This is a genomic window from Stutzerimonas stutzeri, from assembly GCF_000935215.1.
In the GTDB taxonomy this organism is placed as follows: Bacteria; Pseudomonadota; Gammaproteobacteria; order Pseudomonadales; family Pseudomonadaceae; genus Stutzerimonas.
The window spans coordinates 1-57,671 of record NZ_JXXD01000231.1; the positions used below are offsets into that span (position 1 = coordinate 1).

Sequence of the window (57,671 nt, forward strand, 5' to 3'; positions counted from 1 at the left end):
GCGCGTAGGCCGAAGCGGGCAGCAAAAGGAGCAAGCACAACGCACGAGAAAAATCAGACACCAACCCACCCCGCTTCGCGACTCAAGGTATGCAGCTCCAGCGTGATCCGCGCCTGGTCCGGCCCGGCCTCATCGATGTGATAGTCCAGGCTGTCCCAATGCAGACGCCAACCACTGTTCTGCACCGCCTGCAGGTAATCGAGCAGGTCGAAGTAGCCACCTTGCAGGGTCAGACGCAAACCATGGCGATAGAAGCTGACCGCCGCTGGCGGCGCATCCTTCGCTGCATCCGTGGCACTGGCGGGCAACTCCAGCGGCGAGCTGAAACTCTGCAGCGCGACCATCTGCAGTTGAGGCTGCCGGCGCAGCAGGTCCTGCAGCAGCGCTTTCATACGCGCAGGCGACACCAGTGAGCGAGTCTCCTCGTCGATGTTGCGCAGAATCTGTTCGCGATTGGTGCGCGCCACATCGAGGGCATCGCGATAGGGACGATTGGGGTCGGCTGCGAGCTTGGCCTGGAGTTCGAGCAACGCATTGTTCGCCTCCAGCTGACGGGCTTCGGCGAGACGCAGCTGGCTGTCCTGATGGGCGATGCGCCCGGCGAGCGGCTCAGCCACCAGCAACAGATAAAGCATGCCCAGCAGGGACGCGCCGACCAGCACGCTCAACCACTGTTCGCGCGGAGCCAGCGTCTGCCAGCGCTGTCGCAGGCTTTGCATGGCGTTATTCATCGTCGCCCTCCTCAGCCGCACGAGATGCCAGGCGGAACGCCAGCATGCCGCTGTCGTCGCGCTGCAGATCGAAGCTGCCGAACTCGCGCCCCTGCAACGTCTCGCTGCGCCCGAGACTTTCCAGATAAAGCGGAAGCAGTTCCTGATCCTGGCTCAAACCGCGCAACAGCATGTCGCTGCCGCCAGCCTGCAGACGAATGCGAGTCAGCCAGAGCCCGCGCGGCGGGTGCCGATCGGCCAAGGCCGTCAATACCGGCGCGAAACCTCCACGCAGCTGGCCGTCGAGCGTTCGCAGATGCGTAGCGAGGCGCTGCAGTTGGCGGTTCTCCGCTTCCCGCTCCGCCAGTTGCGCTGGCAGCCGGGTATCCAGCGTCGGTTCCCGATAGTTAGCCTTGAAGGCGGCCAACTGCGCCTCCGCAGAGACTGCCTGCGCCTCGGCCAATTGGCGGTCCGAGGCGCGCTGCTTGAGATTCCAGCCCTGCCAGGCAGCGTGCGAAGCCAGGGCAAGCGCCAGCGCACATGCGCCAAGCAGCAATTGCCGCGGGCGCGGACCACCCTGCTGACGACGTTCGCGCTGATAGAGATTGACGTTCTGCATCATGCCGCTTCCTGACGCAGGGCGGCGCCGACGGCGCCAATGCAGAACGCCTGCTGCGCCTCGGTCAGCTCGACACCAGGCTGGCCGGGGAACAGTTCACGCAGGTCGAGGCGTTGCAGGTTCACCGCCAATCCGCTGGCCAGCCCCTGATATGTGCGTTCGCCATCCTGCTTCATAGGCAGCAACATCAAGCGATTGATATAGCCCTTGCCGAGCTGGCTCTCGAAATAATCGAGCGAACGCTGGATTTCCAGTGTCGTACTGCTCAGATCCTGAGCGGCGCGCGCCAGCCCTTGCTCGATACGCCGAGCCATGTAGAGATCGGCGCCGTTCTGAATGCAGATCAGGCCTTCGCTGGTGCGCAGGCGCAGCAGTGCGAGATTCATGCCTTCGGCACCGGCGAGCGAGCCTAGGTTGCGAAACGCCATCTCGGTGATGTCGATGCTCGCCATGTACAGGCCGGCCTGGCGGACGAGCTGGGCGTAGTGCTGCATCCGGGCTTTCTCGAGAACGGCGCAATAGACCATGCGCGTGCGTCCGCGATAGGCGTCCTCGGGCAGCGCGAAGCAGTCGATCACCACATCGTCCAGCGGCTGGCTGATCATGTCCTTGATGCGCCAGCGCATGGCGTCACGCAGCTCCTGCGGCGGCACTTCAGGCGCTTCGAGAAGAAACATCTGGTATTCGGAAGGATGCAGCAGCACGTTCGTCGGCAAGCCCTGCAAGGCACGTTCGCTCACGGCCTTCTCCAGCAGCGCTGCCTGCACTTCGGCGCTACCTTCCAAGTGTTCGCAGTACGGCAGCATCGGCCGTGCACCGGGCACCCGAACGACCTGCGCCAATGCAATACCTTGCGGACCAGCCTCGATGCCAAGCATGCCGGCTGGTTTTGATTTCTTGGTTTTGGAAAACAGACCCACCAATGGCTCCCTCGCCAAGACGTCGGTGCTCAACTGCCAACAAGCAGAGAATCGATACTGAGGGCGTCAATAGATAGCACATTGCCATCCTGCGTGACTCTAACAATATCCGATGGATGCGTCCAAATATTGTCGTAAATCAATCGCGCAACAAAAAACCGTCAACTTAAGGACGTCAAAGATTGCGCGCAATCTGGGTCAATTAATTATCTGGCGCTATATCGGCCTAAGGCCTTTCGTCGCTCGAATTCATCATAAACTTCGTATCTGACGAACGGTGCCAGCGGAGGGCTTATGCGACGGTCACACAAAGGAACTGAAGCTCTAGAACAGGGTGAGCTGCTCGAAACCACCACGCAGATCGACCAAGCGTACGCCGACACCGATCAAGCGAACCGGCCGGGCACCACGGGAAAAGGCGATGGCGAGCAGATCAGCGTAGTCATCGAGTTCGAGTCCGGCGCCGGCCTGCTCCATCGTGGTCTGGGTGAAGTCATGGAATTTGAGCTTTACGAAAGGCTTGCCGGGCCGATAGCCGCTGTCCAGGCGTGCCATGCGCGCAGCCAGCTGCTGCAGCAGCTCCGGCAAACGCTCAAGGCACGCCGCCAGATCCGGCAGATCGCGGTCGTAGGTCTGCTCTACGCTCACCGACTGGCGCCGACTTTCCACCTGTACCGGGCGCTCATCGATGCCCCGCGCCAGTCCCCAGAGCCGCTCACCGAAGGCGCCGAACTCGCGAACCAGGTCCAATCTGCGCCACTCGCGCAAGTCGCTACAGGTGCGGATGCCGAGCCGGCCCAGCTTCTCGGCGGTGACCCGACCGACGCCATGCAGCCGCTTGACCTCCAGCATCTGCACGAACTCGTCGACCTGTGCCGGGGTGATAACGAACAGGCCGTCGGGCTTGTTCCATTCGCTGGCGATCTTGGCGAGAAACTTGTTCGGCGCTACGCCCGCCGACACCGTAATGCGCAGCTGCTGCCAGACCCGACGGCGGATGTCCTCGGCGATACGCGTGGCGCTGCCGGAAAAATGCTCGCAGGCGGTGACATCTAGATAGGCCTCGTCCAGCGACAGCGGTTCGATCTGCTCGGTATAGGTGCGAAAGATGTTATGGATCTCACGCGACGCTTCCCGATACACGTCCATCCGTGGGCGCAGGATCAGCAAGTCAGGACACAATTTCAGCGCATGCCCGGAAGCCATGGCCGAGCGAATACCGTATGCACGTGCCTCGTAATTGCACGTGGCGATGACCCCGCGCCGGTCCGCAGCGCCGCCAACCGCGATTGGCCGCCGAGCCAGGCTGGGGTCGTCGCGCATCTCGATCGCGGCGTAAAAGCAGTCGCAATCGATGTGGATGATCTTGCGGAGAATGGACTGACTCACGGAAAACGGAGCACCAGGCAGGAGTGAACGAATCTTCAGCGCAGCAGGTCGGTTATTGAGATGGTAAGTCCTTTATTACCCGATAGCCGGAGGTTCAGATGAAAATCTTGTACGCAGGCATCATCGCACTGGGCAGCTTGTTTTCCGCAGTCGCACTGGCCGACCAGGACATGATGAACACTCAGCCGCAAGGCACCAACATCCAGCAGGAAAAGAAAGGCGAGGGAATGGCTCGCGAGAACGAAGATGGCGGCGCCGACCCGAAAATGAAAGAGGAAATCCAGGAAGATTGGCGCGAGGATGCCGAGAAGCGCCGCGAGAGCGACGTCATGAAGCCCGAGCAGCGCGGCTGAGCAACCAGCTTCGTCAAAGCTCCAGCGGGTACGGCTGAACCAGCGCTTTACCGTAGCCGTCGATGAACTCCGGCGGCATGCGCTTGGGTTTCCCGCTGGAGAGCTCGATGCAAACGAAAGTCGTCTGCGCGCGCAGCAGCGTAGCGCCGTCGGCCGGCCGGATCAGCTGGAAATTGCGTTTCATCTTCAAACGCTGATCGGATTCGGAAATCCAGGTTCCCAACTGCAGCAGATCGCCTTCGTAGGCCGCGGCCAGATAATCGATCTCGTGCCGCAACACAGCCATCGCGCGATCGAGACGGCGATAGTCGCCGATGCCGAGCCCCAGACTTTGCGAATGCTGCCAGGCACATCGCTCCAGCCATGTCACGTAGGCGGCATTGTTGGCATGACCCAGCTCGTCGATATCTTCGGACCGCACCTGCAGGTCGATGATGAATGCGTCCGCCTGATCCCAGCTCATTCGTTGCAAGCCTCGTTGGCCGTTTGCGATGACCTATGAAACCGTAGTCGCCGCGATGAGTCACGCCTGTTCCTGCGAGCAATGACAAGACATTCAGCGCAGTGCGGCTAAAACGACTTTTCGACCACGCAAAACAAAAAGGGCCACCTCATGAAAGATGACCCCTTGAAGCCCAAAACGGGCAATAAAATGGCGTCCCCTAGGGGACTCGAACCCCTGTTACCGCCGTGAAAGGGCGGTGTCCTAGGCCACTAGACGAAGGGGACGCAAACCCTTCAAGCGCAACCCGTATTGCTTATTCGGCAAATACAAGCTGGTGGCAAATTCTGCTCTTCGAGATTGGTGGAGCTAGACGGGATCGAACCGTCGACCTCTTGCATGCCATGCAAGCGCTCTCCCAGCTGAGCTATAGCCCCGGATTTATCGTCTCTCGACGCGCGATGCGAACATCGCTTAATAATGGCGTCCCCTAGGGGACTCGAACCCCTGTTACCGCCGTGAAAGGGCGGTGTCCTAGGCCACTAGACGAAGGGGACGAAACCTTCGCAAACCTGCCGAACAATCAATCGACAAGCCGTGATTGGTGGAGCTAGACGGGATCGAACCGTCGACCTCTTGCATGCCATGCAAGCGCTCTCCCAGCTGAGCTATAGCCCCATCTCGAGGACGGGGCGCATATTAGGGGCGCCCCCAGGTAGTGTCAACAACAATTTCCAACGGGCCGAAGATTTTTTGGCATTAGGAACAACTACTTACCACCGACGAATGGTAACGGCTGCACCTCCGGGCAATGCAGGTCGCGAGCACTGCCCCTGCTCGGCACTCAGACAATCGTCGCCACGAGCTTCTCCCACTCCTTGGCTTCCTTCTTCGACGCGCCACCGAGCAACTCGAGTGCGTTGCGCAGGCGGAAGCGCGTCAGATCCGGGCCGAGAATCTCCATCGCGTCGAGTACCGATACCGAACTGGCCTGCCCGGTGATGGCGGCGAACATCAGCGGCATCACATCGCGCAGCTTGAAGCCTAGATGTTCCGCCACCTGGGTGATGCACGCGGTGATGCGCTCCTTTTCCCACTGGCGCAGTGCTTCCAACTTCCACAGAATCAGCTGCATGACCTGGCGCACCTGCGTCGCATCGAGCTTCTTGTGCGCGAACAATGCGGGGTCGAGCGGCAATGCACCGGAGAAGAAGAAGCCAGCCAATGGCGCAATCTGGCTGAAGGTTTCCACGCGCTGCTGCACGTGCGGCGCGATCTGCATCATGTACTGCGGATTGAATGCCCACTTCTGCACTTCGGCAGCGAACTGCTCGACCGGGAGTTCGCGCAGCCACTGGCCGTTCAGCCAGGAAAGCTTCTCCAGATCGAAGATCGGTCCGCCGAGCGATACGCGATTGATGTCGAAGTGCTCGATCATCTCGTTCAGCGTGAATTTCTCGCGCTCGTCAGGCATCGACCAGCCCATGCGCCCGAGGTAGTTGAGCAACGCCTGTGGCAGAAAACCCATGCGCTCGTAGAAGGTCACCGAGGTCGGATTCTTGCGCTTGGAGAGCTTGCTCTTGTCGGGATTGCGCAGCAGCGGCATGTAGCACAGCTGCGGCTGCTCCCAGCCGAAGTACTCGTACAGCTTGATCAGCTTGGGCGCCGACGGCAGCCACTCTTCGCCACGCAGCACATGAGTGATGCCCATCAGGTGGTCATCGACCACGTTGGCGAGGAAGTAGGTCGGCAGGCCATCGGCCTTCATCAGCACCTGCATGTCCATGCGGTCCCAGCCGATCTCGACGGTGCCGCGCAGCATGTCGTTGACCTGACACACGCCTTCGCTCGGAACCTTCATCCGGATCACATGCGATTCACCAGCAGCGATGCGACGCTGAGCCTCGGCGGGATCGAGGTGCATGCAATGGCCGTCATAACGCGGCGTTTCCTTGTTCGCCATCTGCTCGGCACGCACCTGATCCAGGCGCTCGCTGCTGCAGAAGCACGGGAACGCATGGCCCTTGCTGACCAGCTCGTCCGAGTACTTCCTGTAGATCTCGCCGCGCTCGCTCTGCCGGTACGGGCCATGCGGACCGCCAACGTCCGGACCCTCGTCCCATTCGATGCCCAGCCAGCGCAGCGCATCGTAGATCTGCTGCTCGGATTCACGGGTCGAGCGCACCTGATCGGTATCCTCAATGCGCAAGATGAACTGGCCACCGTGCTGTCGGGCGAAGCACAGGTTGAACAGCGCGATGTAGGCAGTACCGACGTGAGGATCGCCGGTCGGAGATGGCGCGATGCGGGTGCGAACCGTGGTCATGAATGCTCTCGGACGGTAGGGACATACGGAAAGGGACGAATGTTAGCAGGCGCTGCGCAGCCGGCTCCAGCCGAACACCGTGAGGTTGGGCCGAGAGCGTCTCGAAGGAGACGCCCCGAGGCAGACCGAAATGAACAATCCGCCAGAATAGCTTGCTAGACCTGCAACAAGCGCTCGCGCAGCTTGTGAATTTCGTCGCGCGCTTCAGCGGCCGCCTCGAACTCCAGGTCGCGCGCCAGACTCAGCATTTTCTCTTCCAGCTGACGAATCCGCTTGGTGATCTCGCTCGGCGAACGCAGTTCGTTCTCGTAACGCGCACTCTCCTCCGCCGCTTTCGCCTCTCCGCGCCGCTTCTTGCTGCGCGAGCCCGGCACGGTTGCGCCTTCGAGGATGTCCTGCACGTCCTTCTTCACGCCCTTGGGCACGATGCCGTTGGCCTCGTTGAAGGCAATCTGCTTGTTGCGCCGCCGCTCGGTTTCGTCCATGGCGCGCTGCATGGACCCGGTGATGTTGTCAGCATACAAAATCGCGCGACCGTTGAGATTGCGCGCTGCGCGGCCGATGGTCTGGATCAGCGAGCGCTCTGAACGCAGGAAGCCTTCCTTGTCCGCATCGAGGATCGCCACCAGCGACACCTCAGGCATATCCAGGCCTTCGCGCAGCAGGTTGATGCCCACCAGCACATCGAAAGTGCCCAGCCGCAGGTCGCGGATGATCTCGACCCGCTCCACGGTATCGATGTCCGAATGCAGGTAGCGCACGCGCACATCGTGATCACTCAGGTAGTCGGTCAAGTCCTCGGCCATGCGCTTGGTCAGCGTGGTGACCAGCACCCGCTCCTCCTTGACCACGCACTTGCGAATCTCCGACAGCAGATCGTCGACCTGCGTCAGCGCCGGACGCACCTCGATCTGCGGATCGACCAGCCCCGTCGGACGCACGACCTGCTCCACCACGCGGCCTGCATGTTCGGCCTCATAAGGTCCGGGTGTCGCGGAGACAAAGATGGTCTGCGGGCAGATCGCTTCCCACTCGTCGAAGCGCATCGGCCGGTTGTCCAGCGCCGATGGCAGGCGGAAGCCGTACTCCACCAGGGTTTCCTTGCGCGAGCGGTCGCCCTTGTACATCGCGCCGACCTGCGGCACCGAAACGTGGGATTCGTCGATCACCAGCAGGGCATCGGCCGGCAGGTAGTCGAACAGCGTCGGTGGCGGCTCGCCGGCATCGCGCCCGGACAGATAGCGCGAGTAGTTTTCGATGCCGTTGCAGTAACCCAGCTCCATGATCATTTCCAGATCGAAACGCGTGCGCTGCTCGAGCCGCTGCGCCTCCACCAGCTTGTTCTGACTGCGCAGGTAATCGAGCCGCTCGCGCAGCTCGTCCTTGATCTTCTCTATCGCGTCGAGCAGGGTTTCCCGCGGCGTTACGTAGTGGCTCTTGGGATAGAAGGTGAAGCGCGGCAGCTTGCGGATCACCTCCCCGGTCAGCGGATCGAAGGCCGACAGGCTCTCCACCTCATCATCGAACAGCTCGATGCGCACCGCTTCGAGATCCGATTCCGCCGGGAAGATGTCGATCACGTCGCCGCGCACACGGAAGGTCGCACGAGCGAAATCCATGTCGTTGCGGGTGTACTGCAGGCCAGTCAGCCGGCGCAGCAGCTCGCGCTGATCGAGCCGATCACCACGATCGACGTGCAGGACCATCTTCAGGTATGACTGCGGATCACCCAGACCGTAGATGCACGACACAGTGGTGACGATGATCGCATCCGCGCGCTCCAGCAGCGCCTTGGTTGCCGACAGACGCATCTGCTCGATGTGATCGTTGATCGATGCATCCTTCTCGATGAAGGTGTCCGACGACGGCACATAGGCTTCCGGCTGATAGTAGTCGTAGTAGGAAACGAAATACTCGACCGCATTGTTCGGGAAGAACGCCTTGAACTCACCATAGAGCTGCGCGGCCAGCGTCTTGTTTGGCGCCAGCACCAGCGTAGGCCGCTGCACATGGGCGATGACGTTGGCGACACTGAAGGTCTTGCCCGAGCCCGTAACGCCCAGCAGCGTCTGGTGCGACAACCCCGCCTCGATGCCTTCGATCATCTGCCGAATGGCCTCAGGTTGATCGCCGGCCGGCTTGAAACGGGTGACCAGTTCGAACTTGGACATTTCGCCTCTCTAGGTAACATGTGCGAGCTTGGCAGCCGGACTTTCGAACAGCCATCCAGCGGTTTGGCGCGACAGCCAGCGGATCCTGAAATCCGCCACCAGCGATGGGCGCGCAGAGCCGAGAAACCGCCCATCTTTCCAGTACGCAAAACGCACCGAAAGTGATCAGAAAACCTCGGTAGCATATCGCAGGCAACAGGCTTGACCGCTATACTACCGCCCCGTTTGCGCATCACCCTGCGCGCCGACGCGAGGGTGGTGAATCTAGTCACTCTTCTCTTTCGAGCCCCCTCACCATGAGTTTGTTCTCTGCTGTCGAAATGGCGCCGCGCGATCCTATCCTCGGCCTCAATGAAGCCTTCAACGCCGACACGCGGCCGAACAAGGTCAACCTCGGTGTCGGCGTCTACTACAACGAAGAAGGCCGCATTCCTTTGCTGCGCGCCGTGGTCGAGGCGGAGCATGCCCGCATCGCTGCCCACGCGCCCCGCGGCTATCTGCCGATCGAGGGCATTGCCGCTTACGATGCTGCCGTACAGAAGCTGCTGTTCGGCAACGATTCTCCGCTAATCGCCGAAGGCCGGGTGGTGACTACCCAGGCGCTCGGCGGAACCGGCGCACTCAAAGTCGGCGCAGACTTCCTCAAGCGCCTGCTGCCGGACGCCGTGGTTGCCATCAGCAACCCGAGCTGGGAAAACCATCGCGCGCTGTTCGAGTCGGCCGGTTTCCCGGTCCAGAGCTACAGCTACTATGACGCGAGCAATCACGGCATCGATCGCGCCGGCCTGCTGCAGGACCTGAAGAACCTGCCACCCCGCTCCATCGTCGTGCTGCACGCCTGCTGCCACAACCCGACCGGCGTCGATCTGAACCTGGATGACTGGAAGCAGATTCTCGACGTGCTGCGTGCCCAGGATCACGTGCCGTTCATCGACATCGCCTACCAGGGCTTCGGCGACAGCATCGAAGAGGACGCCGCCGCCGTGCGCCTTTTCGCCGAGTCGGGCATGACCTTCTTCGTTTCCAGCTCGTTCTCCAAGTCCTTCTCGCTGTACGGCGAACGCGTCGGTGCGCTGTCGATGGTCACCCAGAGCCGCGAGGAGTCGGCTCGCGTACTGTCGCAGGTCAAGCGCGTGATCCGCACCAACTATTCCAACCCGCCGACCCACGGCGCCACGATCGTCTCGGCGGTGCTCAACAGCCCTGAACTGTGCGCCATGTGGGAAGCCGAGCTGGGCGAGATGCGCAGCCGCATCCGCGAGCTGCGTCTGAGCATGGTCGAGCAACTAGCGGCCAAAGGCGCGACGACAGACTTCAGTTTCGTTGCCGCCCAGCGCGGCATGTTCTCCTACTCCGGCCTCACGGCCGAGCAGGTCGAGCGACTGCGTGTCGAGTTCGGCGTCTACGCTATCAGCACCGGTCGAATCTGCGCCGCCGCACTGAACCGCAACAACATCGGTCACGTCACTGACGCCATCGTTCAGGTGCTCTGACTCCAGCCGCCCGGGGCCCTCTCAGACCCCGGGCGCGGCGTCGTTCCTAGCGGCGCAAAGGGTTGACTTCTCTTTTGCAAACAGTAGGATACGCACCGTTGTTCCGCGATAGCTCAGTCGGTAGAGCAAATGACTGTTAATCATTGGGTCCCTGGTTCGAGTCCAGGTCGCGGAGCCAAATTTCAAAGCCTCGGTTGATACCGGGGCTTTTTTATTGCCGCTGGACTCTCACCAGGGACTGCGTCCCAGGTTATTCGCTTCGCTCACCCCTTCGGGGCCGCGCTGAAGCGCGTTCAGCTTCGCTGTCGAGTCCAAGTCGCGGAGCCAAATTTCAAAGCCTCGGTTAATACCGGGGCTTTTTTATTGCCGCTGGACTCTCATCAGGGACTGCGTCCCAGGTTATTCGCGTCCTACTCGGTCAGCGGTTCGCCCAGCCGCTGACGCCACCAGCCCTGCGCCACAACCGAGCAGCCCCAGCCCAGCAGCACGCCCAACACATTGGCCAGCATGTCCCAGCGCGAGGCGGTCCGATAAGGCAGCATGCCCTGCCCGATCTCGATCGACAGTGCCGCAATAACTGTCAGACCCAGCCCCCACAGGAATGGCACCTGCGGGAACGCCAGACGAAGGGTGAACGCCAGCGCGGCGAAACCCAGCAGATGATGCAGCTTGTCTTGCTGATCGAACAGCTGCGGTACCGGTTCCGGCTTCAAGCCGTTGAACAGGACGACCGCCAGCACGATCAGAAAGGGCAGCATTCGCATATAGGGCATCAGGTGGCGTCTCTCACTTCAAGGGATCAACAGAACAGAGGGAAACGCCCTCACCGCGACCTCTGACCCGGGAAAGACCATAAAGATCAACGCGTCAGCCGAGCGGCGTTATTCAGCAGAGCGGCACAAACAAAAATGCCCGCATCCTTCGATGCGGGCATCAGGCAACGCCTACGCGGTCAGCCTGGGCTCAGGCTTCGGCCTTGCCGACAGCGGACTTGATCAGGGTCTGCAGCTCACCCTTCTCGAACATCTCGAGGATGATGTCGCTGCCACCGACCAGCTCACCGTTCACCCACAGCTGCGGGAAGGTCGGCCAGTTGGCGTAGGTCGGCAGGTTGGCGCGAATCTCCGGGTTCTGCAGGATGTCGACATAAGCGAACTTCTCGCCACAGCCCATCACGGCCTGGGTCGCACGAGCGGAGAAGCCGCACTGCGGGGCGTTGGGCGAGCCCTTCATATAAAGCAAGACCGGGTTGTTGGCGATCTGTTCTTTGATGGTTTCGATGATATCCATGGAGTACCTCGGCTAGACACGGTTGCCGCGCATTGTAACGGAAAACGCGCGGGAAAGCCGAGCGTAGGACTCGGCTATGTTGTCGCGCAAAGGCCGCCAATACTGCGATTCAGCCGGCCTAAGGCCAGTGGGTCGAGGATTTGCGCCTGTGCTCGCTTTCTGGATAAGATCGCGCCTTTCCCGTTTCGTCGCTCCCCGTGCGACCCCCAGTCGTCGGTCCCCTTTTTCTGTCGAAAAGCACTGGATCGCGCTGCGGCAATAAAGGTAGTTGATATGAGCGCAAGGCATTTTCTCTCACTGATGGACTGCACGCCCCAGGAGCTGAACAGCCTGGTCCGCCGCGGCATCGAGCTGAAGGATCTGCGCGAGCGCGGCGTCCTGTTCGAACCCCTGAAGAATCGCGTGCTGGGCATGATCTTCGAGAAAGCCTCGACCCGCACCCGCCTGTCCTTCGAAGCCGGCATGATCCAGCTCGGCGGCCAGGCGATCTTCCTCTCCCCGCGCGACACCCAGCTCGGGCGCGGCGAGCCGATCAGCGATTCGGCCATCGTCATGTCGCGCATGCTCGATGCGGTGATGATCCGCACGTTCGCCCACTCGACCCTCACCGACTTTGCCGCCAATTCGAGCGTGCCGGTCATCAACGGTCTTTCCGATGACCTGCACCCCTGCCAGCTGATGGCCGATATGCAGACCTTCCATGAGCACCGCGGCAGCATCGCCGGCAAGACGGTGGCCTGGATAGGCGACGGCAACAACATGTGCAATACCTATATAGAAGCGGCTATCCAGTTCGACTTCCAACTCAAGGTCGCCTGCCCCGAAGGCTACGAGCCCGACGCCGAGCTGATGGCGCGCGCCGGTGATCGCGTGCAGGTAATGCGTGATCCGCGCGAAGCGGCTGCAGGCGCACACCTGATCAGCACCGACGTCTGGGCCTCCATGGGCCAGGAAGACGAAGCCGCTGCACGCCTGGCCACGTTCCGCCCCTATCAGGTGGACCGCGCTGTGCTCGATTGCGCTGCCGAGGACGTGCTGTTCATGCATTGCCTGCCGGCCCACCGCGGCGAGGAGATCAGCCACGACCTGCTCGACGATCCGCGTTCCGTTGCCTGGGATCAGGCCGAGAACCGCCTGCATGTACAGAAGGCGCTGCTGGAGTTTCTCGTCGAGCCGGCCTACCACCACGCATGAAACACGAGCCGCCGCTGCTGCAACTGCGTGACCTGGCCTGCGGCTACGGCGAGCAGAGCATTGTCCAGCACCTCAACCTGCATCTGAACCGCGGCGACATCGGCTGCCTGCTCGGCCCGTCCGGTTGCGGCAAGACCACCACGCTGCGTGCCATCGCCGGCTTCGAGCCGGTGCACCAGGGCGAAATCCACCTGGCAGAGTCGGTCATTTCCCGCTCGAGCTTCACCCTGGCGCCGGAGAAGCGCCGCATCGGCATGGTCTTTCAGGACTACGCGCTGTTTCCCCATCTGACCGTGGCGGAGAACATCGCCTTCGGGATTCGCAAGCAGCCTGACTGCTCGCGAATCGTCTCCGAAATGCTCGAACTGGTGCACCTGGCCGCCCTTGGCAAACGTTATCCGCATGAGCTCTCCGGCGGACAGCAGCAGCGCGTCGCACTGGCCCGCGCCCTGGCGCCCGAGCCTGCACTTTTGCTGCTGGACGAGCCGTTCTCCAACCTCGACGTCGAACTGCGTCGGCGCCTCAGCCATGAGGTGCGCGAGATCCTCAAGGCACGCAACACCAGCGCCATTCTGGTTACCCACGACCAGGAAGAAGCCTTCGCCGTCAGCGATCAGGTCGGCGTGTTCAAGGACGGTCGCCTGGAGCAGTGGGACACCCCGTTCAACCTTTACCACGAACCGCTGACGCCCTTCGTGGCCAGCTTTATCGGCCAGGGCTATTTCATCCGCGGGCAGCTGCTAGACCCGGAAACCGTGCAGACCGAACTCGGTGTGATTCGCGGCAACCGCGCCTACACCTGGCCGGCAGGCAGCTCGGTGGATGTGTTGCTGCGCCCGGATGACATCGTCTACAAGCCGGACAGCCCGCTGCGGGCGCTGATCGTCGGCAAGACCTTCCTCGGCGCGTCGACGCTGTACCGGCTGCAGCTGCCCACCGGCAATCAACTGGTGGCGATCTTCACCAGCCATGCGGACTACCCCACCGGGCAGGAAGTCGGCATCGCCATCGCCGCCGACCATCTGGTGGTATTTCCGGCACAGGGCAGCGTCGCCGCCCATGAAACGCTGCAGCCGACAACAGCGGCGCGCTAACCCTTCTGCCGGCGCTGGCGGAAGAACTCGCTGAGCACCATCCCGCACTCCTCGGCCAGCACACCACCCTCGACCAGCACCCGGTGGTTGAGAAAGCCCTGATCGAAAAACTGGCCGCGACTGACAACCACGCCGGCCTTCGGCTCGGTAGCGCCATAGACGACGCGCTGGATCCGCGAATGCACGATCAGACCGGCGCACATGCTGCACGGCTCCAGCGTGACGTAGAGCGTCACGCCGGGTAGCCGATAGTTCTGCAGCACCTGCGCCGCATCCCGCACCGCGACCATTTCCGCATGGGCACTGGGGTCGTGCCGGGAAATCGGGCAGTTGAAGCCGCGCCCAATGATCTGCCCGTCCTGCACCAGCACGGCGCCCACCGGCACCTCTCCCAACGCAGCGCCCTGCGCCGCCAGCGCCAGGGCTTCGCGCATGAAGCGCTCGTCCTGGCTGCGGTCGATGATCTGCGGCTTCCTCACTGCCCTACTCCGCCCTGTCTCATACCACCTCGATCGCTGCCATCAACCCGGTTTCCATGTGGTCGATGACATGACAGTGAAACATCCAGACACCCGGATTATCGGCGACCAGCGCGATACGGGCCGTCTCATTCTTGCCCAGCAGGTAGGTATCGGTGAACCACGGATCGATCTTGCGGCGATTGGACGAGATCACCTTGAAGGTCATACCGTGCAGATGAATCGGATGCTGGTACTGACTGAGATTGCGCAGCTCGAAGATGTAATCGCCATCCTTTTTCAGCGTAGCAATCGGGCGATCGGCACAGGTCTTGTCGTTGATGTCCCAAGCCTCGCCGTTGATCTGCCAGAAGGTATAGGCGCCACCCTGCGCGGCGTCTGTCGACAAGGTACCGGCCCACTCGAAGTTGAAGCGCAGCGTTTCCGCACGCTGCAGATCCGGCTCCGCCACGGGATTGGCCGGCAACGCCGGCGGCCAGTCGCCGGCGACTTCGTCATGCGCCACCGAGCGCAGCGTCGCCAGCCGTAGCGGACCATTGCGCAAGGACAGCTCCGTGCCAGCGTCCGGCACCTTCAGCGCCAGGTCGATACGCATGCCCGGACCGAGCCAGTACTCCTTGCCCAGCGGCATCGGAGCGACCGGATGTCCATCGAGCGCATAGATGCGCGCCTCGCTATCTGGCAGGTTCAGCCGATAGGTCAGGGTGTTGTCGAGATTCAGCAGCCGCAGCCGCACGACCTGCCCGGCCGGCAGATCAAGCGTGGGCGCATGTGTGCCATTCACCGTCGACAGCACGCCCGGCGTGCCGCCACGGGCCGCCTCGCGCGGCACGCTGAAATCGGTGAACGCCCCCTGCTTGTCGACATGCCAGCTTTTCAGGTTGAGCGTACGCTCGTGCCTGAAACCGCTTGGTTCGCGCTCCTCGACAATCAGCGGACCGACCAGCCCGCGACCCAGCTGCGCGGCACTGCTGGTGTGCGGGTGATACCAGAAGCTGCCGGCATCGTGCAGCTGGAAGCGATAGTCGAAGAACTCACCGGGCAACACCGGCAACTGCGATACGTAGGGCACGCCATCCATTTCCAGCGGCAGACGAATGCCATGCCAATGGATGGTGGTGGGCTCGGGCAGATTGTTGATGAAGCGCACCCGCAGCCAGTCGCCCTGACGGCCACGCAGCTCCAGGCCAGGCGCTTGCCCGCCATAGGCCCAGGCAGGCGTGACGTGACCAGGCACCAGCTCCACGTCCAGCGGGGCGGCAATCAATTCGTAGTCATGAGTGGTGATGTCGGCCGGGCGACCGAGCCAGTAGCGCGCGCCACTGCCGGCGAGACCGACGACACCAAGACCGGCCAGGCCGGTGAGAATCTGTCTACGGGTAAAGGACATGCATGGGCTCCAGCCAGTCCGAATTGATGGGCCCATCAGGCTCGACGCGCCTCTCTGCGGAGGCTGCGCATAGCATGAGGGCAGCCTGGGCTGCCCTCATTGCTTCAGATCATTCCCACTCAATCATCAATAGGTCGCCTAAACCCGCATGGTTAAAGGGACAAATTTAATCGATATAGGTTTTACCGTCACATTTACCGCCATTCCGCCAGCATCTATATTGCGCGGTGATGGAGCTATTCGGACAGTGAAGACTTAGCGGTCGCCGGCAATTTTAGCCGTCTTTAGCATCCTTGACCAATGCCGTCGGATGCGGCAAAACCAGAGCCTTTACGCACAATCCGGGGTTGGGCGGGTTTATTGAAGTTTGTTGACGCATGGTGATCCGCTTGCAAGGACTAAATAACTGTCTCGCTTGAAATAGTCGACATAATCGCCCTTAACTTAATGATTAGAAAACTTGTTCATGGAATGTGTGCAGTTCCCTAGCCTGTTAGCCACTAACATTCGCATCATCCCATCTCCTGAACCAGTCGCTCCATTTCTTGAGCGAATTGAGGCTGGCATATGTGAAAACCCTGCACCACTGCGCAGTCTGCTTCTTCCAACCATTCAAGCTGCTCACCAGACTCAACGCCCTCGGCGGTAACCGTGAGCTCCAAGGCCTCGGCGAGCCCAACGATTGCCTTGATGATCAAACGGTCATTAGCAGAACTTAGCGCGTTGCCAATGAAGCTGCGATCTATCTTCAACCCGTCGAACGGATAACTTCGTAGGTAATTGAGCGAAGAATAGCCCGTACCGAAGTGGTCCATGGTCAGGCGTACGCCTAATTCCTTGAGCGCATTGAGGGTTGCTAACGCACCTGCGGACTCATCCAGCAAAATGCTCTCGGCAACCTCCAGCTCAAGCCGCGAGGCAGCCAGACCGGCTTCCGTCAGTGCCCGCTGAACATCCAGTCGGAGGTCGCTCTGACGGAACTGGACAACGGACAGGTTGACTGACACGCAGATATTCTCGGGCCAGCGTGCTGCTTCGTTGCAGGCCTCATTTAACACCCATCGTCCGAGCGGAACGATGAGCCCGGTTTCCTCCGCTAGGTCAATGAAGTGCGCCGGGCCGAGCAACCCCTTCAGTGGGTGCTGCCAGCGCACCAGTGCTTCAGCTCCGATGATGTGCATACCATTTGTTCGATAGCGCGGCTGATACTGAAGCGCCATTTCCCCCATAGCCATGGCTTGCCGCAGGTCCATCTCAAGCTGTCGTCTTTGTAATAACCGCTGGTTCATTTCGCTGGCGTAGAACCGCCACGTGGCACGTCCATCTTCCTTGGCCTGATAGAGCGCAATGTCCGCACAGCGCAACAGCTCGTTCGCCTCGGTCGCGTCCTGCGGCGCAAGCGCAATACCGATGCTTCCGCCGACGAAGATGTTCTGGCCTTCGTATACGATCGGTTGTTTGATCTGATCGATAAGGCGTACACAAAGCGCCTCAATGCTTTCCTGGGAGCTTATGCCATCAAGTACCATGATGAATTCGTCGCCGCCAAGCCGAGCGACGAGGTCTTCGTTGCGCGTACAGTTAAGCAAACGGAGCGACATTTCCTGGAGCACCAGATCGCCTGCAGCGTGCCCAAGGGTGTCATTTACTGGCTTAAATCGATCCAGGTCCAGACTGATCATTGCCAACGGCCTATTGGCTCCCAGCTTGCCGGCCAGAAAACTGTGCAAGTTGTTACGATTGGGCAGGCCAGTCAGAGCGTCGTGCATGGATAGATGCTCTACCTGCGTCTGCGCTTTTACCTCCTCGGTGATGTCGCTGGCGGTACCTCTGTAACCGACACATTTCCCGTCCGCCATGATCGGCCGCGACGCCAGGCGACAGATCCGAACGTCACCGTTACGGTCCGAATACTTGCAACGCAAGGGTTTTCTGCTCTGTGTATGTAACCACAGCGCGATACCCTGCGTATCAGCCTGAAGCAGCTCATCTAGCGGGCGTCCCAGCCATTGGCTGGCTTTGAATTTGGTGACGCGTTCAAACCGTTCGGAGAGGTATATCAACCTCAAGCGCTCATCGGTTTCCCACAACCAGTCCGATGCAGCCTCGGCGATATCACGAAAGCGCTTCTCACTACTAGCAAGGCTTGCCTGGCTGACCGTAAGCGCCGAGTGACTATCTTCAAGGCGTCGCGATGCCCTCACCGCATCAAGGGCGATCAACCCTATTAGAAGAAGCATTAATACCGCAGAGGAGCCGACTATCGGTAGCAGCCCTTCAAGCATCTCATGACCGAACTCAGGAGCCGACCAGCCGAAGATTACCGAGGCGCCCGCCAGGTCGGTGAGCGCTAGGCTGCCATCTTCTGATATCGCACCACCCTCACCTTGGCCAATTAAATGTAAATCGATCAGTCCGTATTGGAAGCCGAGCCGCAGCAGTTCGTCCGGATCCAGCAAATCAATCAGAACCAAGGTGGTGCCGGAAGCCCGTCTCAGGGCGACCTGATCCTCAGGCAAAGCATTTGCCGCAGCAGCGAGCACCAACGTGTCATCGAGCCGCAGAATTCCACCTGTCAACGCATCGGGGCCACCCCGCCGGGCTTGCTCTAACAGCCCATCCAACCCAACGCCGAGCCGCTGAAGCAGATCGCTGTCCCGCACTGCCTCGGAAGTGAGCGCCTGAGTTTTTTCGACGCCGGAGCCAAACACCATAAGGGCATCGAAATCGAGGCTGTAAAAAAGCACGTCTGGAGCCGCCATCTTAGCTCGCGATTGCGGATCGGTTGAGGCGTTATTGAGCGTGACGAATGCGGCCATTCCCTGCCGAAGCATGGCCTGTCTGTGACTTAACGCCTTCTCTATCAAGAAATGGCTGTGCTCGATCACGTTACGGTCAAGCGTATCGGTCATTCGCTTAACGGAATAGGAGATAACAGACGATACAACCAGGAGCACGGCGAGCAGCAAAGGAAGCGAGCGGCGAAGGATTATCTGGCTAACACCCATGAAATACCTGTTGTTTTTAAGAGCTGTACCGCCTGACCCAAGGCTCCGAGGAAAACGCAAAGTCCCAACAACATCACACGGACTCGATCAGCCGTGACATCCATACCATGACCAGCAGCATTCATGAGGTAGCGCAGCGTTCGCGCCAAGCCTCCGATGAGGCCGGCTCCGCTTCGCGCCAGGCCGTCACGGCCAGCAAGAACATCGGCAACCTTTCAAGCAGTATCAGTGATTTGGGCGACAGCGTGATGGGTGCCGTTCGTGCAATGCAACAGCTCGAAGAAGAAACCCAGGAAGTCGGCTCGGTGTTGACGGTGATCCGCAGTATCGCCGAACAAACCAATCTGCTCGCATTGAACGCTGCCATCGAGGCCGCCCGAGCCGGCGAGCAGGGACGTGGCTTTGCGGTGGTCGCCGACGAAGTACGCAACCTGGCGCAAAAAACCGCCGCCTCGACCGCGGAGATCCAGCAAATCATCCAGCGGTTACAGAACAGCGCCAATACCGTGCTTAACGTTATGACAGTCAACGGTAATAAATCCCGCGAAAGCATTGAGCATTCGATCGAGGCGACTCAGCTACTCGAAACCATCGCGCAGACGGTCAGCAAGATCGACGAGCTCAACGCAGGCATTGCTCGCCATACACAAGAGCAGATCGGTCTGTCCGAATCGATTCAAAAAGAAACAGAAGTGTTGCAGCAGGATGCACAAGCAACCGCAAACGGGGCCGAAGCCACGGCTCGTCTCGGCGAGCAACTGGTAGGTACGGGAGATCACCTACGCCAGGCAACCGCCCAATTCCGCGTTTAAATTTATAATCCTGGAGCAGTACGAACAATGAACAAACTCAATCTCTTGGGCGTAGCCATCTGCCTGGCCAGTACTTCAGCGTTCGCCTTGGACCAAGGTGAATACCGATTCAACGGCTTTGGCACTGCCGCCATCAGCCGCGTCGGTGGGGTAGACGATGCGAAGGGCTATGGCATTTCCGGCCAGACCACGGACTCCTGGCGCGGCGACCAGCTGTCCAAGCTCGGCGGACAATTCTCCTACGGCCTCACCGACCAACTGAGCGCTACTATTCAGACCGTCGCCAAACCTGAGCAGGACGACTGGCGTCTACAGCTGGAATGGGCGTACCTGGCTTACGCGGTCAGCAATCAATTCACAGTCCGTGCTGGCCGCTTGCGCCCGGGCGCGTTCATGTTTTCCGAGACGCTGGACGTCGGTTACACCTACCCATGGCTGCGCCTGCCGGACGAAGTTTACAGCCAGATGCCGATTACCAATTACGAAGGCGCAGATGCCCTATACAGCCTTCCGCTTTCCTTCGGTACGCTGAATTTTCAAGCCAGTTACGGCCAAGCAGTAAACCGCAATATCTTCATTCATGGTCTCGATGCCCGTCTAGACGTGGATTACAAAAAGCTGCTGACCGGCAGCGTGAGCCTGGCGACCAACGACATCGGGACGTTCCGATACAGTTATACCGAGTCCACTCTGAGCGGGGATCAAAGCGACGAGTTCAAGGGCAAATTCATGTCCTTTGGCCATCAGTACGACAACGGCAGCTGGGTCACTAACGCAGAAATCATCAACCGCCGCAGCCCGCTGGGCGAGCACGACGCGTTCTACATCATGGCCGGTCACCGCTTCGGTGACCTTTTGCCTCACGTTACCTATGCCCAGCATGACGAAAGCGACGCTGGCCGCGACTCGTCATGGGCGTTTGGCCTGAACTACAGCCTGAACGCCAACGTTACGCTCAAGAGCGAATACAAACGCGTCGAATCCACCCGGAACTACAACGGCAACTTTGTGCCGGCGTATAACACTGCCGAGCCAACGTTCGACGGCGACATCTTCAGCATCGGCGCTGACTTCGTATTCTAAGAGGAGCCAACATGAATCGTTTCACTCAAAAGACTCTCGCCGCCGCTCTGCTAAGCCTGGCTTCTGCCATGGCGCACGCCGAGGTGGCCGTGATCGTCAATCCGGGCGCAACCAAAGCGCCCTCACAGGCAGAAGTGGCAAATATCTTTCTCGGCAGGGACAAAACCTTAAGCGGCATCGACCAGAAAGACTGGAATCCCACCAAGGAAAAATTCTACTCCGCCGTCACCAGCAAGAACGAAGCCCAGCTGAAGTCCTACTGGTCGGGCCTGGTATTCACCGGTAAGGGCCAGCCCCTGCCGGCCGAAGCCGGCGACTCGGCGGTTGTGGCCAAAGTCGCCGCCGAAGCCGACGCTATCGGCTATGTCGACAGCGCCGCGGTCAATGATTCAGTGAAGGTGCTGTTCACCCTGCCCTGACACATTTTGTGTTTTGATTTGCGGCCCTGAGAGACTCTGGCGCGATGTAGCACTTAATGGCTGCAGCGTTTCCCCCAGCCCCAATCTTTAAGACGCCCGGTGCAGTGCATCGGGCGGTTTGTGTATTCAGAACGAGGTCGAGGCTGCTCTAACTTTGGGGATGCCGCGATTAGCAATGTCTGGACGCCGTCAGCATGTTTCATTCAATTTAGCGAGGCAGCCGCTTGTTCGCTTTGATCGCCGTTGCGCTATGCAGCCTTCAGCCGCTTCGGTTGTATGCCATGCCAGTGCGGTCCCGACGTTGGTAATGGCAATACTATGGCAAACCGACATCTAATTCAGCCCGCTGCCCCTACTCACCTCTGGCTGCAGAAGCTCAAGCAGCAGTTGCCTATGCGCCTCCCGCAACTGTACAAGCGATATTGACGGGTCGCCTCTGGATAACATTGAAGAGTTCAGCCATAGCAATGCGGGAGCGAGCGCCAGCGGGAAAAAGTGCTCGGTCAAGACACCTGGGCGAATGACCCCGCGTTCTATGTTGCGCTGGATGATGAGCTGCGCCCGCTCCCGTAATCCGCGCGCAACTTCCTCTCGCCAATGCCGGACCAGTGCAGGTGCTCTGGCACTTTCGGCTAGGAGCAGTCGGTAGACCGATATGGTAGCGGGGGAGTCAAACGTCGCGTAAAGGCGATCAAGGTACACGTCTACTAGCTCCGGCAAAGTCAAATCTTCGTCCGGGAGCCAGCCTTGGAAATCACAAAGCTGCTTGGTCATACGTTCGAGCAAGGCATGAAAGATCTCTTCCTTGCTTTTAAAGTGCGCGTAAATTCCTGCCTTTGACATTCCCGCGTATTCCGCTAGACGCTCCATCGACACGGCGTTGTATGTCCGATCCGAGAATTCAACCAGAGCCGCGTCCAATATTTCCTCTTTCCTAGCTGCCGAGGACAAGTAGCGGCGCTTCTCTGTGACGACGTCTTCTTTCCTGGCTGGCATTCAAAGCCCCTTTCCAAATTTGAAAAATGTTCTCACGGGATGGCCACCGACTCCACCGAAAACAACCTTGATCCCGCCCAGACAATTTCCGTCAACCGGTATCAACGAGCCGCCCCAGGGGTTGCGGAGGAGGAATTGTATCGCACTGTTAAAAACAACCGCCTGGTCGTTTTTTTTAAAAAAACCTATAATGATGAGAAATACGACCAAAAGAGCGCCTCGTCGACCAGCCGCTAAGACCCGGATGCATACACAATTAACGGAGATGCCGTGGGTTTTATCAAACTTGCGAGAAAGAAAAGCTGGTGGCGGGCGTGAGCCACACTCCGTGCAAGGGTGAACCTACATGCCATGCAATAGGCTGCACTGGCCCTTCGGCGAATCCAACACCAACAAACCTCCTTTTTCACCGTGTTCTGAACGTTGGTGTCGACAGGCGTAATACAAGGTGCGCACAGCCATCAAGGCCCCGCTCGATTGCGGCAGACCTTCATGATCGAAGTGCCGAATTACTGCATGCGCGCTCATCGATGCCAAAGCGAGCGCCGCCATCAGCACGCCTCTACACATGGACGCCTGCCGCTCTACAACCAGACCCCATTAGGCCCGATACCCGTACGGAACATGACCATGCCTCCAGCTTCTCTCTTGTTTCCTGAGTTCAGATTGCGCACTGCCACGCTGGCACTGAGCGCCGTCGCACTAACCGGCTGCATGTCGCTCGCTCCTGCTCCTAATACGCCACCGCTGCCAGCACCCAAGGTTTGGCCTAGTCATCTTGAATCGAGCACAGACGGCGCCCATGCGGGAGAACTGGCCTGGCAGGCGTACTTCACGGATCCCTTGCTGCAACGCCTTATCGAGACTGCACTGGAGAACAACCGCGATCTGCGCCTGGCCGCGCTGCGTGTCGAGGAAGCCAGCGCCGCATTCCGCATTCAGCGCTCGGATCGATTTCCTGCCGTGGGCGTGGGCGCCCAGGGTGGACGCGCCCGCGTCCCTGGCGATCTGAACATGTCGGGCAGATCGCATGTGGGTGGCGAGTATCGGGCCGAGGTGGGTTTAAGCACTTGGGAGTTGGATCTGTGGGGCCGAGTTCGTAATCTGGAAGACGCCGCCCTGCAAACCTGGCTGGCTACCGATGCAGCGCGCCGGGCTGTCCACCTAGCGTTGATCGCCCAGGTGGCGGACGGTTATCTTGGCTTGCGCGAGATCGACGAGCGCGTGGCTATCGCGCGGAAAACCGTGACAACCCGCGAGGAGTCCTATCGCATTTTCCGGCGTCGTGTCGAAGTCGGCTCGACCTCGACGCTGGATCTCACCCAAGTCCAGACCCTCCTGAACCAGGCTCAGGCGCTACTAACCCAGCTTGAGCAAGCTCGCGCCACGCAACTGCACGCGTTGGCGCTGCTGGTGGGCGCCGATCCTGGCTCGCTGCCTGCTAAGGCTCTCTTCGATGAAACGACGGTGCTGGCCGAACTTCGGGCTGGTTTGCCCTCGGAGCTGCTGGTCAGTCGCCCGGACATCATTTCCGCCGAACACCAATTGCGTGCTGGCGATGCCAACATCGGCGCGGCCCGTGCAGCGTTCTTACCGCGCATCGCGCTGACTGGCAGCTTCGGCACGGCCAGCAGCGATCTCAATGGCCTGTTCGATTCAGGTAGTCGTGCCTGGACCTTCATGCCCACGTTGTCGATGCCCATCTTCGATGGCGGCCGGCGGCGCGCCAACCTGGAACTGAGCGAAGTGCGTCGCGATATCGCCGTGGCCGGATACGAGAAGACCATTCAAACGGCCTTTCGCGAGGTGGCTGATGCCCTAAGCGCCAAGTACTGGTTGGCTGAACAGTTGACAATCCAGGGAGCCAACCTGGAAACGCAAAGCGAACGCGCACGACTAGCCCAGTTGCGCTATGACAACGGCTCGGCTGCTTTCCTAGAGGTGCTGGACGCCCAACGCGATCTGCTGGGTGCCCAGCAACAACTGGTACAGGCGCGCCGCGCGCTGCTGTCCAGCCAGGTAGCGCTGTATGCCGCGCTCGGCGGCGGCACCCTCGCCGCATCCAACGAGGTAGACGGTGCAACCTCGACTCCCGCCTCCATCCCATCAACCCGCTAAGGCACGCCGAACCCATGACCTTCTCACCCTCTCTCAAGAAAAAACTCCTGGTCGTTGCCGCTGCAGCGGTTGTCGTCGCGCTGGCCTGGTGGGGCTGGACGAAGTTTGCCGACAGCGGACCCGGCGAAGGCTTTGTCAGCGGTAACGGCCGCATCGAAGCCACCGAAATCGACATCGCCACCAAGCTGCCCGGACGTATCGAAGACATACTGGTGCGTGAAGGTGATTTCGTCGCGGCGGGCCAGCCACTGGCCAGGATGCAACTGGAAACGCTTGAGGCGCAGCGCGACGAAGCCTTCGCCATGCGTGAACAGGCCGAGCATTCTGTGACCGCAGCACAGGCCCAGGTGGCGCTGCGTGAAGCCGACGTGGTTGCGGCGCAGGCACTCGTCGGTCAGCGCGAGTCGGAGCTCGATGCCGCGCAACGGCGGCTGAAACGTTCGCAGACATTGTCCCAAGAAGGCGCCGCCTCGATACAAGAATTGGACGATGACCGGGCGCGCGTGCGGGGCGCACAGGCGACGCTCGCGGCCAGCAAAGCACAGACCGCCGCTGCCCGCGCCGCGGTCGAGGCCGCCAAAGCGCAGTTGGTCGGCGCAAGGTCCAGCGTGTCCGCTGCCACGGCCAGCATCAATCGCATCGAAGCGGACATCCGCGACAGCGAACTGCGTGCCCCGCGCGACGGACGGGTTCAGGTTCGCGTGGCGCAACCCGGCGAGGTGCTCGGAGCCGGCGGACGTGTCCTGAACCTGATCGACCTGTCGGACGTGTACATCACCTTCTTCCTGCCCGAGACCGTGGCCGGCCGCGTCGCGCTGGGCACCGAGGTACGCATCATTCTGGATGCCGCGCCGGAGTTTGTTATTCCAGCGAGCGTTTCCTTCGTCGCCAGTGTGGCGCAATTTACTCCCAAGACGGTAGAAACCGCGAGCGAGCGGCAGAAACTGATGTTCCGCGTGCGCGGGCAGATTTCCCAGGATCTGCTGCGTGAACACCTGGATCAGGTCAAGACCGGGCTGCCCGGCGTGGCCTGGGTCAAGCTCGACGCCAATGCCGAGTGGCCCGAGAACTTGTCCCTTCGCGTGCCGGAGTAAGTATGAGCCACAGTGCGCAACCCATGACCGTTGCAAGCGTCAGACAGGTGCGCTTGCGTTACGGCAACGTCATGGCCCTGGATGGCATTGACCTGGACATTCCCGCCGGGCGGATGGTCGGCCTGATTGGCCCCGACGGCGTAGGCAAGTCGAGTCTGCTCTCATTGCTGGCTGGCGTACGTATCATCCAGGAGGGCACGGTCGAGGTGCTGGGTGGCGACATGGCCAGCAAGGCCCATCGCAAGCAGGTATGCCCGCGCATCGCCTACATGCCGCAGGGACTGGGCAAGAACCTGTATCCGACGCTCTCGGTCGAGGAAAATCTGCAGTTCTTCGCGCGGCTGTTCGGTCATGGCGCCGCGGAACGCCGCCAGCGTATCGACGAACTGACTCAGGCCACTGGCCTGCTCAAATTCCTGGAGCGCCCGGCAGGCAAGCTCTCCGGGGGCATGAAGCAGAAACTCGGCCTGTGCTGCGCACTGATTCACGACCCGGACTTCCTGATTCTCGATGAGCCGACGACCGGCGTGGACCCGCTGGCGCGCGCGCAGTTCTGGGATCTAATTGACCGGATCCGCGCCGATCGCCCCGGCATGAGCGTGATCGTGGCCACCGCCTACATGGATGAGGCCCAGCGCTTCGACTGGCTGGCGGCCATCGACGACGGCAATGTCCTCGCCACCGGCACACCGCAGGAGTTGCTCGAAAGAACAAGCAGCCTGAACCTGGAAGAGGCATTCATCCGCCTGCTCCCGGAAGAGAAAAAGCGCGGACACCAAGCGGTAGTCATTCCCCCTTTGCCGGATGACGGCGCGGACGATATCGCCATCGAAGCCGAGGAGCTGACCATGCGCTTTGGCGACTTCATCGCCGTCGATAGCGTCTCCTTTCGCATCCGGCGCGGCGAAATCTTCGGCTTCCTCGGCTCCAACGGTTGTGGCAAGTCCACCACCATGAAGATGCTCACCGGCCTGCTGCCGGCGAGCGCGGGTCGGGCCTGGCTGTTCGGTCACGAAGTCGATCCGCATGATCTGGACACCCGTCGCCGCGTCGGCTACATGTCGCAAGCGTTCTCGCTCTATAGCGAAATCACGGTACGGCAAAACCTGGAATTGCACGCCAAGCTCTTCAGCGTGCCCCCGAAGGACATTCCCGGCCGCGTGGATGAGATGGTGGAGCGCTTCGGGCTGGTGGACGTCCTCGACAGCCTGCCGGCCAGCCTGCCTTTGGGCATACGGCAGCGTTTATCGCTGGCCGTTGCCATGGTGCACAAGCCCGAGCTGCTGATTCTGGACGAGCCGACCTCCGGCGTCGATCCGGTGGCGCGCGATGCGTTCTGGCGGCTGCTTATCGAGCTGTCGCGGCGCGACCGGGTAACGGTCTTCATTTCCACACACTTCATGAACGAGGCCGAACGCTGCGACCGCATGTCGATGATGCATGCGGGCAAGGTGCTGGACAGCGACGTGCCCGCAAGACTGGTCGAGAAGCGCGGCGCCAAATCCCTTGAAGAGGCCTTCATCGGCTACCTCCTCGAAGCCGAGGGCGGCGGCCCAGTCACCCCGCTCAGCCAGCCGGAGGCCGCTAATCACGAGAATCAACCCTCTGCGGCGCCTGCTGAGCACGGCGGGAACGGCGCCGGCGGTTTCAGTCTGCAGCGCATGTTCAGCTATCTGTGGCGTGAGACGCTCGAACTGCAGCGGGACCCTGTACGTGCCACACTGGCGTTGGGCGGTTCACTGCTGCTGATGTTCGTGATCGGCTTCGGCATCACCATGGACGTAGAGGACCTGAGCTATGCGGTACTCGATCGCGACCAGACCACCCTAAGCCAAAGCTACACGCTGAACCTCGCCGGCTCGCGCTACTTCACCGAGCACGCACCGATCGTCGACTACGAGGACCTCGACCGGCGTATGCGCAGCGGGGAGCTGTCGCTGGCCATCGAAATCCCCCCTGGCTTCAGCCGCGATGTGTTGCGGGGCCAGAACGTACAGATAGGTGCCTGGATCGACGGCGCTATGCCGCAACGCGCGGAGACCGTCCAAGGCTACGTCCAGGGCATGCACCAGCACTGGCTGCTAGCTCAGGCTAGCGAACGCGGCGGCGCCAGTGCAGCCAGTAATGCGAGCGTCGAGACACGCTTTCGCTACAACCCCGATGTCAAGAGCCTGCCGGCTATGGTGCCGGCGGTAATCCCTCTGCTGCTGCTCATGTTGCCGGCGATGCTGACTGCGCTGGCGGTGGTGCGCGAGAAGGAGACGGGCTCGATCACCAATCTCTACGTGACGCCGGTCACGCGCATCGAGTTCCTGCTTGGCAAGCAACTGCCCTATGTCGGTCTGGCCATGGTGAACTTCCTGCTGATGAGCCTGCTCGCGGTCACCGTCTTCGGTGTGCCGGTCACGGGCAGCTTCTTCACCCTGTCGCTGGCCGCGCTGATCTTCTCCTTCGCCGCGACAGGCATGGGGCTGCTGGCCTCGGCCGTCACGCGCAGCCAGATCGCCGCCATGTTCTTTGCCATGATCGGCACCATCATTCCGGCCACCCAGTTCGCCGGCCTGAGGGATCCCGTGTCCTCGCTTGAAGGCTCCAGCAAGTTCATCGGGCAGATCTATCCCGCCACGCACATGATCTCCATCAGCCGTGGCGTGTTCAACAAATCACTCGGCCTGGCCGACCTGACGGGGCCGCTGTGGTCGATGCTCATTTCGGTTCCGGTCATTCTCGGCGTGGCTGTTTTGCTACTCAAGAAGCAGGAGCGTTGAGATGCGCAGAAGAAACCTGGCCAACATCTACGACCTCGGTGTCAAGGAGCTGTGGAGTCTTTGGCGCGATCCGATGATGCTTGTGCTCATCGTCTATGTGTTCACCGCGTCGGTCTACACCAAGGCCACGTCCATGCCGGAGACGCTGCACAACGCGCCCATCGCCATCGTCGACGAGGATAATTCGGCGCTGTCCCAGCGGGTTGCCTCGGCCTTCTACCCCCCGCAGTTCACGCCACCGGCCATGATCGACTATGGGGACGTGGACCCGGGCATGGACGCGGGGCTGTACACCTTCGCTCTGGTCATTCCGCCCAACTTCCAGCGCGACGTGCTGGCGGGGCGATCGCCTGCCGTGCAGCTCAATGTCGACGCCACCCGCATGAGCCAGGCGTTCACCGGCAGTGGCTACGTTCAACAGATCTTCACGGGTGAAGTCAACGAGTTCGTCAAGCGTTACCGCGGCACCGACGCGCCACCCGTGGATCTGGCATTGCGCGCCCGCTTCAACCCCGCGCTCGACAAGGCCTGGTTCGGCTCGGTGGTGCAGATCATCAACCACATCACGCTGTTGTCCATCATCCTGACCGGCGCGGCGCTGATCCGGGAGCGCGAGCACGGCACCATCGAGCACCTGCTGGTGATGCCGGTCACGCCCGCGCAGATCATGCTCTCCAAGGTCTGGTCGATGGCCCTGGTCGTGCTGATCGCCTCCTTCCTGTCCCTCAATCTCATGGTGCGCGGCGTCCTGGGCGTTCCCGTCGAGGGTTCCATTGCGCTGTTCTTCGCCGGCGCGGCGCTCAGCCTGTTCGCCACCACCTCGATGGGCATCTTCATCGCCACCCTGGCGCGCAACATGCCCCAATTCGGCATGTTGATGATGCTCACCATCATGCCGCTGCAGATGCTATCCGGCGGCGACACGCCCCGCGAGAGCATGCCCGAGATCGTGCAGAACATCATGCTGATCGCACCCACCACCCATTTCGTGGAGCTGAGCCAGGCCATCCTTTACCGGGACGCGGGCCTGGAGACGGTATGGCAGCCGTTCCTGGCGCTGGCCCTGATCGGCACGGTGCTGTTTTTCCTGTCGTTGGCACGCTTTCGCAAAACCATCGGCCAGATGGCGTGACTGGCTGCCGCGTGTACTCGTAAACAAATGCTCGTATCGTGCGAAGCAAGTGTTGACTGATAGGATCTGATCGCCCCGATCAGAACTTGGCTCGCCAGTTTCTGCGGGGCATTCAATAACGCTGTCGTGTGCGCTCCAGATCCAGTTCCGAAAAACGTCGACCTTCCAGGTTAACCCTCCAGCCCTTGCCGCTGAATTCAAACCGATGCGGTCACCTCAACGTCAACGGTATACACCTCTCCCCTTAGTACCTCTGGCGGAGAGCTAGGCACGCCGACGGCGATGGTGCGGTTGTCCTCACCTCTGCTATCAATCGCCATTGGCTAGGCGCCCCAATGCTCACAGTAAAGCTGGGGATGCATAAAGGAATGCTACTCCCGCATTTGTTGCTCAATAGATAGATCTTAATCAACTCCAACGCATTTAAATCGCTCACAAAAACAAACGACTGGACGGTTTTTTATTGCCCCGCTACCGTTGATCGAAGGATCACTGCCAATCTACCGGCACCACTAGCTGCGCTATCGCAGTCTTCAGTGAGGCCACAGAGAAGGAGAGCCACCATGGCTGAAGAAAACACTACCGCGCAAAACCCGGAAGAGGATCTGACAAGCCGCTTTCCAACGGCCTATACCATCCTGCTGCTACTGATCGTTCTAGTTGCTGCGCTGAGCTGGGTTATTCCCGCCGGAAAGTATGAGCGGGTGATGAATGAAGAGGTCGGTCGTGAAGTGGCTGTGCCAGGTACTTACCAAGTGGTCGAGCCCATCCCCCAGGGCTTTATGGACGTCATGCTGGCTCCCATTGCGGGTTTTTATGATCCAGAAAGCTATGTCGCCAACGCCATCGACGTGGCGCTGTTCGTGCTGTTTCTGGGCGGCTTTCTCGGGGTGATAAATGCCACCGGTGCGATCGACACCGGTATACGCAGCGTCATGCAACATCTGGAAGGCCGAGAGATATGGATGATTCCGATCCTGATGACGCTGTTCGCGCTTGGCGGCACGACTTACGGCATGGCCGAGGAAACCCTTGCGTTCTACGGCATTCTGATTCCGATCGTCATTGCCGCCGGCTACGATGCGGTGACCGGGGTAGCGGTGATTCTGATCGGCGCCGGAGTCGGCGTGCTGGGCTCGACCATCAATCCATTCGCCACCGTCATCGCCTCCAATGCGGCGAGCATTCCCTTTACGGACGGCATGCTGCTGCGTCTAGTGCTGCTGGTAGGTGGGCTGGTGATCTGTGCCGCCTACGTGATGCGCTATGCCAAACGAGTCAAGGCCGACCCTTCGCGCTCCGTGGTAGCCAAACAGCGCGATGCCCACCGCAAAATTTTTCTACAGGGGCATGACGATTTAGACGACGTCAAGCTGAGCCTGACCCAGAAACTGGTCCTGTCGATCTTTGCACTGACCTTTGTGGTCATGATCTGGGGTGTTTCCTCCCAGGGCTGGTGGATGGACAAGATGGGCGCACTGTTCCTAGGTGCTGCGATCGTCGCTGGCCTTGTCGCCCGCCTAGGCGAGAAAAAGCTGACCGGCAGCTTCGTAGACGGTGCCCGCGATCTGCTTGGGGTGGCTCTGGTCGTTGGTCTGGCGCGAGGCATCGTTGTCATCATGGAGCAGGGCATGATTGCCGACACGATTCTGCACAGCGCTGAATTGCGCCTGGCCGACATGTCGGAACTGGGCTTCATCAACCTGATGTTCTGGATCGAGACAGGCATGAGCTTCCTCGTGCCTTCGTCATCCGGTCTTGCCGTACTGTCGATGCCCATTCTTGCCCCCCTGGCGGACTTTGCCAATGTCAGCCGCGACCTGGTGGTGACGGCTTATCAATCAGCCAACGGCCTGGTGAATCTAATCAACCCGACCTTCGCGGTGGTGATCGGCGGCCTGGCCATAGGTCGGGTCTCCTATGACCGCTGGCTCGTATTCATCTGGCCCTTGCTGGCGATCCTGACCGTGTTCATCACCTTGGTGATCAGCATCGGTGTCTTCCTGTAATTCCCTGATAAATGAGGTGGCACATGTCTGAACATGCTCTTGGTGTTCACTCCGAGACAGGTATTCTGCGGCAAGTCATCGTTTGTCGACCCGGCCTTGCCCATCGCAGGCTAACGCCCAGCAATTGCGACGCCCTGTTGTTTGATGATGTGTTCTGGGTCAAGCAGGCGCAAAAGGATCACGATGTATTCGCGAACCTGATGCGTGCCCGAGGGGTGGACGTGCTGGACGTCAATCAACTGCTGGCCGAAATCCTCGACATCGCCGAAGCGCGAAGCTGGATTCTTGACCACCGGATCAGCTGGAATCATATTGGTGTCGGTATGGTCTCTGACTTGCGGGCCTGGATGGAAGAACTACCGGGACACACCCTGGCCGAATTCTTGATCGGTGGCTTGCAAGTGAACGATCTGCCGTTCGATCCGAGCGGTCTGTTCGGCAACCACTTGGGGCCTTATGGCTTTGTCCTGCCGCCCCTGCCGAACTTCCTCTTTACCCGCGACAACAGCGCCTGGATCTACGGTGGCGTCACCCTGAACCCCATGTACTGGGCCGCACGTAAACCCGAAACGCTGCTGACGGCGGCAATCTACCGGTTTCATCCAAAATTTTCTGGCAAGGTCGAGGTGCTCTGGGGGGATCCGCTCAAGGATCATGCGCTGGCCACCCTGGAGGGCGGCGACATCATGCCGGTCGGCAATGGCACCGTGCTGGTCGGCATGGGCGAGCGCTCATCACCCCAGGCGATCGGGCAAATGGCCAATGCACTGTTTGAACGCGGCACGGTCAATCGCGTGGTGGCCTGCCATATCCCCAAAAGCCGAGCGTCCATGCACCTGGATACGGTGTTCACCTTCTGCGGCGGCAATGTTGTTACCGCCTTCAAGGAAGTCGCCGATCAAATGGTTTGTTATGACTTGCGTCCCGGTACGAGCGGCAAGCACCTGACGTTCAGTCAGGATCCTCGCCCGATGTTCGACGTGGTCGCCGACGTGCTCGGCTATGAATCCCTGACCGTGATCCCCACCGGAGGCGATACGCCCGCCGAGCGTGAACGCGAGCAATGGAATGATGGTAACAACGTTCTGGCCTTGAGTCCGGGCGTGGTCATTGGCTATGACCGCAATGACGACACTAACGCCGCTCTGGAAGCGGCCGGAATCGAAGTCCTGAAAGTTCCCGGCGCAGAGCTGGGCCGAGGCCGCGGCGGTGGACGTTGCATGAGCTGCCCGACCATACGCGACGCCATCTGACACTCGAGGAGCATGCAATGGCCTTCAATCTGAAAAGCCGACACTTTCTCACGCTGCGGGATTTCAGCCCGCGCGAAATCGGTTTCCTGCTGAAACTGGCAGCCGACCTGAAAGCAGCCAAATATGCTGGTACCGAAGTGCCACAGTTGTGTGGCAAGGAAATCGCCCTGATCTTCGAGAAAGACTCCACCCGCACGCGGGTAGGTTTCGAGGTGGCGGCCTTTGATCAGGGCGCCAAAGTCACCTATCTGGGGCCGACTGGCACTCATATTGGCCACAAGGAATCGGTCAAGGATACCGCCCGGGTGTTGGGGCGCGTCTATGATGCCATCGAATACCGGGGCTTCGGCCAGACCGTGGTTGAGGAGTTAGCCGAGCATGCTGGTGTACCGGTCTACAACGGCTTGACGGATGAATTCCACCCAACGCAGATACTGGCTGACTTTCTGACCATGCAGGAGCATGTGGGAAAACCATTGCGTGACATATCCTATGTTTTTATTGGCGATGCCGCCAACAATATAGGGGACAGCCTGCTGATCGGCGGCGCCAAAATGGGCATGGACGTTCGTCTGTGTGCTCCAAAGGTCTGCTGGCCGCATACTAATATCCAGCAGGAAGCACAGCGAATTGCCAGCACCACCGGCGCCCGGATCATGATCACAGAGGATATCGATAGCGCGGTCGCCGGTGTGGATTTCGTCTATACCGATGTTTGGGTGTCGATGGGCGAGCCCGAGGAAAAATGGGCCGAGCGGATCAAGCTGTTGCTGCCTTATCAGGTCAATACCGCACTTATGGAAAAAACCGGCAATCCGCGGGCGCACTTCATGCACTGCCTGCCGGCCTTCCACAACACCGAGACGACGATTGGTAAGGAGATTCAGCAAAAATTCGGTATCGACGCCATGGAAGTCACGGACGAGGTTTTCGAAAGCCCCGCCTCGATCGTTTTTGATCAGGCGGAAAACCGCATGCACACCATCAAGGCGGTGCTGGTCGCCACCCTGGGAGCCTGACATGCTGGTAGTAGCAGCCCTGGGCGGCAACGCCCTATTGAAGCGGGGCGAACCTCTGACCGCGCGTACCCAACGATCCAATGTGCGGATCGCCGCCCAGGGGCTAGCGGCCATCGTACGGGCTGGCCATGATCTGGTCATTACCCATGGCAACGGCCCTCAGGTGGGGCTTCTGGCTTTGCAGGGCGCTGCCTACAAACCGGACGAGGCCTATCCTCTGGATATGTTGGGGGCTGAAACCGAAGGCATGATTGGCTACGTCATCGAACAGGAGCTGGAGAATGCGCTGAATCACGACCGACCAGTAGCTACGTTGCTGACACAAGTCGTGGTGGATCAGCATGACCCAGCGTTCGATAACCCGACCAAATTCATCGGACCCGTGTATGAACGGGCCGAAGCCGAATCCCGGGCCAAAACCGCCGGTTGGCATATCGCTCAAGATGGCGACAGATGGCGAAGAGTGGTGCCCTCTCCCAAGCCGCTTGAAATCCCTGACATGCGGGTGATCAAGTTGCTGTTGGAACAAGGCGTAGTCGTGATCTGCGGCGGTGGTGGGGGCATTCCGATACTACGCAACGAAGACGGTAGTACCGTCGGCGTTGAGGCGGTCATCGACAAAGACGCAGCCAGCGCCCTGCTGGCGCAACAGCTCCAGGCCGATGCCCTATTGCTGCTGACTGATGTCGATGCGATCTATCGGGATTTCGGCACGGACAGCGCAGCGGCGATCAGGAGTTTGAGCGTGGAGGAAGGGCGTGCGCTCGATCTGCCGGCCGGTTCTATGGGGCCCAAACTGGCCGCTGCAGCCGACTTTGCTGAATTCGGAGGATTCAGCGGCATCGGCAGATTGGACGATGCGGTGGGTATGCTGCAGGGTTGCGTCGGGACTAGAATCCAGAGGAGGTTGAACCTGAGACATTCAAGCAGAAACTGAGCGGTCCTATCCTCATTCAATTCTGCAGCCGTTACCTGTGCGCGGACGAAACAGCGGCTCCTCAAGACCGCGCTCATGGTATCGACTGCGACCCGGATCGTCGTCAAACATCACAGAATATCAGCGACGAATACGTTCACGTCATGACTATGATTGTGCTAGAACGATGAAACTTAGCCATTCCGAAGTTCGCCTCGTCAGCGGGGAGCCGGCATTTTCCTTGCGTCGGCCACTGGCAGAACTAGCACAGAGGTTTGTGCTCTAGTGCGAAATCAATACTGGACCTTCCCTTACCAGCCGGGCACACCATCGCGTATTACCCGAGAAAAGTCCATATTGTTACCTGCCCGCCGAGCCCGTTCGGTGATTCGTCCCTGCTGACGCAACTCCTCTAGTTTAAGATTCTGCTCTAAACCGCCTACATCCTGGACATATCCGGGTAGATAGCCGGTGAGCAGCAGCCTGTAATCTAGCGGCAACCCGCGGATGATCTGGCGCATCATCTCAAAGACGATGGTGGTGCAGTTGGCGGTAATGGTGTTGTAGAAACGAGGTTCTTGCTGCAGCTGATTTGTCTGCTGGATGTAGGACAGGAAGAGCGCCCGCATCGCCTCTTCGGACATATTTACCCGATACAGATAGACATCTTCGTTGCGAACGTTGGTGCGCACCCGCAACGCGTCTCGCTCGTCGGCGGCAACGATGCTCAGTTCGAACTGTTTGAAGAAGCCGCCAATTTCCGAATAGCTTTCGCCACGCTCTTTGCGGATTTCCACCGTGAATACCACGAACTGGCCATCATCGAAGCCGAACGAAACCAGAACGTGAGCGATGGCCGGCATCCCCCAGTAAGAGGTCGCCAAATCGACCGACGTCAGCTGATCCAGATCGTAGCGGCGGGTTTCCCAACGTGGGTCATAGTCCTCGTCGCTGCGCCAGTCGAAATTGCGCACGTTGTGCAAGGTTACCTGACTGCCCTCCGCACGTCCGTGGGTCATTCCCATCAGATCATCGGTCCAGACCCGATGGTTCGAGGGCTCTAGGGAGTTCCACCAGACCTGCAACAGCGCGAACAGCGACAGGTAGCCGCAAATCGCAATCCAGGGCCGAAGCCGCCAGAGCGCGATGAGCAGCGCCGAGGCGAGGATGCACCACAGGGCTATCGACGCGCTCTTGCCCGCAGCCATCATCGGCAACTGATACCACAGCGCCATGCCCCCCCAGGCTGTCGCCAGCAGCATTGCCAGCGAAGCCAGCACCTGCAGGAAAACACGCAGGGTCATGGTACCGGTCCCGCGAACCGGTCGCCGTCGGACTCGTGCAGATGAACGTGCAGAATGCGGCGGATTTCCATGATGGCCTCGGGCGTCTCCTGCACGCTGTGGCCGAAAGGAATCACGATTTCCGACTCTGCCGCGGCCAGATGGGCACTGGAATACGGCACCACACCATCGCTGGAATCCAGCAGTGACAACGCGGGGGTGTAGTTGCCGATGATCGAGTGGTAGCGCACCGCAGGCGAGATGGGCAGGTCGGCGCTCAGCCTGACAAAGGGGTCGTTGCTGCTGAGATTGTCGATGCTGTTGAGTGGCCGGGTCAACACCTCGGCATTGGCCGAGCCCGGGACGATCAGCAATTGCGCAACATCGGTGATCCGCCCAAGCACCGAGGCCGGCAGCTTGACGAGGCCAGCGGCCCAGCGGGAAATGCGGTTCTCGGCGAATGGCGTGCCGCGGTGCGGGGCCGCGACGAAGATCGCGCGGCTGACATCGGGCAAGGGCTCGAACCTCACATAGGGGCCGACCTCCTTCTGCACCCGCTCGAGCCTACGCCCCTGAAGCGGATACCTCTCAAGCAGGGCGTCCCACAGACGATCTCCGGAAGACGACAGCATCAACCGCGACAGCACCCCACCCATGCTATGCCCGATTACCACCATATCCCGAGAGGCCTGGGCCGTTCCGCTCGGATCGAAGTGCTCAAGGGTCTGCTCAAGGGCCGTACGGATCGCCTTGTTGTTGAATGCCAGCGGGGCGTTTGTCGGGTAATAGACTTGCCAGATCTGGTAGTTTTGCCGCAGGGCTTCGTCGCCCAGCACCTCGTTGGCGACATTGATCCAGGCTTCCGGACTGCTGGCCAGGCCATGCAGCATGATGATGATGCGGCGGTTCGGATCGTAGGGCTGCATCAGATAGACGTGTGGCTTTTCCAGTACCTCGCCCTTGCCCACTAGTGTCAGCAATGACTGGGAGGCAAATCCCGAACGAGCCAGCCAGAGCCCGTAGCCAGAGGTGAAGCTAGCCGCCAGTGGGATCTCTCGCCCGGCCATCGTGATGCTGTCCTGGCGAAATGGGTCGTAGCCGACGATATGCACCCTTTGCGTGCTCAGAACCTCGTCCAGGGTCGCTCCTGGAAAACTCGCCACTGCAGTGACGGCCGGGAACGGCGTCTCGCTCCAGGCCAGCTCCGCACTGTCCTTTCTCACCACTCTGCGGTCAGTCATGGCGACCAGTTCTGCTCCCAACCCGTCCCGCCGATACTGGTTACGCAAGCCCTTAAAGGAAAGCGAAGCCGCTGGAATCAGCGCCTCCGGCAGGTCCCGGCCGCCAGCCAGACGGACATCGCCCACCGTACCCTGAATCTGCCAGCGGCCGCTATGCAGCACGAAGTTGCCCTGGCCTTCGCCAGCCTGTGGCGGGTTGCCTTGATAGCGCGCAAAGAGCCCAGTCAACGCCTTTTGCACGGAGAAGTTGTAATAGTCGCGCACCTGGGTCTGCCTATCGTCCAGGGCCCTCTGCCCCACCGTGCGCTCGGTCATGAACAGGTAAGCGTAAGCGTGCCGGGCGCTTTCCAGGTAAGCATCCAGCATGGCGTCGGTCTGCGCATCGGTCTGCGCCGATCGATCCAGCCGCAACGCTTCCTGCAGCCAGAGTTCGGCCAATACCGACAGCCGTTGCTCGTCGCCCAGCGCTTTCGACTCGCCCAGCGTTCGAAGGCAGACGGCAGCGGCTGCCTTGCATTCGTCCTGGCCGATGCCGACCACCTGCAGCGCGGTCCCCACCGAAGAGCTGAGTTGCCCTGTGCTCAGCACATCCCCGCGGCGCAGGGAGATGTAGTCCCTGGTTTCGAGGGCGGACACCTTGACCCCGGCGCAACCGCTCAGCATCAGCAGCAGAAGCACGAGGAACGCTCCCCGCCGGAGGATGGAGCCATATAACTGTCCGCGGAGCGGAGCTGGTTGACGATTCAAACTGAGGAACTCGAATGCGAAAAAGGAAGCGGCCACCGGCACTCGCAGTACCGGCGCCATGCATGGCTTTTTCGGCCGCCAAGAATACGGAGCCTGTCACGCACCGCCGAAAGTGATGTACATCTTGTATCCCAGCACCGAAAACACACCGACGACGCCCAGTCCGATCAATGCAACCCCCCAGTTCCTCTCGCGCGCGGCGAACCCGACAGTCATCGTCAGGAACGCCACCAGCAGTATGGAAATCATTACATTCAATTCATCCATTTCCAGTTTCTTCCTGTTGAGATGGTTTGCTTGGGCCGCGCAGAGCCCCTCGTCAGCATTACAACCAGGTCGAGAGCGTGATCGAGCCGAACTGGTCGTGCTCCTGTTGTCCGTCGAACTCGCGGGTGCGCCAGACGCTGGCGAACGCCAGTTGCCAGCGGCTCCAGGTCAGCACGCCGCCGAGCGTGGCGTCGCCGACCCATTCGCGGCGATCCACCGAATGGCTGTCCTCGAAGGTGTTGCCGTCGAGGAGCATGTTCTGCGCCATGTAGCGTCCCTCGAGATTGGCGAAGCCGTACCAACCGAACCCGCTGCCCGCGTGGAAGAACTGGTTGCCGCTTTGCCCAGGAGTGACCGAAGGAATGCTGAAGCTACGCTGCAGGTTCTGCCCGAGCCGCGCCCCCAGGCCTGTCGATGCGTAGGTGTACAGATTGCCGAGCGAGAAGCCCAGGCTGGGGCCGTATTCCAGCTCCAGCCCGCCCATGCGCTTCTGCAGCCACCAGCGGTGCTGATAGGCCAGATTGACGAAGGGCTCGTTCTCCAATTGATGTTCCCAGCCGTTGGGCTCGTCGCTGCCGGTGGCCTTGTGCACGGCGCGCTGCAATCGCTTGCCGCCCGCAGCCGGGCCGACGATGCCGACGTCAAGGTGCAATTCCTCGGCCGAACGCCAGCCCTCGTGCGGGGTGTCGGAGAACATCGACACCCCGGCGAACATCAGTCCCGCATACGGACGATCGTCCTCGATCAGTCCATTGTTTTCGATTTCCTCAGGGGTATAGATCTGATGGCCAAAGCGATAGGCGACATTGTCCACCGCACTGCCCGACCAGCCCGGCAGGAGATCTGCGAGACTACGGCTCCAGTGATCCTGTTCGGGCTCGAAGCCCCAGATTACTTCCAGCCCGTTGCTGTAATGACCATCGCTTCCCGAGGAGATGATGTCGTTTTCCGCCTTGATCGACAGCGTATCGGCTTCCGCCGCGGCACAAGCGACCAGCAGCATGACCAGCAGGCCTGGCCGGAGTTGGGTGCGGTATTTCATCAATGATCCCTCTTAATATGTTTCAAAGGAACGGGGTGCTCCTCGCTCGCGTGGATCGCATCCGCCTGCCAGCCCCCCCCCAGCGCCTGGTAGAGGTTGATCAGGTTGCCGATGCGGTTTTCTTCGATCTGGATCACCGCCAGTTCGGTGTTGAACAGGTTGCGCTGGGCGTCGAGTTCTTCGAGGTAGGAGGAGTAGCCACCGCGGTAGCGGTCGCGGGCGATTTCCAGCGACCGCGCCAGAATCTCGCGCCGCGCCTCGACGCGCTCTGCCTGCGCGGCGAACTGCTGGATGCCGGAAAGGGCGCTCTCTACTTCGCTGAAGGCATTCAGCGCAGAGGCTCGATAACGGTAAGCGGCCTGATCGCGCTGAGCGGTAGCGATCGCAACCCCCGCTTCCAGCCGTCGGCCATTGAACAAAGGCGCCAGTACGCTGCCGCCCAGTCCCCAGACCCGCTCTGGATCGTAGTCCAGCGCGTTGACAAACAACTGGCCGATGTTCGCGGAAAGCTGAACCTGCGGCAGAAAACGATCACGCTCGGCGTCGAGGCTGAGATCGCTCGCGGCCAGCAGCAGTTCGGCCTGACGGATGTCGGGCCGGCGCCGCAACAGCTCCGACGGCAGAGCCGCGGGCACTGCTGGGAGGGCGATGGTGTCGAAGTGGCTGCCGCGCGTGACCGCACCGGGCAGCGTGCCGGTCAGCAGACGGATGGCATTCTCCTGCTGGCGGATCGCCTGTTCCAGTTCGGGAATCAGTTGTGCGGCGGCCTCGTATTCGGACTGCGCCTGGGTCAGCTCCAGTTGCGAGGTGTAGCCGAGGCTCGCCCGGTCGCCGGCGATGCGCAGGGCCTCCTGGCGGGATTCGGCGGTCTGGCGGGTCACCTGCAACTGGTAGTCCAGCGATAGCAGTGAGATGTAGGCCCTGGCCAGGGTGCTGACCACCGCGAGGCGCACCGCATCGTGATCCGCTTCGCTGGCCTGGTAACCCAGCTCGGCCGCTTCCCGCAGCTTGCCCAGACGGCCCCAGACATCCACCTCGTAGGATACCTGCAACTCCGGCTGAAAGGCCGTGGTGTGCTGGATTCCCGTCGTGCCGAGATCACGGACGCGCTGCCCGCCGATCACGGCATCGACCCTGGGCAGCAGGGACGAGCGCGCCAGCCGAACCTGCTCGCGCGCCTCGTCGATCCGGGACATCGCCGTGAGGATGTCGGTGTTCGAGGCCAGTGCGGTTTCGATCAGGCGGTTCAGTTGCGGATCGGCGAAACCCTGCCACCAGCGCAGTTGGATGGCCGACCTGGCTGCCGTGCCGTCGCGCCAGGCATCCGGCACCTCGACCTGCGCCGCCAGCGGTATCGCCTGCCGAGCCGGCGCGCAAGCGGTCAGGGCCATGGCCAGCAGCAGGGGGGACAACGCCCGGCTGACCCTGTCGGGCCGCGTCATTGCACGCCCTCCTCGTCATCGGCGCTGGTATCGACATGGACGACCACCGAGAGGCCCGGACGCAGGCGCTCGGCCAGCGGCTGCTCGGCATTGATGGCGATGCGCACCGGCAGCCGCTGAACCACCTTGGTGAAGTTGCCGGTGGCGTTGTCGGGCGCCAGCACGCTGAACTCTGAACCGGTGGCAGGCGCCAGCCGCTCGACCCGTCCGGTGAGCGTGGCGCCGTCCAGCGCATCGATATCGAAGGTGACCGGCTGGCCGACGCGCATGTGGTGGATCTGGGTTTCCTTGTAGTTGGCGATGATCCAGAGTTGCCGCGGCACCAGATAGAGCAGTTGCGAACCCGCCGAGACGTACTGTCCGAGGCGCACCGTGACCTGGCTGACCTGGCCGCCTCTCGGTGCCTTGATCAGGGTGTTGGCGAGATCGATTTCGGCCAGGCGCAGGGACGCTTCGGCCAACGCGACCTGGGCCTGGAGCCCGCCCTTGGAGACGCCGGTGGCCTTGAGGCTTTCCTCGGCGATCTGGATCGCGGCTTCCGAGCGCTTCACATTGGCGGCGGCCGAGCGCGCGGTGGCGCGAATCTGGTCGCGCTCGCGAACCGAAACTGAGCCCCGCTCGGACAGCTCGTTGACGCGCAGTTCATCGGCCCGCGCACGGTCAAACTCAGCTTTCGCCGCGCCGATTTCGGCGCGTCGGGAAGCCAGCGTCGCCTGATCGGAGGCCAGCGCCTGCACCACGTTATCCAGTTCGAATTGGCGCGCGGCCAGCTCCGCCCTTGCCTGCGCCACCTTCTGACGATAGATGCGGTCGTCGATCCGGATCAGCGCCTGTCCCTGCTCCACCGCTTGGAAATCCTCGACCAGGACTTCAGAGACATAGCCGTTGACCTGCGGTGCCAGCACGGTGATCTGGCCCCGGACATAGGCGTTTTCCGTGGTGACGATGCCGCTGGTAAACGGCGGCAGCCGCCAGGCGTAGAGTATTGCGAGAATCCCGACCAGGGCGACGCCCAGCATCAGAACCACGGTGCGGGCCCTGGGCCTGATCGTCTTCGGCGGCTCGCTCTCGACCGGCCCGGCATCGGCCGGCGCGGCGGATTCCTCGACGACCGGGGCAGCGGGCAGATCTTCGCGGGGCTTCTTTTTGTCGGTCATGGCTCAGGTATCTTGGATATCGGTAGGGGGAGTCACGCTGGCCAGGCTCTCGCGCTTCTTTTGCCGGGCCGCGCGCAGAATGTGGAAGAGCGACCAGCTCAGTACGCTGATGGCCACCAGCCCGATCAGGCGAAACACATCATTGAAGGCCAGCACGTTGGCTTCGCGGCGCACCACCTGGCTCAACTGCGCGGAACCCTGCGCCTGCCTCAGCAGTGGATCGCTAATCAGCGGCGCATAGAGTTGCCCCTGCAGTTGCAGGCGCTGCGCCACGATCGGGTCGGCCGGGTTGATCTGTTCGGTCAGATAACTGGAATGGGCCTTCTCACGCACCACCTGGAAGGTGCCGAATACCGCCGGGCCGGCGAGACCGCCGAGGCTCTGGGTGATCGAGAACAGCACGGCGAAGCTCACCAGATAATTCGGCCCGTTCTTCAGCGCCTTCATGACCCCCGTCAACATCAGCGGCCCCATGAACAGGCCGCCGGCGAAGGACAGCATGCCCTGGCTGAGAAACATATCGTGGGGGCGGGTCAGGTTGGTCGCATCGGTATCCAGAAAGCTGCCCGTCGCGATCAGTACGATGGACAGGACGATCTGCGCGACGATGGTTCTGGGGCCGAAGGTCAGCGCACTGACGACGATGCCGAGCACCAGTCCGATCAGCATCACGGTATAGAGCCCCCGCAACTGATCAGCCCCCATGCCGAGCGTCTGCAGCAACCCGACCGCGCCGTAGTTCTGCTCTGTCAGGACGAAGCGCAGGGCGATCGCGCCGATGGCGAAACGCAGGGTGTCGGCCATACCCAGCCAGCGCGTCTGCACCAGAGGATTTTTCCGATGATGCTCGATCGTCAGGGCGGCGATCATCAGCACCAGCCCGGCGATCAGCGCATAGGCGATCCGGGGCTGCTCGAACCACCACTGCACCCGCCCCTGGGCCAGCACGGCGGCGAACAGCGCCAGCGCCGGAGCGATGAGGAGGAACGTGAGAAAATCCAGCGGTTCGAATGCCTTGATGTGTTCGCCCGGCGGCAGCTTGAGCACCACCACCGCCGCCAACGAGCACAGGGCGAGGCCCGCCTCGAATACGTACAGGCGATGCCACTCCCCCAGATCCAGCAAGGCCGGGGACAGCAGCCAGGCCAGCGGCGTCGCCAGTTGGGATATGCCGATGCCGATGATCAGCCCCTTGGGCATGTCGGCCTTGCGAAACGCCTGCAGCATGTAGAGCACGGCCAAGGTGCTGACCGTGGCACCGGCGAAACCGCTGACCGCCCGAACGAATACGGCCATGCCGAAGCCTTCGACGAAGATATGAGTAACGGTCACGAGCGCGTAGATCGTCAGGCCGATCTCCGCGAAACGGCGCAATCCGTATTGCTGCCGAAACTTGATCAGCAGGAGATTAGTGGAAACGTTGACCATCAGGTAGGCGGCGGGCAGCCAGGCGCCCTGCTCGGGCGTCAGCCCCAGCTCCCCCTGGATGGCGGCGAGATTGGCGCTAAACAACGCATTGCCCAGGCCGCCGGTGATGCCAACCAGCATCGCGACGAGCGCATAGGCGAGCCTGACCGGATTGCTGTGCAATGGCGTCGACGGCGAACCCGGCATAGATGGTCGCTCGTGAGGCTCCCAATTCGGATTGGGCTTCAAATACTGGGGCTGGGCCATGCGAGTCGATCTGGGATGAAGCTGCGCATGTTACTTAACTAGAATTATCTGTCTAGTATTACTGCACTCTTCGCTGCGTTCCGCTAGCATTCAGGCCATGACCCCAGAACTAGCGCCCACCACGCGTCCATCTGTGAAAGCAGGCCGGACGCCCCGCAAGCCACAGCAGGACCGTGGACACGAGCGTGTCGCCGCCATTCTGGATGCCTGCGCGAAGGTGTTGCAGCGCGATGGCGAAGCGGGCCTGACGATGCATCGTCTCGCCAAGGAGTCGGGCACCTCCATTGGCTCGCTCTATCACTTCTTCCCCGACAAGCACAGCGTCCTCGCCGCCCTCAATCAGCGTCACACCGACGCGCTGTGTACCATCACCAAGCGACTGGAGCAGATCGACGATCACGTCTGGAAGCGCCTTTCTACAGCGCAGATGGTGGAACGGCTCATCGTTCCCTTTCTTGAATACATTGCTCGTCACCGGGATATCCAGTTGCTGCTCAGCCCGACCCTAGGCGATCGGCAGCTTCATTCGCCAGCGCTTCGCGCCGCAGTGCGTTCCATCTACGAAAAGGTTCTCCACATGAGGTTGCCCGACGCAAGTGCCGAAGATTTGCGCGCCTATAGTGCGGTTCTGTTATCCATACCATCCGGGATGTTCCATTCGGCTCCTGAGACGAACGAAAGCCTGGAGCGGATCTGGCTACAGGAGATTCCGCGCGCCCTGATTGGCTATCTCAATGCGCTTGGGGACTGAAGCGAGAGCACCATCTCACCAGCAGAGGAAGACGCCGCAGATAGCGCGGACAGGTCTCCTGGCACCTCGGGCGCTCGCGGGCCACGGTCATTGGTGAGCGGCTCATTCCCCATGCTGGTGACGCCGACCTCGTCGGTCAGCCATTGTTCAAATAGCCGGCTTGCGGCTTGCCCTTCCCTCGCCGCGTAATAAACCAGACGTAGATCGCGGTCGACATCGATCGTAAGAGACGTATGGTCGAACACTACCAGCCCAATGTCCGGGATTCGCAAGTGCCGTACACCCTGGCAAGGACCGTGGATGTCGTGCTGACGCCACCAGGTCCTGAAATCGGTGTCGATCTTCTCCAAATCCTTAACCAATGCTCCCATGTCGGGGTCTTGGGCTGCCCTGACGAAATCACGGCGAAAACTCGACAGGATTTGCAAGGCCTGATCCTCCCAAGGGTCGAGCAATGCGCGCATCGAAGGTGCGGTGAACAACAGCCAAAGGAAGTTGCGCCGCTCTGTCGGAACGCTCGAGAAAGCGAAGACCTTATCTGCGGCCGCGTTCCAAGCCAGCACATCCCAGCGAAGATTGAGGACGTACGCCGGACGCATTGGGAGGTCGGCCATCAACCTATGTACGAGCGGCGGCACGACACACCAAGTCTTGCCCGGCTCCGGTGGAAGACGTTGGTGAGCGAGGAGGAACAAGTGGCGCCGCTCAGTCGCATCCAGCTTTAAGGTTTTGGACAGCCTTTCAAGGAATGATGCCGAAACGCCAATTTCGCGGCCCTGCTCCAACCAGGTGTACCAGGACAAACCGACCCCAGCCAGCGCCGCTACCTCCTCACGTCGCAGGCCCGGTGTGCGGCGACGCTCACCCGCCGGCAGGCCAACTTCCTGGGGAGAAATACGTTCACGGCGGCTTCGCAGAAAGTTGGCCAGCTCCGCCCGGTTTCGCTCAAGGCTGCGAGGCGCGCTCATCCGGTTACTCTCCAGTAATAGTATAAGAGGTCAAATTGTAACCCCATCGAAGCCGGATTAAGAATAACTCCTCCCCGCCAATGCCCCTTTCCAGAAAGCTGGCCGGCATCGAGCGGCTTGATCGTTCAGGAGATATTCGGATGTACCAATCATTGCTTCGTGAGCAACTGGAGTTATTGAAGTCCTCCAACCAGTACCGCACCTTTACCGCTCTCAGTTACATCTGCGGCCAGTATCCGTTCGCCAAGCTGAACGGCGAGCAGCCGGATCCGGTCGTTGTGTGGTGCAGCAACGACTACCTAGGAGTGTCGCAGCACCCGACCGTACGCGAGCAGATGCACCTAGCATTGGAAACGTACGGCGCAGGCTCAGGCGGTTCGCGTAACATCGGTGGCTCCTACGAGCTTTATGAGCGACTCGAGGCGAGCCTTGCCGACTGGCACGATAAAGAAGCGGCACTGGTTTTCCCGACCGGCTTTGGCTCGAACGACGCCACCGTCCAATGCCTGCTGAGGCAAATCCCCGATTGTGTAGTGATCAGCGATGCGCTGAATCACGCATCGATTGTCAACGGCATCCGAGCAACACCGAATGAACGGCAGGTGTTTCGCCATAATGACGTGGAACACCTGGCCCAGATACTGTCTCGCTATCCAATTGGTCAACCGAAGGTGGTTGTGTTCGAGTCGATCTACTCGATGGACGGCGACATCGCACCGATTGCCGACATCGTGGAAGTTGCCAAGCGCTTCCCCGCGGCGATCCAGGCCCAGACCTTTCCCTGGCTGGTGTCTGTGACTGGCAAATACTTCGACGGCAAGACCCTCTTCGACCCGGCGCTGCTACATCAGCTAGACCTGCCCGGGTTCGTAGAGGACAGCTACAGTCAGGCGCTCAGCGAAGCCCCAGTACTGCCGTCGGAGGAGCAGACGGATCGGCGCATGCGCCAGATGAGCTACGTCAACCTGACCCGCTTCGTCCAGACATTGCTTGATCGCAAGGACCGGATGAGCATGGCCGTCGGTCTTGAGGTCAGGGTGCCCTTCTGTGACCACAGGCTTGTCGAGTACGCATTCAACATTCCTTGGGAAATGAAGACCTTCGACGGGCGCGAAAAGAGCATCTTGCGTGCGGCGACTCGTGACCTGTTACCCAAATCGATCAGCGATCGGGTCAAGAGCCCCTACCCCTCGACGCAGGATCCTGCTTACGAGCAGGCGCTTCGCACCTCACTCACCCAGATCATGGCCGACAAGGACGCACCTGTGCGAGCCCTTCTCGATGCATCGCAGGTCAAGCCCACCCTGAAGAGACCCGTTGGCGACACCTCGCCCATGTACGACCGAATGGGCATGGAGCTGGCGGTTGGCCTGAACACCTGGCTGACCGAACAGGATGTCAGCCTCGATCTTTAACTCAGCGCGACGCGGTCCAGCGACCGCGTCCAGCCTCCTTCCTGGAGCGGCGATACTATGAATACCCCGTATCCCAACAAGCAACTTCCCATCTACCTGATCGCACTCGGTGCATTTGCGCTGGGCATGGCCTCCTATGTCACAGCAGGCCTGATTCCCCTAATTGAGGCCTCCTTTTCCGTTTCGGTCGCTGTGGCTGCGCAGCTGGTGACCGCCTTTACCCTCGCCTATGGCCTTGGCTCGCCGATATTCGTTGCGCTGACCCCACCCGATCATCAACGCACCGGTTTGCTGTTCGCCCTTGGATTGTTCGTTCTGGCAAACGCGGCCAGCGCCCTCGCAGCAGGCTTTGCCGAACTGGTGATCTGGCGGGCCGTGGCCGGAATAGGCGCCGGCGTCTACCTCGCCATGGGCATCGGCGCCTCAGCAGCGCTCTCATCGCCCGAGCGGCGCGGAAAGTCGATCGCCATCATCATGGGAGGCATGGCGAGCGGCGTTGTGCTGGGAGTTCCAGTGGGTTTGATAACTGCAGACAGCTTCGGCTGGCAAGCTGCACTTTGGCTCGTCACCTTGCTGGGGTTGTTAGCTTTTGCGGGCCTGGCATTGATGTTGCCGAGGCTGCAAGCGGCGCCCACCAGCTCCCTGGGACAAAAGCTCAGGATCCTTGCCGATGGGCACGTGATGACCATACTTCTTATTTCCCTACTAGCTGCCGTTGCCAGTCTGGGCATGTATACCTTTATCGCTCCACTGCTCGCCGACCCGGAACTCGGTGCAGTCCGCTCGGTAACGCCTTATCTCTGGATCTGGGGCATCGGCGGCGTACTCGGCAGCTTTCTGGTGGGCCCGGTTGTCGATCGAGTCAGGGGGCCCGTGCTGGTCTTCGCCATTATGGTCATCCTCTCGGCCTCCTTGTTTCTCTTACCGGTTGCGGCCACGCTCGGCACGTGGCTGGTCATGCTGCCGATCATGGCATGGGGCGCCGTAGGCTGGGCCCTGCAGGTACCGCAGAACAACGAACTGATACAGGCCAGGCAGGCACACGGCGATGGCAACCTTGCCATCGCTCTCAACGAATCGGCGCTATACCTGGGCAGCGCCATAGGTGCGGCCGCCGGAGGCTTCGTCCTGCTGCTACAGATGCCCACCTGGACGCTGGCCGCCTGTGCCGGCTTGATCGCCTCACTCGGCGCACTGCTTCAGGTTCTCAACCTTCGTCGTCAGCGAGCCTGGCCGCGCACAGTCCAACCTGAAACCAACCATTGACCTAGCCGGAGGTGCAAGTTGGAGCTTCGTCATCTTCGCTGTTTCGTGGCCGTCGCCGAGGAGCTGCATTTCGCACGGGCTGCCGAACGTTTGCATATGGAGCAATCGCCCTTGTCGCGGACCATCAAGGACTTGGAGTACCGCTTGGGTGTGCAGCTGTTCGAACGCACAACGCGCCGAACGCGTCTCACCTGGGCCGGCACGGTCCTGTTGCAGGAAGCCCGGCGTGTCATTGCGGTCGTAGAACAGGCCAAAGCGAGCGTGAAAGGCGCCGCTTCGGGTTACCGAGGTCAGCTACGTATTGCCCTGTCCGACGGCGTCCCGCAATCGCGGCTGGCGTCGCTGCTCGCGCTGTGCCGCGAGGAAGACCCCGACATCGAAATCTTCCTGCGTGAAGTGCCGTCTGCGATGCAGGCCAGAGGCCTGGCGGACGATTTGTTCGATGTCGGTCTGTCGCAAACCACATACCAGGCTGACGGGCTGCTGGCCGTGCCCGTATGGCATGACCCGCTTGTCGTTGCCCTGCCAGCACGCCACCAATTGCTCGCCCACCGCGAGATTCCGCTGGAGGAACTCGCCGGGCACCCATTGGTGCTCTGTGAGCCTCAAGTCTGCGAAGGATTCTGGCAGCAGCTACAGCTCGTACTACGGCCTATTGCGCCCAGACTGACCATCGCGGAGCGTGTCCCAACCCTCGATCTGCGTGCTCACTTACTGAGCTATGCAGCTCAGGAACTGCTCGACGAGATGGTCGTGCTGTATCGCCGCGCACTTGGGGCGAGTGCGGCGCACGGCTGATTGCTCTGGGCCGCCCGCTGCGGCGGCCAATTCTTTCTTTCGCTGGCATTGTCAACACAGAAAGCCAGTCCCCATGCCAAGCACATTGGTATACGCCGCCACGAAACACCCATGATTATCGCCGAGTTCGGCAATCCAAGTTCTTTTCGCTACTAACGAAACTGCCATAAAATATGGCTGTACCATCCTTTAAAACGAGACGCTCGTGACCCTGACTGATGCGACCATCGCACTTCTTCTTACCGCCAAGCTCCACGGCACGAATGCGGCAGTAAAGGCCACTGCCAAGCGTTGCTCCCAAGCTCTCCCCCGCAGCAAACGCGACCTCATGTTTACCGTGATGAACAGTCGCGAGCCCCTGAAGCTCGTCGGGCACATCGCTCAAAACTTGGACCAATAGCGTCTTCGGTAGCAGTCGGCTGATCCGAGGTCTCGATTCAACTCTCCGTGGCGGAACACCACGCACGGTTACGACAACGTTCGAAATATATGAGGGGCCGACCGCCCGACGGCCCCTCCGGGTGGGCTTCAGGCTTTCAACTGGCGCAGGCCATCGGCCAGAAGCCACAGGGCACGGTTCAGGCGTAGGTCCTGGTCGATGCCCTGCACGGGGCGGGTACGCTGACGGCGTCCGCTATTGCTGCGCCCGACCAGACCGCCACGAATGAGGTTTTCCTGGGTTCGGTTGAACACGCTCCAGAGGTCGGCTCGGTTGTCGTCGAGACGGCGCGGGGCCAGCACCTGCCGTTCGGTGATCGGCGCCGGCTTGGCGTGATCGTCATACTTGAGAGCCAGCGCGGCACGGGCGAAGACTTCGGCCTCGCCGCCATCCAGGGTGACAGCGCGCATGGCCTCGCGCGACACCTGCGCCTGCTCGAAACCGTGCAGTACTTGGTAAGCGCCCTCGATCACCTGGGCGGCCACGTCGCCTTTATGCGGCACGCGCGCGTCCGCTACGGTGTCGCCGCAGACTAGGCCGTTCTGGCAGACGAAACGGAACATGCCGGCCAGCATCTGGTAGCTGCTGGTGCCGTCGTGCGAATTCAGCAGGATGATTTCATTGGCCTCGCCTCGGGCATCAATCTGGCTGGCATGACGCAGGCGGATCATGTGCTTGGTGAATTCGCGCCGGTCGTCCCGGCGCACCCGGGTCTGACACACCATGAAGGGCTCGAAGCCCTCGCCGCGCAGCTCCTGCAACAGGGTCGCGGTCGGGATGTAGCTGTAGCGCTCGGAGCGGCTTTCGTGCGGAGCCTCGGCGAAGATGGACGGGGCCACATTGCGAATCTGCTCATCCGACAAGGGGGATTCCGAGCGCAGCACCGGGGAGCGGTACGAGAAGTTGGAAGCAAGTTGCATGGTCGTTCTCCTGACAAGGTTTGCTGTTCAACCCCCACCGGATTCCTAGATTCGGAGCCCGCTTTCGGCTCTTCCGGTGGGGTCGGCACGAACACCTGGGCTGGCCTCGTTGCCACCGTCTTTCCTGAGTTCATCGCCCGCGACGGTCAGGAGCACGCGGACGGGTGCCGTCAAGGAAGCAAGCGCCGGGAGGGTGCGGCCCACAGGCGCAGCCGAGGACACGGCCCGGCGCGCCTTGAAGGCGCGAGGCCGCGCGCTACAGTCGCGACAAGGTGATGAAGTCAGGGAAAGACGGATCGACAGGCAATGGCCGCAGCATGGGCAACGGCCTTCGCAAGCGCAGCGCGCAGGCCCGGAGCAGCCGGGTCGAAGGCATCAGCCGAGCACAGCGAGGGAACGATGGAAGCCCAAAGGGCGAGACTTGCGCAGCGAGGCTCGATGCACAGCACGACAGCGCGCCCGGCCATAGGCGGGGGTGCCCAAACAGCTGAAGTACCTGAGAGCCGGTCAAGCAATGTGGTTTGGGGTACCGACACACCCAACAAGGTCAAATAGGCTGAAGCGACTTCAACATAAGGGATGACACATGCCTACAGCGCAGACCATGACCCCGCAGCAAGCCTGCGAAAACATCCTGATCGGCGGAAAGCGCTACAACACCGAGCGCAGCCTTCTGCGTAGCGAGAACGCCATTATCGATCGACTGCTCACTCGCGGCCTCGAACTGAAATCAGCCTACGGCGAGCTGTACGAGAAGCTGCACTCGCGTCCGCCGGCCCTCAGGGTATTGCTGGGCCTTTTGCTGAGTACCGCAGCCTTTTGGAGCCCGGAAAAGATCGCCGAGTCCCGCGACCGGCGAGACGAACTCATCGAGACCAACCGTCAAATTGGGCGAAAGGCCGCGGAGTTAGCGCAGCTGCTGGAGCAGCGTACCTGGCTGCATGAAACCTCTGGTTTCAGCAGCCGCACCCACTATCACGTTTGCGATGTGATCGAGGCGGCGGCCGGGAACCACTCACTGTTCAATGCCTATGTGAAAGACCGCCTGGACGCCCTCTGCGGCCAGTTCGACCTGAAATACTGGCCCTCGCCGGATCAGCTTGTCCGAGCCCTCGCAGCGGACGCAAATAGCGCCACTCTGGAGGCGACCGATCCGCTGACCCGCGCCGCGTCTACAGGAACGCGGCCTTCGCGAACCGACTTCTCCAAGGCATTGTTTGCTGCCATTGAGGAAAACAGCACACAGAGCGGCGGACCTCTGCCCGAAGATTTTCGGCTCAGCGATGGCGCGCTCGCCTCGTTGGCGAATTGCGCGTTGGACTTGGGGCCGGATGAGCTTGCGGACAGCACCTACGTAAAACGACTTCGCCAACGCCTCCGCGACAAGTGATGTGTGCCGACCGCCTTGAGGGCGCAACACAAAGATGGCCGAAGCCCCCTGCGAAGCAGGAAGAGGCATTAAGGGCACGCAGCTACCCCAAACGTTCTCACGGACGCAATCAACAACGTCCAGAGTCGTACCAGCTGCAGGCAATACACATATCCGCCCAGGCACGGCGGCCGGATGTCGCAGCCACAACGATCAGTAGCCAGGCGGGTCAGATGCCGCGCTCACGCACTCTTAAGCAGGCTGTGTAAAACGTTTGCATGGGATACCCTATTACCACGAATCAACGATGAAGCTGCGAACTGAACGATGGGTTTTGAACTACTAGCAGAGCTACGAGACCGCCTACGAGCTGAAAAGGTGCAGGAAAAGGCTGATGCTACGCAGCAGCGTATGCAGAAGCCTTCTCGGAAGACAGAGCCTCGCGAGCAAGATCCTGCGGTGGAAGCGATCTGGCGGTTGCAGAAGCGTTTTCCATTGGCTTTCCCGGTCAGTCCGGCCCCCAAGGTACCCCTAAAGGAAGGGATTCTCCAAGATGCTGAGCAACACCTGGATCTGCTCGGAATAACCAAGGAACAGCTCAAACAAGGCATCGCTATCTGGTGCCGAGGAAGTCGCTACTGGGCATGCATGACGGAGAATGCGCCACGCATGGACCTGAATGGTCAGGCGGTTGGCGTGGTGACGGCGAACCAGGCGCTGCACGCGAAGCAGCAAGCTAAGCGGCAGCGCGGCCAAGCACGACGTAGTCAAAAAAAGCCAAAAGAGCGTATGCCGGATAAGGCCGCCGATTCCGCTGTGGAACGGGTAGCGGATGAAAAACAAGTGGACTCCATGCCGCCCGCATTCGACGGCGCAGCAAAAAAGGGGGCCGAAGCCCCCTGCGGCTAGAGCAAGCCCTGCTCTGCGAACGAAACCGTTGCCTCGCCGCCCACTATGATGTGATCCAGCGTGCGTACATCCACCAGCGCCAGCGCCTCCTTGAGGCGCTGGGTCAGCACCTTGTCCGCCTGGCTTGGCTCTGGATTTCCGCTCGGATGGTTATGCGAGAAGATCACCGCCGCAGCGTTAATCCGCAACGCCTCCTTCACCACTTCGCGCGGATACACCGAAGCCTGATCGATGGTGCCGCGGAACAACTCAACGTACTCAAGCAACCGATGTTTGCTGTCCAGGAACAGCGCCGCGAACACCTCGTGCTCGAAACCAACCAGCTTGGTACTCAGGTAATCTTTGACCACGTCCGGTGCGTCAAACAGCGCCCCACGCTGGTACTTCTGATCAATCGCCTGGCGCGCCACGCTCAGGATCTGTTCCACTGATGCCGGTAGGTAGCGCCCTTTTGCGTCACGCACCAGCAGCATGGAATCGAACGAGGAAAAGGAAAGTTGCGACATGGTCGTGCTCCGGTTGCTCGGGCGGAATTGCCCGGAACCGGCGCCAGCACGGCGCAGCGCAGCTGTCAGGGGTCAACGACGACCGCCAGGACGCCAGCGTGCAAGGCACGCGCAGCCCTTGACGGCGAGAACGCCGTGATACGGTGAAGGGAACAGCAAGACCGCCCCCACTCCACCCATGCCACGGATCGGCAAGCGGAGCGCGCAGGCCCGCAAGGGCCGGAGGTGTCAGGGATTAAAGCCGAATGGCCGGGATTCGGCACGAAGCACGGGGCGTAGCCCGCGAGCCCGACGGCGGAACGCCGGGGCACACTAGCGCATAGCGAACACACGAATTTGCAACTTCAATTCAAAAAGAATGAAGTGACAAAACTCATCGGCGAAAGATGAACTATCTCCCATTGATATTCTAATAAGCACAAGCAGCACGAAGATATTGATCCGTTATAGGGCCGCTGCTAGGATCGGGTCTGGTTCTGGTATCCGCCTTGCTGCCTCGAGGAAAACCAGCTCAAATCGAAGCCCATATTTTTCCCCTTGTGGCCCGCCCGGCAAGCAGCATGCTCAGCAAAGCGAAAGCTTTAATGGCTGCATTTTGTCGAGGAAATTTGTGATGTTCGATTTCGAATGTGTAGCTAACGCGGTTCGAGCCATGGAGCTGGACAGCGTGCCCGACGACCTTTCCCGCTGCCGTCAGCTGGAGCTCAAAGCAAAGCACTTGGGTTACCAAAACTGGAACCATCTGCTCGAAACTTTGAAGAACGAGCCCGCAAAAGATCGCCTTCAAAAAAGCACAATGCGCCTGATGCAGCGGATTTGCCAAATGCGCTTGCCGCTCCGCAACAAAGCTTACGTTCAACTGACTGTCCTGCCTGGTGGCGGAGTTGGCCATTACAGCTACTGGATAGGCTGGGACAAGAAAGGCAATGAGGTTCGCGTACCTCGCCCAATTGACGGCAGGGAGCAGGCGCGAAAACTCCGCAAGCTCCAGCCCTCACCAGTTTTTGCTATTGAAACAGAAAGAGAGTTTATAGCTTGGAATCACTTGTGGTTTTCGACCGCCATAGTGCCACCAGACTTAGCCAGAGAATTTTTCCCGGCGTTGTTCAACAAGAAGCACCTTGTGGCAAAAAATCCGCCCATTGATCTCATCAAAGAAAAGTACGAGGCAATGGGTGACATCTATGCTAACAACCTCGAAGAAAACTAAATAAAGCTTCAGCGGCTCTCCTCGGAGCCGCTGAAGCAGCTCATCGAATCGCACCGGACTAATCGGATTGGCCACCTGCGACTGGCTAAGTCGGGCGATCAGCCCCTTCTTAGTTCTATGGGTTGAAGTACGGTCGAGGGCACTGCCAGGCAATACTCCTGCTCAACACCTCTACCCTTGCATTTGAGCAGGGCGAACAGATCCCGCAGGGGTGGGTCCTGCTGCTCTAGCCAAGGAAGCAGCGGCGGGACCAGGGCAAAGCTCTCCCGCCAGATGGTTTCGTCTCCATACTGATCGACTATTTCGGGACTCAGAAGTGGTACCAGCATACCCGCACAGGGCAAGGCTTCGGCTATGCGCCGGGCATTGGCTAGGCCAACTGGATCAAGGTCAGGCAGCAGCCAGATCTTCGCGCCCTCCCAAGACACCAACAGCGCCAGCAGCCGATCAGATAGCCAACCTTCGTAATGAGCCACCAGCGCGCCGCTCAATACTGCCGGCAGCCGTGTCGGCAGATGCAGCAGGGTGTCACGGTTTTCCACTAGCACCACATGGCCGGTTGGCTTGGGGGTCGCGTCGGGTCTGCGCTCGTCGTGCCATAGCAACTTCAGAAACGCCGGTGAAGGCGATTCCCACTGCAGGATATTACCCTGTGCATCCTCCCAGCTGACGGCCTCGCCAGCGCTACAACTGATCATGAGCGAGGGCAGTCGCCCCCCGCGCTTGCTCGAGCCGCCGTGGATAATGTTCAAGCCGCGCACCGAACAGCTTTCCAAATCCTTGGGCGGCTGCAACCGGGCAATACGCTGCCCTAGAGAATCGGCATGCTGCACAATCACATGCGGCGATATTCGCCCGGGCACACGGCCCACCGTGACGATGCCGGAGACTCTGAGCTGATCGAGCACAGCCTCAAGTGCCTTCGGCCAACTGCGCACAGGGACAGGCCCTTTGCGCAACCGCTGTAGTATTTCCAGCTCTCTCGGCCGACTCATGACTGAGCTACCGTGTCAGCCTTCGCGGTCGCCACCTGCAAGCTATCACTGAATTGCTCGACGTCTACCTCGGACTTCTCGTCTCTCTCGCTTCGCTGCGGAGCCTGCACCGGCTTGACGTCTTCGTGATGATCGAAGTGCTGCCAGTCCGCCTGGGTCACATAGATACGATTGTCGGCGTTGATACACTCACTGATATTGATGCAATAGCGCACCGTGGTAGTCGGGTCGACAGATGCAAACACAGGGGTGAAACCAAGGTTCTCGCTGAATGCCAAGATTGTGCGCTGATTGTTCGGATCAACCGAAGCAATCTCATCCAAGTAGAACGGCAGGAACGGTTCGACCCGAGCACCACGGTCGGTCAGGTGGCGAATCAGAGAGAAATACAACAACGGTTTGAGCGTCATGGTCGAGCCATTAGAGGCCAGCTCGTCGAGTGTGTTGCAGACAACGACCTTGCCGTTGACCTCTTCCACGGTGAATCCGATGTCGAATAGGTCGCCGAGCTCGAGGGTACCGTCACGACCATCTTCAACCAGACGAGACAGCCGATCCATAGCGCGCACCAGCCTCGCCTGGGATGCGCCCCCGCCTTGCTGGCCGAACAGGTCGGTCTCGTTTTCGTCAGCCTGGGCGATGTGTGAGGACAGGGTATTGATGGCTTCAAGTATCGGTTCGTTCCTCTTCAGATCTAACCTGAAGCCACGAAGGTTCGAGACTTTTCGCGCATTGATCCGGCGGTTGAATAGCGAAATCTCGTGTTCCAGCGTCACGTAGTTCTCGGAAAGATCGCGCAGAGCCCCCGAGAGCTGGGCAATGCCCTCCTGATGGTAGCGCTTGAGCATCTCACGCATCTGCGGCAGCGTTTCCAAACGCTCGCGTGCATGCTGCACTAGATCGCTCAGATTCGCGTGTCGGGCAAGATCAGGTAGGTCGCCAACGATCGAGTGCTGGTAGCTCTTCATGGTCAGGGCTATGCGGTCGAGCGCGTTGCTGATCCACTCCAGCCGATTCAGTGCGTCACCGAAGTTGTACTCGGTGAGATCGCGTTCGAAGTCCTCGTTCGGCCCTTCAGCGAAAATGAAGGAACTGTTCTGGATCTGGCGGTGTTGCTGCACGACCTTGAGCTGGCGGGCCTGCTCGAGGGCATCGTTGAGCTTCTGCTCGATAACACTGATGGTCCGGGTGGCCCCCTCGATCCGCTCCTGGTGCCCTTGCAGCCACTCGTCGATCTGGGCGAGACACATCATTACACCCTCGAGCACCTGGCGATCATCGGTCTCGGTGGCTTCCAAGGTCGCGAGCTCGGTCAGTTCCTGCAGGTAGCCCTGCTGGTTGCTCATCTGCTTTGCCAGCGACTCCAATTCGGTACGCTTGAGTGTCTGGTTTTGGGCAACCTCGAGTTGCCCCTGAAGCTTAGCCAAGTCCTCTTGGTACATGGCGATTGACTGCTGTAGCTGTGCCGGATCATCGCTATGAAAATCCATTGGAAGCAGATCGGTCAGGTCTAACTCGAAACCCTGTAAATTGAGTAGCCCTTCCTTCGACATGAGCTGGGTGCGCACCCAACTGTTAAAACTGCCCGGGTGGATTTCGGTCAGCGCTGCGGCCTCAAGGCTAAACATGTCGCCGCGAAGCAGCCGCGACAGCTCGGCCTTTTCCGCATCGACAAAGCCTTGGGTATCCAACAGTCCGTCGCCATTGCGGACCTGCTCCAGTCGCTTGTTGAGCTTGCGAATTTCATTTTCAGTGTGGCGCAGTCTGCTACTGACGGTTGCCACATCGTAGATGTCAGCCTGGCGCAACTGATCGCTGAGCGTGGCGTGCTGGGCTGCCAGTGTGCGAATCGATTTCTCGACCGTCTCGCGGCAGGTCATCGCATTGCGCTCACATAACTCGTCGAGGCGGGTCAGCCGGCCGGCCAAGGTGATGCGCTGCTCGACCGCTCGATCGCGTTCTTGCATGCGGCTATTAAGCTGTTCGTTGAGCTTGGCGCGCTTTTCGATTTCTTCCTTGTGAAGCGCGTTGAGCTCCTCGATGCATAGCGGTGCCCGCTCCACCGCCAGGGTCAGGTTTACCCTCAGCTCGCGCGCCAACCAGCCGCCTTCTTGCGAAAGTTCGGTGTATTCGTCGTATTCCTTGCCGAGGGCGAGGATGTCCTCACGACGGTACGCAAGTCGCTCGACTTCCCGCTCGGCAAGACGAAAGCGCTGGAACGCGCGCTCGCGGACCTCGAGGAAATTCAAATTGGCATTGCTCAGCTTTTCACTGAAGACGTTGAGGATGAGCTCCTTGATCTCGCGGCTCTTGAGTAGCTGCTGAGTGAGCAGGTTGCGATAGATTTGGCGGAACACCTGGTAGCGCCTTTCGTTGGCGTTCGCCAGAGGCACTATGGTCACATCCCAGTCACCGCCTTTGACCCGCCCGCTCTCTCCGTAGAGCATTTGGCGCATCTGTTCGCGGGTCAGGTTGCGCACCTCGATGCCCCGTTCGTACCAGTGCCGGAACAGCTCCTTATAGGGGCGTATGCGGTTGATCGGGTCAACGAAATCACCCATGTCCAGCTCACCTTTAGCCACGAACAGTTCATATTCGTTGCCAGCGGTAGGACCCTTGCCGTGAGCACCAACGATGAACACGCCGTCGGGGGTCAGCACCTCCATCAGTAAGTAGCTGTGGTCGCTGGGAAAGAAGAACGCGCGGCTGGTGTTGGCCTGGTGGGCGCCGAAGTGCATGTGTGCAAGGTGGGTGAAGAAGATAAACTGCATGCTT

Annotated in this window: 46 protein-coding genes, 5 tRNA genes and 3 pseudogenes (1 of these 54 running past the window's edge); 25 read left to right on the forward strand and 29 right to left on the reverse strand. The window is 60.5% G+C overall.

Annotated elements, in window-relative coordinates:
- Positions 1–53 precede the first annotated feature (53 nt).
- From gspM to dinB, 4 genes are all read right to left on the reverse strand, one after another.
- Positions 54–731, reverse strand: coding sequence for a type II secretion system protein GspM (gspM, locus tag LO50_RS19490; RefSeq protein WP_044316065.1), 678 nt, complete (start codon positions 729–731; stop codon positions 54–56).
- On the reverse strand, positions 724–1,332 hold the full coding sequence (locus LO50_RS19495) for a PilN domain-containing protein (RefSeq protein ID WP_236690608.1): 609 nt from the start codon (positions 1,330–1,332) through the stop codon (positions 724–726). The genes gspM and LO50_RS19495 overlap by 8 nt, the downstream gene beginning before the upstream one ends.
- Positions 1,329–2,249: a hypothetical protein gene (locus LO50_RS19500; protein ID WP_044316066.1), complete on the reverse strand. Its 921-nt coding sequence runs from the start codon at positions 2,247–2,249 to the stop codon at positions 1,329–1,331. Before LO50_RS19500 ends, LO50_RS19495 begins: the two co-directional genes overlap by 4 nt.
- A gap of 324 nt (positions 2,250–2,573) precedes the next feature.
- The gene (gene dinB, locus LO50_RS19505; RefSeq protein WP_003299204.1) at positions 2,574–3,638 is read right to left on the reverse strand and encodes a DNA polymerase IV; all 1,065 of its coding nucleotides are present in this window, start codon (positions 3,636–3,638) and stop codon (positions 2,574–2,576) included.
- Between the two features lie 98 nt (positions 3,639–3,736).
- On the opposite strand from dinB, the gene LO50_RS19510 reads away from it, so the two are divergent.
- Entirely contained in the window at positions 3,737–3,991 is a 255-nt protein-coding gene (locus LO50_RS19510) for a hypothetical protein (RefSeq protein ID WP_044316067.1), read from the forward strand.
- A gap of 13 nt (positions 3,992–4,004) precedes the next feature.
- Here LO50_RS19510 and LO50_RS19515 read toward each other — a convergent pair whose 3' ends face one another.
- The 7 genes from LO50_RS19515 to uvrB all read right to left on the reverse strand — a co-directional run bounded on the left by LO50_RS19515 (position 4,005) and on the right by uvrB (position 8,930).
- Positions 4,005–4,454 (reverse strand): acyl-CoA thioesterase, encoded by a 450-nt coding sequence (locus LO50_RS19515; RefSeq protein WP_044316068.1) that lies wholly within the window; start codon positions 4,452–4,454, stop codon positions 4,005–4,007.
- 190 nt (positions 4,455–4,644) lie between these two features.
- A tRNA-Glu gene (locus LO50_RS19520) sits at positions 4,645–4,720 on the reverse strand.
- Between the two features lie 74 nt (positions 4,721–4,794).
- Positions 4,795–4,870 (reverse strand) — tRNA-Ala (locus tag LO50_RS19525).
- Between the two features lie 44 nt (positions 4,871–4,914).
- Positions 4,915–4,990, reverse strand: a tRNA-Glu gene (locus tag LO50_RS19530).
- A gap of 45 nt (positions 4,991–5,035) precedes the next feature.
- Positions 5,036–5,111: transfer RNA gene (locus tag LO50_RS19535), tRNA-Ala, on the reverse strand.
- 166 nt (positions 5,112–5,277) lie between these two features.
- Positions 5,278–6,759 carry a glutamate--tRNA ligase gene (gltX, locus tag LO50_RS19540; RefSeq protein ID WP_044316069.1) on the reverse strand — a complete coding sequence of 494 codons (1,482 nt, stop codon included), beginning with the start codon at positions 6,757–6,759 and terminating at the stop codon, positions 5,278–5,280.
- 155 nt (positions 6,760–6,914) lie between these two features.
- Positions 6,915–8,930, reverse strand: a complete 2,016-nt coding sequence (gene uvrB, locus LO50_RS19545) for an excinuclease ABC subunit UvrB (protein WP_044316070.1) — start codon at positions 8,928–8,930, stop codon at positions 6,915–6,917.
- 296 nt (positions 8,931–9,226) lie between these two features.
- On the opposite strand from uvrB, the gene LO50_RS19550 reads away from it, so the two are divergent.
- Together LO50_RS19550 and LO50_RS19555 are read left to right on the forward strand one after the other, a co-directional pair.
- The gene (locus LO50_RS19550; RefSeq protein WP_044316071.1) at positions 9,227–10,423 is read left to right on the forward strand and encodes an amino acid aminotransferase; all 1,197 of its coding nucleotides are present in this window, start codon (positions 9,227–9,229) and stop codon (positions 10,421–10,423) included.
- 102 nt (positions 10,424–10,525) lie between these two features.
- A tRNA-Asn gene (locus LO50_RS19555) sits at positions 10,526–10,601 on the forward strand.
- A 232-nt stretch (positions 10,602–10,833) separates the two neighbouring features.
- Here the strand turns inward: LO50_RS19555 and LO50_RS19560 are convergent.
- On the reverse strand, positions 10,834–11,196 hold the full coding sequence (locus LO50_RS19560) for a VanZ family protein (protein ID WP_044316072.1): 363 nt from the start codon (positions 11,194–11,196) through the stop codon (positions 10,834–10,836).
- Between the two features lie 190 nt (positions 11,197–11,386).
- Positions 11,387–11,713, reverse strand: a complete 327-nt coding sequence (gene grxD / locus LO50_RS19565; protein WP_003299217.1) for a Grx4 family monothiol glutaredoxin — start codon at positions 11,711–11,713, stop codon at positions 11,387–11,389.
- Between the two features lie 273 nt (positions 11,714–11,986).
- Here grxD and argF (LO50_RS19570) point away from each other — a divergent pair, with 273 nt between their 5' ends.
- Positions 11,987–12,907 (forward strand): ornithine carbamoyltransferase, encoded by a 921-nt coding sequence (argF, locus tag LO50_RS19570; RefSeq protein ID WP_044316073.1) that lies wholly within the window; start codon positions 11,987–11,989, stop codon positions 12,905–12,907.
- Positions 12,904–14,001, forward strand: coding sequence for an ABC transporter ATP-binding protein (locus LO50_RS19575; RefSeq protein ID WP_044316074.1), 1,098 nt, complete (start codon positions 12,904–12,906; stop codon positions 13,999–14,001). Before argF (LO50_RS19570) ends, LO50_RS19575 begins: the two co-directional genes overlap by 4 nt.
- Here LO50_RS19575 and tadA read toward each other — a convergent pair.
- From tadA to LO50_RS19590, 3 genes are all read right to left on the reverse strand, one after another.
- Positions 13,998–14,480, reverse strand: a complete 483-nt coding sequence (gene tadA, locus LO50_RS19580) for a tRNA adenosine(34) deaminase TadA (RefSeq protein ID WP_014819493.1) — start codon at positions 14,478–14,480, stop codon at positions 13,998–14,000. The genes LO50_RS19575 and tadA overlap by 4 nt on opposite strands.
- 19 nt (positions 14,481–14,499) lie before the next feature.
- Positions 14,500–15,870, reverse strand: a complete 1,371-nt coding sequence (locus tag LO50_RS19585) for a multicopper oxidase family protein (protein WP_044316075.1) — start codon at positions 15,868–15,870, stop codon at positions 14,500–14,502.
- 512 nt (positions 15,871–16,382) lie between these two features.
- Positions 16,383–18,878, reverse strand: a complete 2,496-nt coding sequence (locus tag LO50_RS19590; RefSeq protein WP_044316076.1) for a putative bifunctional diguanylate cyclase/phosphodiesterase — start codon at positions 18,876–18,878, stop codon at positions 16,383–16,385.
- A gap of 23 nt (positions 18,879–18,901) precedes the next feature.
- On the opposite strand from LO50_RS19590, the pseudogene LO50_RS19595 reads away from it, so the two are divergent.
- From LO50_RS19595 to LO50_RS19605, 3 genes and pseudogenes are all read left to right on the forward strand, one after another.
- Positions 18,902–19,690 (forward strand): annotated as a pseudogene (locus LO50_RS19595) (methyl-accepting chemotaxis protein); the annotation flags it as partial.
- Positions 19,691–19,717: 27 nt separating this feature from the next.
- Positions 19,718–20,773 (forward strand): porin, encoded by a 1,056-nt coding sequence (locus tag LO50_RS19600; RefSeq protein WP_044316077.1) that lies wholly within the window; start codon positions 19,718–19,720, stop codon positions 20,771–20,773.
- Between the two features lie 11 nt (positions 20,774–20,784).
- Positions 20,785–21,192, forward strand: a complete 408-nt coding sequence (locus LO50_RS19605; RefSeq protein WP_042928819.1) for a hypothetical protein — start codon at positions 20,785–20,787, stop codon at positions 21,190–21,192.
- A 333-nt stretch (positions 21,193–21,525) separates the two neighbouring features.
- Here the strand turns inward: LO50_RS19605 and LO50_RS19610 are convergent, their stop codons facing one another.
- On the reverse strand, positions 21,526–22,188 hold the full coding sequence (locus LO50_RS19610; RefSeq protein ID WP_044316078.1) for a TetR/AcrR family transcriptional regulator: 663 nt from the start codon (positions 22,186–22,188) through the stop codon (positions 21,526–21,528).
- A gap of 39 nt (positions 22,189–22,227) precedes the next feature.
- On the opposite strand from LO50_RS19610, the gene LO50_RS24790 reads away from it, so the two are divergent.
- The 9 genes from LO50_RS24790 (at position 22,228) to arcC (ending at position 34,518) form a co-directional block, all read left to right on the forward strand.
- On the forward strand, positions 22,228–22,425 hold the full coding sequence (locus LO50_RS24790; RefSeq protein WP_146032430.1) for a hypothetical protein: 198 nt from the start codon (positions 22,228–22,230) through the stop codon (positions 22,423–22,425).
- A 255-nt stretch (positions 22,426–22,680) separates the two neighbouring features.
- Positions 22,681–24,306 (forward strand): efflux transporter outer membrane subunit, encoded by a 1,626-nt coding sequence (locus tag LO50_RS19615; protein ID WP_230697611.1) that lies wholly within the window; start codon positions 22,681–22,683, stop codon positions 24,304–24,306.
- 14 nt (positions 24,307–24,320) lie between these two features.
- On the forward strand, positions 24,321–25,400 hold the full coding sequence (locus LO50_RS19620; RefSeq protein WP_044316080.1) for an HlyD family secretion protein: 1,080 nt from the start codon (positions 24,321–24,323) through the stop codon (positions 25,398–25,400).
- Between the two features lie 2 nt (positions 25,401–25,402).
- On the forward strand, positions 25,403–28,168 hold the full coding sequence (gene rbbA, locus LO50_RS19625) for a ribosome-associated ATPase/putative transporter RbbA (RefSeq protein WP_044316081.1): 2,766 nt from the start codon (positions 25,403–25,405) through the stop codon (positions 28,166–28,168).
- Position 28,169: 1 nt separating this feature from the next.
- On the forward strand, positions 28,170–29,300 hold the full coding sequence (locus tag LO50_RS19630) for an ABC transporter permease (protein WP_044316082.1): 1,131 nt from the start codon (positions 28,170–28,172) through the stop codon (positions 29,298–29,300).
- A 563-nt stretch (positions 29,301–29,863) separates the two neighbouring features.
- The gene (locus LO50_RS19635) at positions 29,864–31,309 is read left to right on the forward strand and encodes a YfcC family protein (RefSeq protein ID WP_042928813.1); all 1,446 of its coding nucleotides are present in this window, start codon (positions 29,864–29,866) and stop codon (positions 31,307–31,309) included.
- A 23-nt stretch (positions 31,310–31,332) separates the two neighbouring features.
- Positions 31,333–32,562: an arginine deiminase gene (locus tag LO50_RS19640; protein ID WP_044316083.1), complete on the forward strand. Its 1,230-nt coding sequence runs from the start codon at positions 31,333–31,335 to the stop codon at positions 32,560–32,562.
- A gap of 17 nt (positions 32,563–32,579) precedes the next feature.
- Complete coding sequence (gene argF, locus LO50_RS19645; RefSeq protein ID WP_044316084.1) at positions 32,580–33,581, forward strand: ornithine carbamoyltransferase; 1,002 nt, start codon at positions 32,580–32,582, stop codon at positions 33,579–33,581.
- A 1-nt stretch (position 33,582) separates the two neighbouring features.
- Positions 33,583–34,518, forward strand: a complete 936-nt coding sequence (gene arcC / locus LO50_RS19650) for a carbamate kinase (RefSeq protein ID WP_044316085.1) — start codon at positions 33,583–33,585, stop codon at positions 34,516–34,518.
- Between the two features lie 290 nt (positions 34,519–34,808).
- On the opposite strand, the gene LO50_RS19655 is transcribed toward arcC, so the two are convergent.
- From LO50_RS19655 to LO50_RS19685, 7 genes are read right to left on the reverse strand one after another with little or no spacing between them, the layout of a single operon-like run.
- The gene (locus tag LO50_RS19655; protein ID WP_044316086.1) at positions 34,809–35,801 is read right to left on the reverse strand and encodes an Lnb N-terminal periplasmic domain-containing protein; all 993 of its coding nucleotides are present in this window, start codon (positions 35,799–35,801) and stop codon (positions 34,809–34,811) included.
- Positions 35,798–37,828 (reverse strand): esterase/lipase family protein, encoded by a 2,031-nt coding sequence (locus tag LO50_RS19660; protein WP_080902135.1) that lies wholly within the window; start codon positions 37,826–37,828, stop codon positions 35,798–35,800. Before LO50_RS19660 ends, LO50_RS19655 begins: the two co-directional genes overlap by 4 nt.
- Before the next feature lie 36 nt (positions 37,829–37,864).
- Entirely contained in the window at positions 37,865–38,035 is a 171-nt protein-coding gene (locus LO50_RS25130) for a hypothetical protein (RefSeq protein WP_042928804.1), read from the reverse strand.
- Between the two features lie 58 nt (positions 38,036–38,093).
- Positions 38,094–39,077 (reverse strand): lipid A deacylase LpxR family protein, encoded by a 984-nt coding sequence (locus LO50_RS19670; protein ID WP_044316087.1) that lies wholly within the window; start codon positions 39,075–39,077, stop codon positions 38,094–38,096.
- Positions 39,077–40,519, reverse strand: coding sequence for an efflux transporter outer membrane subunit (locus LO50_RS19675; RefSeq protein ID WP_044316088.1), 1,443 nt, complete (start codon positions 40,517–40,519; stop codon positions 39,077–39,079). The genes LO50_RS19670 and LO50_RS19675 overlap by 1 nt, the downstream gene beginning before the upstream one ends.
- Positions 40,516–41,676 carry an HlyD family secretion protein gene (locus LO50_RS19680; protein ID WP_042928801.1) on the reverse strand — a complete coding sequence of 387 codons (1,161 nt, stop codon included), beginning with the start codon at positions 41,674–41,676 and terminating at the stop codon, positions 40,516–40,518. The genes LO50_RS19675 and LO50_RS19680 overlap by 4 nt, the downstream gene beginning before the upstream one ends.
- A gap of 3 nt (positions 41,677–41,679) precedes the next feature.
- Complete coding sequence (locus tag LO50_RS19685) at positions 41,680–43,290, reverse strand: MFS transporter (RefSeq protein ID WP_044316089.1); 1,611 nt, start codon at positions 43,288–43,290, stop codon at positions 41,680–41,682.
- Between the two features lie 157 nt (positions 43,291–43,447).
- On the opposite strand from LO50_RS19685, the gene LO50_RS19690 reads away from it, so the two are divergent.
- Positions 43,448–44,101, forward strand: coding sequence for a TetR/AcrR family transcriptional regulator (locus LO50_RS19690; RefSeq protein ID WP_044316090.1), 654 nt, complete (start codon positions 43,448–43,450; stop codon positions 44,099–44,101).
- A gap of 128 nt (positions 44,102–44,229) precedes the next feature.
- Here the strand turns inward: LO50_RS19690 and LO50_RS19695 are convergent.
- A pseudogene (locus LO50_RS19695) lies at positions 44,230–45,069 on the reverse strand (helix-turn-helix transcriptional regulator); the annotation flags it as partial.
- A 140-nt stretch (positions 45,070–45,209) separates the two neighbouring features.
- Here LO50_RS19695 and LO50_RS25465 point away from each other — a divergent pair.
- The 4 genes and pseudogenes from LO50_RS25465 to LO50_RS19720 all read left to right on the forward strand — a co-directional run bounded on the left by LO50_RS25465 (position 45,210) and on the right by LO50_RS19720 (position 48,948).
- Positions 45,210–46,484 carry an aminotransferase class I/II-fold pyridoxal phosphate-dependent enzyme gene (locus tag LO50_RS25465; protein WP_052816831.1) on the forward strand — a complete coding sequence of 425 codons (1,275 nt, stop codon included), beginning with the start codon at positions 45,210–45,212 and terminating at the stop codon, positions 46,482–46,484.
- Positions 46,485–46,541: 57 nt separating this feature from the next.
- On the forward strand, positions 46,542–47,750 hold the full coding sequence (locus LO50_RS19710; protein ID WP_080902137.1) for an MFS transporter: 1,209 nt from the start codon (positions 46,542–46,544) through the stop codon (positions 47,748–47,750).
- Positions 47,751–47,768: 18 nt separating this feature from the next.
- Positions 47,769–48,470 (forward strand): annotated as a pseudogene (locus LO50_RS19715) (LysR family transcriptional regulator); the annotation flags it as partial.
- Between the two features lie 283 nt (positions 48,471–48,753).
- Positions 48,754–48,948 (forward strand): DUF7740 domain-containing protein, encoded by a 195-nt coding sequence (locus LO50_RS19720; protein WP_044316091.1) that lies wholly within the window; start codon positions 48,754–48,756, stop codon positions 48,946–48,948.
- Positions 48,949–49,076: 128 nt separating this feature from the next.
- Here LO50_RS19720 and LO50_RS19725 read toward each other — a convergent pair whose 3' ends face one another.
- Positions 49,077–49,907 carry a DUF932 domain-containing protein gene (locus LO50_RS19725; RefSeq protein WP_044316092.1) on the reverse strand — a complete coding sequence of 277 codons (831 nt, stop codon included), beginning with the start codon at positions 49,905–49,907 and terminating at the stop codon, positions 49,077–49,079.
- A gap of 586 nt (positions 49,908–50,493) precedes the next feature.
- Here LO50_RS19725 and LO50_RS19730 point away from each other — a divergent pair.
- A complete protein-coding gene (locus LO50_RS19730; RefSeq protein WP_044316093.1) occupies positions 50,494–51,297 on the forward strand; it encodes a hypothetical protein in 804 nt (267 codons plus the stop codon).
- A 306-nt stretch (positions 51,298–51,603) separates the two neighbouring features.
- Positions 51,604–52,185, forward strand: a complete 582-nt coding sequence (locus LO50_RS19735; protein WP_080902139.1) for a ProQ/FinO family protein — start codon at positions 51,604–51,606, stop codon at positions 52,183–52,185.
- On the opposite strand, the gene radC is transcribed toward LO50_RS19735, so the two are convergent.
- Positions 52,182–52,691 (reverse strand): RadC family protein, encoded by a 510-nt coding sequence (gene radC, locus LO50_RS19740; RefSeq protein WP_044316094.1) that lies wholly within the window; start codon positions 52,689–52,691, stop codon positions 52,182–52,184. The two genes, LO50_RS19735 and radC, sit on opposite strands and share 4 nt — an antisense overlap.
- A 613-nt stretch (positions 52,692–53,304) precedes the next feature.
- Here radC and LO50_RS19745 point away from each other — a divergent pair.
- Complete coding sequence (locus LO50_RS19745) at positions 53,305–53,901, forward strand: hypothetical protein (protein WP_052816832.1); 597 nt, start codon at positions 53,305–53,307, stop codon at positions 53,899–53,901.
- A 98-nt stretch (positions 53,902–53,999) separates the two neighbouring features.
- Here LO50_RS19745 and LO50_RS19750 read toward each other — a convergent pair whose 3' ends face one another.
- Both LO50_RS19750 and LO50_RS19755 read right to left on the reverse strand, forming a co-directional pair.
- Positions 54,000–54,809, reverse strand: coding sequence for a hypothetical protein (locus LO50_RS19750; RefSeq protein WP_044316095.1), 810 nt, complete (start codon positions 54,807–54,809; stop codon positions 54,000–54,002).
- Between the two features lie 83 nt (positions 54,810–54,892).
- Positions 54,893–57,671, reverse strand: the 3' portion of a protein-coding gene (locus LO50_RS19755) for an AAA family ATPase (protein WP_044316096.1). It continues 146 nt past the right edge of the window; the window shows 2,779 of its 2,925 coding nt (coding positions 147–2,925); the start codon falls outside the window, past its right edge; the stop codon is at positions 54,893–54,895.

What these genes read in the sequence shown, in the direction of transcription:
- LO50_RS19690 (WP_044316090.1), top strand. Translation starts at nt 43,448, where the DNA reads ATGACCCCAGAACTAGCGCCCACCACGCGTCCATCTGTGAAAGCAGGC.
- LO50_RS19730 (WP_044316093.1), top strand. Translation starts at nt 50,494, where the DNA reads ATGCCTACAGCGCAGACCATGACCCCGCAGCAAGCCTGCGAAAACATC.
- LO50_RS25130 (WP_042928804.1), bottom strand. Translation starts at nt 38,035, where the DNA reads ATGGATGAATTGAATGTAATGATTTCCATACTGCTGGTGGCGTTCCTG.
- LO50_RS19515 (WP_044316068.1), bottom strand. Translation starts at nt 4,454, where the DNA reads ATGAGCTGGGATCAGGCGGACGCATTCATCATCGACCTGCAGGTGCGG.
- LO50_RS19745 (WP_052816832.1), top strand. Translation starts at nt 53,305, where the DNA reads ATGTTCGATTTCGAATGTGTAGCTAACGCGGTTCGAGCCATGGAGCTG.
- LO50_RS19605 (WP_042928819.1), top strand. Translation starts at nt 20,785, where the DNA reads ATGAATCGTTTCACTCAAAAGACTCTCGCCGCCGCTCTGCTAAGCCTG.
- LO50_RS19610 (WP_044316078.1), bottom strand. Translation starts at nt 22,188, where the DNA reads ATGCCAGCCAGGAAAGAAGACGTCGTCACAGAGAAGCGCCGCTACTTG.
- LO50_RS19600 (WP_044316077.1), top strand. Translation starts at nt 19,718, where the DNA reads ATGAACAAACTCAATCTCTTGGGCGTAGCCATCTGCCTGGCCAGTACT.
- LO50_RS19590 (WP_044316076.1), bottom strand. Translation starts at nt 18,878, where the DNA reads ATGGGTGTTAGCCAGATAATCCTTCGCCGCTCGCTTCCTTTGCTGCTC.
- LO50_RS19630 (WP_044316082.1), top strand. Translation starts at nt 28,170, where the DNA reads ATGCGCAGAAGAAACCTGGCCAACATCTACGACCTCGGTGTCAAGGAG.
- LO50_RS19585 (WP_044316075.1), bottom strand. Translation starts at nt 15,870, where the DNA reads ATGTCCTTTACCCGTAGACAGATTCTCACCGGCCTGGCCGGTCTTGGT.
- argF (WP_044316084.1), top strand. Translation starts at nt 32,580, where the DNA reads ATGGCCTTCAATCTGAAAAGCCGACACTTTCTCACGCTGCGGGATTTC.
- LO50_RS19550 (WP_044316071.1), top strand. Translation starts at nt 9,227, where the DNA reads ATGAGTTTGTTCTCTGCTGTCGAAATGGCGCCGCGCGATCCTATCCTC.
- LO50_RS25465 (WP_052816831.1), top strand. Translation starts at nt 45,210, where the DNA reads ATGTACCAATCATTGCTTCGTGAGCAACTGGAGTTATTGAAGTCCTCC.
- LO50_RS19675 (WP_044316088.1), bottom strand. Translation starts at nt 40,519, where the DNA reads ATGACGCGGCCCGACAGGGTCAGCCGGGCGTTGTCCCCCCTGCTGCTG.
- LO50_RS19560 (WP_044316072.1), bottom strand. Translation starts at nt 11,196, where the DNA reads ATGCCCTATATGCGAATGCTGCCCTTTCTGATCGTGCTGGCGGTCGTC.
- LO50_RS19670 (WP_044316087.1), bottom strand. Translation starts at nt 39,077, where the DNA reads ATGAAATACCGCACCCAACTCCGGCCAGGCCTGCTGGTCATGCTGCTG.
- LO50_RS19710 (WP_080902137.1), top strand. Translation starts at nt 46,542, where the DNA reads ATGAATACCCCGTATCCCAACAAGCAACTTCCCATCTACCTGATCGCA.
- LO50_RS19725 (WP_044316092.1), bottom strand. Translation starts at nt 49,907, where the DNA reads ATGCAACTTGCTTCCAACTTCTCGTACCGCTCCCCGGTGCTGCGCTCG.
- radC (WP_044316094.1), bottom strand. Translation starts at nt 52,691, where the DNA reads ATGTCGCAACTTTCCTTTTCCTCGTTCGATTCCATGCTGCTGGTGCGT.
- LO50_RS19635 (WP_042928813.1), top strand. Translation starts at nt 29,864, where the DNA reads ATGGCTGAAGAAAACACTACCGCGCAAAACCCGGAAGAGGATCTGACA.
- LO50_RS19575 (WP_044316074.1), top strand. Translation starts at nt 12,904, where the DNA reads ATGAAACACGAGCCGCCGCTGCTGCAACTGCGTGACCTGGCCTGCGGC.
- LO50_RS19495 (WP_236690608.1), bottom strand. Translation starts at nt 1,332, where the DNA reads ATGATGCAGAACGTCAATCTCTATCAGCGCGAACGTCGTCAGCAGGGT.
- LO50_RS19680 (WP_042928801.1), bottom strand. Translation starts at nt 41,676, where the DNA reads ATGACCGACAAAAAGAAGCCCCGCGAAGATCTGCCCGCTGCCCCGGTC.
- gltX (WP_044316069.1), bottom strand. Translation starts at nt 6,759, where the DNA reads ATGACCACGGTTCGCACCCGCATCGCGCCATCTCCGACCGGCGATCCT.
- gspM (WP_044316065.1), bottom strand. Translation starts at nt 731, where the DNA reads ATGAATAACGCCATGCAAAGCCTGCGACAGCGCTGGCAGACGCTGGCT.
- LO50_RS19620 (WP_044316080.1), top strand. Translation starts at nt 24,321, where the DNA reads ATGACCTTCTCACCCTCTCTCAAGAAAAAACTCCTGGTCGTTGCCGCT.
- LO50_RS19510 (WP_044316067.1), top strand. Translation starts at nt 3,737, where the DNA reads ATGAAAATCTTGTACGCAGGCATCATCGCACTGGGCAGCTTGTTTTCC.
- LO50_RS19735 (WP_080902139.1), top strand. Translation starts at nt 51,604, where the DNA reads ATGGGTTTTGAACTACTAGCAGAGCTACGAGACCGCCTACGAGCTGAA.
- LO50_RS19685 (WP_044316089.1), bottom strand. Translation starts at nt 43,290, where the DNA reads ATGCCGGGTTCGCCGTCGACGCCATTGCACAGCAATCCGGTCAGGCTC.
- arcC (WP_044316085.1), top strand. Translation starts at nt 33,583, where the DNA reads ATGCTGGTAGTAGCAGCCCTGGGCGGCAACGCCCTATTGAAGCGGGGC.
- LO50_RS19655 (WP_044316086.1), bottom strand. Translation starts at nt 35,801, where the DNA reads ATGACCCTGCGTGTTTTCCTGCAGGTGCTGGCTTCGCTGGCAATGCTG.
- argF (WP_044316073.1), top strand. Translation starts at nt 11,987, where the DNA reads ATGAGCGCAAGGCATTTTCTCTCACTGATGGACTGCACGCCCCAGGAG.
- LO50_RS19640 (WP_044316083.1), top strand. Translation starts at nt 31,333, where the DNA reads ATGTCTGAACATGCTCTTGGTGTTCACTCCGAGACAGGTATTCTGCGG.
- rbbA (WP_044316081.1), top strand. Translation starts at nt 25,403, where the DNA reads ATGAGCCACAGTGCGCAACCCATGACCGTTGCAAGCGTCAGACAGGTG.
- uvrB (WP_044316070.1), bottom strand. Translation starts at nt 8,930, where the DNA reads ATGTCCAAGTTCGAACTGGTCACCCGTTTCAAGCCGGCCGGCGATCAA.
- LO50_RS19615 (WP_230697611.1), top strand. Translation starts at nt 22,681, where the DNA reads ATGATCGAAGTGCCGAATTACTGCATGCGCGCTCATCGATGCCAAAGC.
- LO50_RS19660 (WP_080902135.1), bottom strand. Translation starts at nt 37,828, where the DNA reads ATGGCGCCGGTACTGCGAGTGCCGGTGGCCGCTTCCTTTTTCGCATTC.
- LO50_RS24790 (WP_146032430.1), top strand. Translation starts at nt 22,228, where the DNA reads ATGGCCACCGACTCCACCGAAAACAACCTTGATCCCGCCCAGACAATT.
- grxD (WP_003299217.1), bottom strand. Translation starts at nt 11,713, where the DNA reads ATGGATATCATCGAAACCATCAAAGAACAGATCGCCAACAACCCGGTC.